The organism is Thioalkalivibrio sp. ALMg13-2, from assembly GCF_000381185.1.
Classification (GTDB): domain Bacteria; phylum Pseudomonadota; class Gammaproteobacteria; order Ectothiorhodospirales; family Ectothiorhodospiraceae; genus Thioalkalivibrio; species Thioalkalivibrio versutus.
Genome location: NZ_KB906121.1, coordinates 1 through 43,979, shown reverse-complemented (window position 1 = coordinate 43,979; position 43,979 = coordinate 1). Strand labels below are relative to the sequence as shown.

General features: G+C 62.9%; 29 protein-coding genes and 1 pseudogene. 16 read left to right on the top strand and 14 right to left on the bottom strand.

Features of this window, described 5'->3' with window-relative positions:
* The 8 genes and pseudogenes from F618_RS14910 to F618_RS0112220 all read right to left on the bottom strand — a co-directional run.
* Nucleotides 1-207 (bottom strand): helix-turn-helix domain-containing protein (locus tag F618_RS14910; protein ID WP_038071601.1); only part of this gene is annotated, 207 nt, incomplete at its 3' end.
* A 280-nt stretch (nucleotides 208-487) separates the two neighbouring features.
* Nucleotides 488-1,224, bottom strand: a pseudogene (locus tag F618_RS14905) (transposase).
* Nucleotides 1,225-1,365: 141 nt separating this feature from the next.
* Nucleotides 1,366-2,205, bottom strand: coding sequence for an S-formylglutathione hydrolase (gene fghA / locus F618_RS0112240; protein ID WP_019563960.1), 840 nt, complete (start codon nucleotides 2,203-2,205; stop codon nucleotides 1,366-1,368).
* Nucleotides 2,206-2,210: 5 nt separating this feature from the next.
* Nucleotides 2,211-3,320, bottom strand: a complete 1,110-nt coding sequence (locus tag F618_RS0112235; protein ID WP_019568728.1) for an S-(hydroxymethyl)glutathione dehydrogenase/class III alcohol dehydrogenase — start codon at nucleotides 3,318-3,320, stop codon at nucleotides 2,211-2,213.
* Nucleotides 3,321-3,603: 283 nt separating this feature from the next.
* Entirely contained in the window at nucleotides 3,604-4,728 is a 1,125-nt protein-coding gene (locus tag F618_RS0112230) for a DUF3800 domain-containing protein (protein WP_019568727.1), read from the bottom strand.
* Between the two features lie 479 nt (nucleotides 4,729-5,207).
* The gene (locus F618_RS16015) at nucleotides 5,208-5,924 is read right to left on the bottom strand and encodes a hypothetical protein (protein ID WP_155998026.1); all 717 of its coding nucleotides are present in this window, start codon (nucleotides 5,922-5,924) and stop codon (nucleotides 5,208-5,210) included.
* A gap of 166 nt (nucleotides 5,925-6,090) precedes the next feature.
* On the bottom strand, nucleotides 6,091-7,329 hold the full coding sequence (locus F618_RS0112225) for a ribonucleotide-diphosphate reductase subunit beta (protein ID WP_018168655.1): 1,239 nt from the start codon (nucleotides 7,327-7,329) through the stop codon (nucleotides 6,091-6,093).
* 97 nt (nucleotides 7,330-7,426) lie between these two features.
* Nucleotides 7,427-10,321 carry a ribonucleoside-diphosphate reductase subunit alpha gene (locus F618_RS0112220; RefSeq protein ID WP_018649872.1) on the bottom strand — a complete coding sequence of 965 codons (2,895 nt, stop codon included), beginning with the start codon at nucleotides 10,319-10,321 and terminating at the stop codon, nucleotides 7,427-7,429.
* Nucleotides 10,322-10,757: 436 nt separating this feature from the next.
* Between F618_RS0112220 and trxB the strand changes: the two genes are divergently transcribed.
* From trxB to gloA, 5 genes are all read left to right on the top strand, one after another.
* A complete protein-coding gene (gene trxB / locus F618_RS0112215; protein WP_019563955.1) occupies nucleotides 10,758-11,873 on the top strand; it encodes a thioredoxin-disulfide reductase in 1,116 nt (371 codons plus the stop codon).
* A 4-nt stretch (nucleotides 11,874-11,877) separates the two neighbouring features.
* Entirely contained in the window at nucleotides 11,878-13,155 is a 1,278-nt protein-coding gene (locus F618_RS0112210) for a GNAT family N-acetyltransferase (RefSeq protein WP_019563954.1), read from the top strand.
* 189 nt (nucleotides 13,156-13,344) lie between these two features.
* Entirely contained in the window at nucleotides 13,345-14,100 is a 756-nt protein-coding gene (gene aat / locus F618_RS0112205; protein ID WP_018950736.1) for a leucyl/phenylalanyl-tRNA--protein transferase, read from the top strand.
* 697 nt (nucleotides 14,101-14,797) lie between these two features.
* Entirely contained in the window at nucleotides 14,798-15,373 is a 576-nt protein-coding gene (locus F618_RS0112200; RefSeq protein ID WP_231362682.1) for a lysozyme-like domain containing protein, read from the top strand.
* A gap of 977 nt (nucleotides 15,374-16,350) precedes the next feature.
* Nucleotides 16,351-16,851 (top strand): lactoylglutathione lyase, encoded by a 501-nt coding sequence (gloA, locus tag F618_RS0112195; protein ID WP_019568726.1) that lies wholly within the window; start codon nucleotides 16,351-16,353, stop codon nucleotides 16,849-16,851.
* A 124-nt stretch (nucleotides 16,852-16,975) separates the two neighbouring features.
* Here gloA and F618_RS0112190 read toward each other — a convergent pair whose 3' ends face one another.
* From F618_RS0112190 to F618_RS0112170, 5 genes are all read right to left on the bottom strand, one after another.
* Nucleotides 16,976-17,602: a peroxiredoxin gene (locus tag F618_RS0112190; protein ID WP_018649867.1), complete on the bottom strand. Its 627-nt coding sequence runs from the start codon at nucleotides 17,600-17,602 to the stop codon at nucleotides 16,976-16,978.
* Nucleotides 17,603-17,786: 184 nt separating this feature from the next.
* Entirely contained in the window at nucleotides 17,787-18,443 is a 657-nt protein-coding gene (locus F618_RS0112185; RefSeq protein ID WP_019568725.1) for a hypothetical protein, read from the bottom strand.
* A gap of 175 nt (nucleotides 18,444-18,618) precedes the next feature.
* Nucleotides 18,619-20,097, bottom strand: a complete 1,479-nt coding sequence (locus tag F618_RS0112180) for a sigma-54-dependent Fis family transcriptional regulator (protein WP_018649865.1) — start codon at nucleotides 20,095-20,097, stop codon at nucleotides 18,619-18,621.
* Between the two features lie 219 nt (nucleotides 20,098-20,316).
* Entirely contained in the window at nucleotides 20,317-21,321 is a 1,005-nt protein-coding gene (gene cydB / locus F618_RS0112175; RefSeq protein ID WP_019568724.1) for a cytochrome d ubiquinol oxidase subunit II, read from the bottom strand.
* A 3-nt stretch (nucleotides 21,322-21,324) separates the two neighbouring features.
* Nucleotides 21,325-22,731, bottom strand: coding sequence for a cytochrome ubiquinol oxidase subunit I (locus F618_RS0112170; RefSeq protein WP_018649864.1), 1,407 nt, complete (start codon nucleotides 22,729-22,731; stop codon nucleotides 21,325-21,327).
* Between the two features lie 368 nt (nucleotides 22,732-23,099).
* On the opposite strand from F618_RS0112170, the gene F618_RS0112165 reads away from it, so the two are divergent.
* From F618_RS0112165 to F618_RS0112110, 11 genes are all read left to right on the top strand, one after another.
* On the top strand, nucleotides 23,100-24,485 hold the full coding sequence (locus tag F618_RS0112165; RefSeq protein ID WP_019568723.1) for an NAD(P)/FAD-dependent oxidoreductase: 1,386 nt from the start codon (nucleotides 23,100-23,102) through the stop codon (nucleotides 24,483-24,485).
* Nucleotides 24,486-24,488: 3 nt separating this feature from the next.
* Nucleotides 24,489-26,216: a thiol reductant ABC exporter subunit CydD gene (cydD, locus tag F618_RS0112160; RefSeq protein ID WP_026331225.1), complete on the top strand. Its 1,728-nt coding sequence runs from the start codon at nucleotides 24,489-24,491 to the stop codon at nucleotides 26,214-26,216.
* Nucleotides 26,209-27,894 carry a thiol reductant ABC exporter subunit CydC gene (cydC, locus tag F618_RS0112155; protein ID WP_019568721.1) on the top strand — a complete coding sequence of 562 codons (1,686 nt, stop codon included), beginning with the start codon at nucleotides 26,209-26,211 and terminating at the stop codon, nucleotides 27,892-27,894. Before cydD ends, cydC begins: the two co-directional genes overlap by 8 nt.
* Before the next feature lie 520 nt (nucleotides 27,895-28,414).
* Nucleotides 28,415-29,599, top strand: a complete 1,185-nt coding sequence (locus tag F618_RS0112150; RefSeq protein WP_019568720.1) for a site-specific integrase — start codon at nucleotides 28,415-28,417, stop codon at nucleotides 29,597-29,599.
* Between the two features lie 2,429 nt (nucleotides 29,600-32,028).
* On the top strand, nucleotides 32,029-35,148 hold the full coding sequence (locus F618_RS0112140; protein ID WP_019568718.1) for an anti-phage-associated DUF499 domain-containing protein: 3,120 nt from the start codon (nucleotides 32,029-32,031) through the stop codon (nucleotides 35,146-35,148).
* 10 nt (nucleotides 35,149-35,158) lie between these two features.
* Nucleotides 35,159-35,803, top strand: coding sequence for an anti-phage-associated DUF3780 domain-containing protein (locus tag F618_RS0112135; RefSeq protein WP_026331224.1), 645 nt, complete (start codon nucleotides 35,159-35,161; stop codon nucleotides 35,801-35,803).
* Nucleotides 35,800-38,832, top strand: coding sequence for an anti-phage-associated DUF1156 domain-containing protein (locus F618_RS0112130; RefSeq protein ID WP_019568716.1), 3,033 nt, complete (start codon nucleotides 35,800-35,802; stop codon nucleotides 38,830-38,832). Before F618_RS0112135 ends, F618_RS0112130 begins: the two co-directional genes overlap by 4 nt.
* Before the next feature lie 3 nt (nucleotides 38,833-38,835).
* Nucleotides 38,836-41,604, top strand: coding sequence for a phospholipase D-like domain-containing anti-phage protein (locus F618_RS0112125; RefSeq protein ID WP_019568715.1), 2,769 nt, complete (start codon nucleotides 38,836-38,838; stop codon nucleotides 41,602-41,604).
* A gap of 180 nt (nucleotides 41,605-41,784) precedes the next feature.
* Nucleotides 41,785-42,573, top strand: coding sequence for a hypothetical protein (locus tag F618_RS16010; protein WP_155998022.1), 789 nt, complete (start codon nucleotides 41,785-41,787; stop codon nucleotides 42,571-42,573).
* 101 nt (nucleotides 42,574-42,674) lie between these two features.
* Nucleotides 42,675-42,890, top strand: coding sequence for an AlpA family transcriptional regulator (locus F618_RS0112115; RefSeq protein ID WP_019568713.1), 216 nt, complete (start codon nucleotides 42,675-42,677; stop codon nucleotides 42,888-42,890).
* 438 nt (nucleotides 42,891-43,328) lie between these two features.
* On the top strand, nucleotides 43,329-43,760 hold the full coding sequence (locus F618_RS0112110) for an AAA family ATPase (protein ID WP_019568712.1): 432 nt from the start codon (nucleotides 43,329-43,331) through the stop codon (nucleotides 43,758-43,760).
* Here F618_RS0112110 and F618_RS14900 read toward each other — a convergent pair.
* Nucleotides 43,749-43,979, bottom strand: a 231-nt coding sequence (locus F618_RS14900; RefSeq protein ID WP_019568711.1) for an ATP-binding protein, incomplete at its 5' end; no start/stop codon positions are given. The genes F618_RS0112110 and F618_RS14900 overlap by 12 nt on opposite strands.

The following is a 43,979-nucleotide window of genomic DNA, read 5'->3' as shown; positions in this document are numbered from 1 at the left end:
CTCGAAGCGCTTGCGCCACTTGCTCACCGTCTCCGCCGAGACGCCAACCCGCGCGCCAATCTCCGAAGCCTTCAGGCCTCGCGTGCTCAGCAGAATCATGCGCGCGCGCTGTTGTTCCGCCGCGGGCATCTGGCGCCGCCGCAGCCAGCTCTCGAGCTCGTCGCGTTCGGCTTCGCTGATCGTCAACGTCTTGATCGGTCGTCCCATTCCGGTCGCCTCCCGAGTGCCTGTTATCAGGATACAGGGGGACAGTCACGGAGTCGATGAACTTTTGTTAAAGGACACTAGGGAAACACTGATTAATGTACGCACTCGCGCTCGAGTCGCTTTTGCGTGCGAACAAGGCGCGGTGACTGCCGTGCCGTCATTCTGCACAAGGGAGCCGCAACCGTTCGGCGACGGGGTCGGACCACGAGAACCTACTGACTTCATGGATTTATATCGCGCCAACCCCCCTCTCTAGAGGCTTATCCGCCCTATTTCGCCGTCAAAACCGTTGATCTACCCCATAACTCGCCCCATCGTCGCGCACCCTTGCGGTATCCCCCGTCTGTCCACGTCGCGCTCCGGCGACCGCACCCCCAACGCCCGGTGCACTTCGTCCACATACGGCCGGTCCCCTACCGCGACGGCCGTCGTCCACCACTCATCCCGACTGGCGCGATCCGAGGCCAGCGCCTCCTCCACCCACAAACGATGACACTCTCTCAGCTCGGCTACGGAACCGATCTCCAGCGTATCCAGCAGGGCCTGGTCATCAATGACTCGGTAACGGTCCGGTGGTGCCTGGATCTCCCGATATCCGCTGGCTTCCCACTCCGATGGATGCCTCACCACCCCCGCCCGGACCATGTTCAAGTCGATGTACACCAGGCAGCGCGCGAGGTGGGCCCCGGTCTGCACGGCAGTGGCATGGTAGCGGTCTTCCCAGAAAGCGCCCTTGCGCGCCTTCCGCCGGTTGTATGACTGGCCAACCCGGCCCGCCATCAACTGCATGGAACGCGCAATCTCGCCTCCGCCCCCATCGCGCACCAGCAGGTGTACATGGTTGGAGGTCACTATGTAGTTGAGCACACAGAGTCCGTAACGCTGGCGCGCCTGGTACAGCCAGTAGCGCCAGAGCCTCCGGTCGCGGGCAAACTTCAGCAGAAACTCCTGCTTGTGACAACGATGGGTAACGTGCCAGACATGGCCCGGCAGATGATGGCGATTCGCCCGTGGCATGGCTTCCCTCCCTGGAATGCCCATTTGATGGCCGAAATGACCGATTTAAGCTCGAATCGCACCCTTCCTAGACCGGTCTACCGCTGTTTTTCCATAGGTTACCGAGGTCCGACCCCGTTATTCTCGCTCATGGCCTGGGCGTCAAGCCATCATGGCCCTGGCGTGGAACGCCAAGTGTTCGCCGATAAAGGTCGCAATGAAGTGGTAGCTGTGGTCATACCCCTCCTGCATGCGCAGCTCCAGCGGGATCTTGCGTGCCACGCAGGCGGCCTGGAGGTTCTGGGGAAACAGCTGCTCAGCCAGGAACTCGTCGGCAGTGCCCTGGTCGATCAGCGCCGGAGGCAGTGGCGCACCGGCGTTGACGAGGCAGGTAGCATCAAACTCCTCCCAGGCCTTTCGGTCATCACCCAGATAGGCGCTGAAGCAGCCCTCGCCCCACGGGCTGATCACCGGATTGCAGATGGGTGAGAACGCAGAGACCGAGGCATACATGCCGGGATTCTTCAGCGCGCAGACAAGCGCTCCATGCCCTCCCATGGAATGCCCGCTAATGGCGCGCTTGCCGGGAATGACAGGAAAATTCGCCTCGATGAGCGGGGGCAGCTCGTCGGTGACGTAATCATACATGTGATAGTGCGTCGCCCACGGCGGCTGAGTGGCGTTGACATAGAACCCCGCACCCTGACCCAAGTCGTAGCGCTCCGCAACGTCCGGCACACCCTCGCCCCGGGGACTGGTATCGGGCATGACCAGGATCAGACCCAGCTCGGCGCAGTAGCGCTGGGCACCCGCCTTCACCCGCACGTTGTCATCGGTGCAGGTCAGACCTGACAGCCAGTAGACCACCGGAAGTTGCTGGCTGGCGGCCTGGGGCGGGAGGTAGACCGAGAAGGTCATGGCGCACCGGCATGCGGACGATTCATGTTCCCAACGTTCGAGCCAGCCGCCGAACTCCTTGATGCGTTCAAGCTGTTTCATCATCAACCTCAGAAAATGATCACAGAGCGGATGCTCTTGCCCTCGTGCATCAGGTCGAAGGCGCGGTTGATGTCCTCCAGGGGCATGGTGTGGGTGACCAGGCTGTCCAGCTCGATCTTGCCGGCGATGTAGTTGTCCACGTAGCCCGGCAGCTGGGATCGCCCCTTCACGCCGCCGAAGGCCGTGCCTTTCCACGTACGGCCCACCACCAGGTTGAAGGGCCGGGTGCTGATCTCCTGTCCGGCACCGGCAACACCGATCACGGTAGAGACACCCCAGCCCATGTGGGTGCACTCAAGGGCATCGCGCATGACGTTCACATTGCCGATGCACTCAAATGAGTAATCGACCCCGCCCTTGGTCAGCTCCCGGATGTATTCCACCATGGACCCGTTCACCTCGCTGGGATTGATGCAATCCGTGGCCCCCAGGGCCCTGGCCATCTCGAACTTGTCCGGGTTCAGATCAATGGCCAGGATGCGGCTGGCCTTGGCCATCACCGCCCCCTGGATACACGAAAGACCGATACCCCCCAGGCCGAACACCGCCACCGTGGAGCCCGGCTCGACCTTGGCGGTGTTGAGCACCGCGCCGATGCCGGTGGTGACACCGCAGCCCAACAGGCAGACCTTGTCCAGGGGCGCTTGCGGATTGATCTTGGCCAGCGCGATCTCCGGCACCACGGCGTACTCGGCGAAGGTGGAGCACCCCATATAGTGATAGATCGGCTTGCCGCCCTGGGAGAAGCGGCGGGTGCCGTCGGGCATGTAGCCGGTCCAGACTGTGTCGGCGATGGACTGGCACAGGTTGGTCTTGGTCGAGGCGCAGTACTCGCAGTGGCCACACTCCGGGATATAGAGCGGAATGACGTGGTCGCCGGGCTTGAGGGTCTTCACCCCGGGCCCGCACTCGAGCACCACGCAGCCACCTTCGTGGCCCAGGATGCTGGGGAACACACCCTCAGGGTCATCCCCCGACAGGGTGAATGCGTCCGTGTGACACACACCGCTGGCAACCACTTGCAAAAGCACCTCACCCTCCCGTGGCCCTTCGACATCGACCTCCTCGATGGACAAGGGCTTATTGGCTTCCCAGGCGACAGCGGCACGTGCTTTCATGGACAGGCTCCTCATAGATTACCGAATAGGATAGCGAATCAGGGTATACGGTGCCGAACTGCACAAGCCGGCCAATACGGAGCCAAAGCCCGGCCACCGGTCCACCCGCCCCCAACCCAACCAGCCGCAGCGCGCCAACATACCCATCGGCCTGCCGTGGCCAGCCGACGCGACAACACACCCCCGGTATGGGTATCTTGTGGCCCCGGAACAAGGAGTTCCGCTTCCGGCCCCGAAACCGGGCGCGCCGGAATGGCAATGACAGGGAGAGAGCCGTCAAGAATCATGGGTGTCCTCTTCTTTCAGTTATCATCCTAGAAATTATGTGAATGTATTCTGGCATCCCTTCGACCAGATTTTTCCCAGCCTTAGCGCGCGAGTGAAGCTCCATCAACAGGACCGCATTGCGCTGCGCCCTCACATCACGAATGTCCACCTCATCCATGTCGGGAATGATGCTTCCATAATGACCAATTCCCGCAATGATAGAGCGCCATCGCGTTGCATGTGCATCGGTTGCGCCCGTGAACACATAGGCGCCTGCCGCCGCTAGCGCGTCAGCTATCTGCACCCCATGTGAGATTTTTGAGTCCCGGAGCTGGATAGGCCCCGACAGATTGAACGTAATCGGGTGCCGTTCTCCGAAAGCATCGCTAAACACCCGATCCTCCCGACCTATCATCACATCAAAGGCGCTTTGATCATGCTGCAGCGGTTTCGCAGGATCGCAAACAGCCGTTATCTGATCGTATTCTGTCCCCCAGTTTGCGAGCAGGGTGAATAGTGCCGTGTCCGTCAAATCGAGGATCCACTTCCCTAGCCCGGCGTCACCAATAGCGCGAAGCTCTTTGCGCACATCGTCCGCCATGCACTGCGCAAATTCACGGATTTGAACGAGTATGGGGGAATTTTCTGGATGAACAGACGAGGCAAATATGCTACCAAGTTTGGCTTCATCCCTAGTTCTCATTAGCTCTTCAAATTCGGCAAATATATCCTCGGCACCCGCGCCGCGAGCGACGAACTCAATATAGAGCATATTCGCTATAAATTTGTGGAACCCTACTCTGTAGAAAACCGAGTTTATCTCGGATAGACAAGGCTCGAAGATGTACTCGAAAAGCTTGCAAGCGAGTGCGTATTTCTTGTCCGATACTGACAGCTTCACTCGCCCTTCGAAGTGACTTATTATCTCGTCGACGGCCCTTCTTCCGCGATTGAACCGTATAAGATTTCGCCCCTTAAGCTCGCCCCCCTGGATCCCGTACCGCCTAATGACGCTCTCAACAACTTCCTTCGCTTCGTGGTCATCGGACGCTACGGATGCATATACGAAATACTTTTGGTCGGGATGTAGAAGATTGTTTCCCGTGAAGCCGGACTCGTCGAAGTAGATGTGCTGAGCCAATGGTTCCTCCGGCGGTTTGTGGAACTTTGACGCGAATCATCATGCACGCGATTGCGGAAGCTTCGCCTGCATGAATTTCTTATCTATCCCTGCATTCTTGTCGAGTTCTAAAGCACACCAAAAGACGGTTTTATTATTCTTGAACTAAATGATAATTGTCACGCAAACAAAGGCTCGCGGAGAAAACAATATTTCAGCCATACACAGTCACCCCCAGGCCCCGAGAATGCCCATAATACAAGCGTATTCAAAGTAATTAATATAACGGCCTGAAATGCAGAAATATGCCCCCCATAACCTCCCTCCTTGAAGCTTCGGAGTGCCTCTACTTCGGTCACCGAAAAGCACTCATTGCGCCTCTCAAAGAAGAGCACCAACAATGGTAGTCAAACCAGCGCCACGGCCGACGAATCGTAGACACCTAACGTTGAGACACCTAGGTTTTATTTTTCCTGGATGCCCGGAGATCGAGTTGGACGTTACCCGAAAACGATATTCGAAAAAGAGAGAGCCAAATAAACCAGCACAAATGTCCAAACAAAGTAGTTGCTCAAACGAGCCGATATTGCGAACAACCAGTGTGCCCGCTCGCCCCGACGATATCCATTCTCATGAATCCGCACAATCGGAGAGCCACCGTCCATGAAAACTCTGACTGCCTCGTTGAATATAAAAATATCTTTTGTCCACGCATCAAATTCTACTTCCTCGCCCGGCCTCAACGAATCAATATGCGCAGAGTCGCCACCCCACCCTGTGGAACAATCATTTTTTAGAATATAAAACGCATGCTCAACCCGTAAAGATATGTTGTTCGCCTGCAGTTGGCCATGGTTTTTTATTATTATTCTGTAGAAAAATGACTGGGACGACGAGTACCGCCACCGCGAGACATTTGCGAACTCCTGAAGGGTTTTGAAAGTTCGGTGTTCTATCTGGGCGCGATCGGCTATCCAGCTCTCCGCGTTTTTACTTATCAACTGTTCGATTTGTTCGGTGAATAAATCACTAGAAGCTTCCTGACCGGCTGCCTCTAGCGCGCCCTGAAGATCAGGTGGAAGTCTTAATTCATGCTTGAAAACCTCGACATGCACCCTAGACCTTCTTTGGCTTTCCAAATACAAGTAATAGCCACCCACTAAAATGGTAGTTAGAGCAGCAACGGCGCCAGCCAGCTCTATAGCTAATTCGGTCACTTGTTCAAACCCATGGTATCCATACACCTAGAACACACAGAGCAAGTGATCCGAAGGTCCGCACCCAACTCCACATACAGGAAGGGAGCACCATACGGTGCCCCCTTCCCCTTCTTGTGGAGTATTACCATTTCCCGCCTTTTCCAATCCATATGGCCTCGCCGCCTCAATCCCAGCTCAACGCCCCACCCGTCTGATACTCCGTAACCCGCGTTTCAAAGAAGTTCTTCTCCTTCTTGAGATCGAGCACCTCGCTCATCCACGGGAACGGGTTGTCCGCACCCGGGTACATCTCGGCCAGGCCGATCTGCGCGCAGCGTCGGTTGGCGATGAAGTGCAGGTATTCCTCGAACATCTGCGCGTTCATGCCGAGCACGCCGCGGGGCATGGTGTCGCGGGCGTACTGCGCCTCGAGCTCCACCGCATCACGGATCAGGGTGCGCATCTCATCCTTGAAATCTTCGGTCCACAGGTGCGGGTTTTCGACCTTGATCTGGTTGATCACGTCGATGCCGAAGTTCATGTGCATGGACTCGTCGCGCAGGATGTACTGAAACTGCTCGGCCACGCCGGTCATCTTGTTGCGCCGGCCCATGGAGAGGATCTGCACGAAGCCGACGTAGAAGAAGATGCCCTCGAACACCACGTAGAACGCGATCAGTTCGCGCAGCAGCTTCTGGTCCGCCTCCGGCGTGCCGGTGCGGAAGTTCGGGTCCGCCAGGTGCTTGGTGAACGGCAGGGCCCATTCGGCCTTGACGGCGACGGAGGGCACCTCGCGGTACATGTTGAAGATCTCGCCCTCGTCCAACCCCAGGGACTCCACGCAGTACTGGTAGGCGTGGGTGTGGACTGCTTCCTCGAAGGCCTGGCGCAGCAGGTACTGGCGGCACTCGGGGTTGGTGATGTGGCGGTACACGGCCAGCACCAGGTTGTTCGCCACCAGCGAATCGGCGGTGGAGAAGAAACCCAGGTTGCGCTTGACGATGGTGCGCTCGTCCTCGGTCAGACCATTCGGGTCCTTCCACAGGGCGATGTCCGCATTCATGTTGATTTCCTGCGGCATCCAGTGGTTGGCGCAGCCATCCAGGTACTTCTGCCAGGCCCACTTGTACTTGAAGGGCACGAGCTGGTTGAGGTCCGCGTGGCAGTTGATGATCTTCTTGTCATCCACGCGGATGCGCTCGGCACCCATCTCGATGTCTTCCAGGCCGGTGCCGGTCAGGGCCTCCTCGTTGGGCTCGGCCAGCGGCTGGCCGGCGTTCTCCGGTTCCGGCGGGACGCTGGGCGCGGCACCGGCGGTGCTCATCAGGGCTTCGTTCTCCTGAAAGCCCATGCCCGGGCGTACGGCGGGTTGTTTCTGGCCTTCGCCTTTTACGGCGGCAATCGGATCGTCCCAGGAAAGCATAGTGTCCCTCTTCTTTCGGTGGCGGCCCGGCGCGGTGGCCGGGCCTTTGTTCAGTTTGCTTGGTCGTACGGTTTCGCTGCCCGCTCGCGGGCAGGCCTTACTGGCAGGCCTCGCAGTCCGGGTCGAGGATGGAGCACGCCTTGGGCGCCTCCGGCTCGGACGCCTGCTGGCCGCCGGAGACGGCGTTCAGCTTGTTGGCGCGCGAGGAGTCGGCCACGGTGCTCTTCTCCACGTGGGTCGCACCCATGGAGCGCAGGTAGTAGGTCGTCTTCAGCCCGCGCACCCAGGCCAGCTTGTACAGGGCGTCCAGCTTGGGCCCGGAGGGCTCGGCCATGTACAGGTTCAGGCTCTGCGCCTGGTCGATCCACTTCTGCCGGCGCGAGGCGGCCTCGACCAGCCAGCGGGTGTCCAGCTCGAACGCGGTGGCGTACAGGGCCTTGAGGTCCTCCGGCACGCGGTCCAGCGGCTGCACCGAGCCGTCGTAGTACTTGAGGTCGTTGACCATGACCTCGTCCCACAGCTCGCGGTCCTTCAGATCGCGCACCAGGTACGGGTTGATCACGGTGAACTCGCCCGACAGGTTCGATTTGACGAACAGGTTCTGGTAGGTCGGCTCGATCGACTGCGACACGCCACAGATGTTGGAGATGGTCGCGGTCGGGGCGATCGCCATGGTGTTGGAGTTGCGCATGCCGACCTTCTTCACCCGCTTGCGCAGCTTGTCCCACTCCAGGCGCTGGGTGGTGTCCATCTGCAGGTAGTCGCCGCGGGTCTCGGCCAGCTTTTCGACCGAGTCGATCGGCAGGATGCCCTGGCTCCACAGGCTGCCGGGGAAGCTCTCGTAGCGCCCGCGCTCCTCGGCCAGATCGGTCGAGGCCTTGATGGTGTAGTAGGACACCGCCTCCATGGAGGCATCGGCGAACTCCACGGCGGCCTCGGAGGCATACGGCAGGCGCAGCTTGTACAGCGCATCCTGGAAACCCATGATCCCCAGGCCCACCGGGCGGTGGCGCATGTTGGAGCGACGCGCCTGCGGCACCGAGTAGTAGTTGTAGTCGATCACGTTGTCGAGCATGCGCATGGCGGTGTTCACGGTGCGCTCGAGCTTGGCCTGATCCAGCTCGCCGTTGTCGCCTATGTGCGCGGCCAGGTTGATCGAGCCCAGGTTGCACACCGCGATCTCGTCGTCCGAGGTGTTCAGGGTGATCTCGGTGCACAGGTTGGAGCTGTGAACCACGCCGGTGTGCTGCTGCGGGCTGCGCAGGTTGCACGGGTCCTTGAAGGTGACCCACGGGTGGCCGGTCTCGAACAGCATGCCGAGCATCTTCCGCCACAGGTCGACGGCCTTCATGGTCTTGTACACGCGCATCTCGCCGCGCGCGGCCTTCTCTTCGTACTCGCTGTAGCGCTTCTCGAAGTCGGCACCGATCAGGTCGTGCAGGTCCGGCGCCTCGTTCGGGGAGAACAGGGTCCAGTCGCCGTCCTCGGCCACACGCTTCATGAACAGGTCCGGGATCCAGTTGGCGCTGTTCATGTCGTGGGTGCGGCGGCGGTCGTCGCCGGTGTTCTTGCGCAGCTCGATGAATTCCTCGATATCGATGTGCCAGGTCTCGAGGTAGGCGCACACCGCACCCTTGCGCTTGCCGCCCTGGTTCACCGCCACCGCGGTGTCATTGGCCACCTTGAGGAACGGGACCACGCCCTGCGACTTGCCGTTGGTGCCCTTGATGTGGGCGCCCATGCCGCGCACGCGGGTCCAGTCGTTGCCCAGCCCGCCGGCAAACTTGGACAGCAGCGCGTTGTCGCGGATGGCGCTGTAGATGCCATCGAGGTCGTCCGGGACGCTGGTCAGGTAGCAGCTGGAGAGCTGCGGACGCAGGGTGCCGGAGTTGAACAGGGTCGGCGTGGAGCTCATGAAGTCGAACGAGCTCAGCAGGTTGTAGAACTCGATCGCGCGCGCCTCGCGGTCGATCTCGTTGATCGCCAGGCCCATCGCCACACGCATGAAGAACGCCTGCGGCAGCTCGAAGCGGATGCCGTCCGAGTGGATGAAGTAGCGATCGAACAGGGTCTGCAGGCCCAGGTAGGTGAACTGCAGGTCGCGCTCGGGCTTGAGCGCGGCGCCCAGGCGTTCGAGGTCATAGCGGGTCAGCTCGCTGTCGACCAGCTCCAGCTCGGCGGCGCGCTTGATGTAGGCACCGAAGTAATCGGCATAGCGCTCGGCCAGCTGGGCCTGGGTGGCCTCTTCCGGGCGGCCGTGCACGAAGCTCAGGGCCTCGCGGCGCAGCGCGTCCATCAGCAACCGCGCGGTGACCTCGGAGTAGTTCGGCTCCTTCTCGATCATCACCCGCGCGGCCATCACCAGCGCGGTGGAGACATCCTTCTCGGCCACGCCGTCGAACAGGTTGCGGCGGGCCTCGGTCAGGATCTTCTCGCCATCCACCTGCTCGATGCCGGCGCAGGCCTCGGCGACCACCGCCTGCAGGCGGTCTTCGTCCAGCGGGGCCAGGGTGCCATCGGCCCGGGTCACGTTCAGCGTGGCGGCCTCGGCTTGTTCGTCCGCACCCTGCTCGGCGGCCTCGGCGGCGCGCTTCTGCGACTGCTGCTCGCGGTAGATCACGTAGGCCCGCGCGACCTTGTGGTGGCCGCTGCGCATCAGCGCCAGCTCCACGTGGTCCTGGATATCCTCGATGTGGACCGTCATGCCCTGGGTCCCGGCGCGGCGGAACAGGCTGTCCACCACCTGCCCGGCCACTTCCTTCGACACCTCGTGGATGCGCCGGCTGGCCGCGGCGTTGCCGCCCTCCACCGCGAGGAAGGCCTTGGTCACCGCGACCTCGATCTTGGAGGCATCGAAGCCGGTCACCTTGCCATTGCGGCGAATCACCTGGTGCTGGCCCGGGCTGGTCGCCAGGACCTCGGCCGACGGTTCGGCTTGCGGCGGGTACTGGGTGCCCTGCTGGGCTGTGGCAGTATGGGAATCGCTGTGCATGACGGGCCTCGCGCTGGTGTTGGATCGAACGTGAGATACTATAGATCGGGGATCGAGAACTGCATAGCCACTAGATATAGTGGTTACCGAAAGAACAAACCGCGCACAAGCCGTGGGCAAGCTGTGGATAAAAACGCCCATTCCCCGTCCTGTCGCCATTCCTGGCGAGGCACCCCGGTTATCCACCAAACGCCGATGTAGTGACTCCCCGCCGGGTGCCCGCGGCCCACGCGAACATGAAAATGTTTTATGGCCCGCGATTACCGAATCGGTATCGCGCGCGGGGACCGCTTTGGGGCATCCACGTCCGGCGTGGCGATGTTGGACAAAGACCCGCCGCGTCCCAATAATCCCCGCCTTATCGAACCCACTTTTTTGCGTTGCCGGCCGGGCCGGCGGCGCCAGCCGTATTCATCGAATCGACAGGGAGTACCGCATGAGCGACGCCAAGGATCCATCCGACAAGAAGAGCAAGCAGGCCGGCAAGAAGGACGCCCCCAAGGCCGCCGTCGCCACGGGTGCCATGCAGGCGGCCACCGGCGCCGTCTCGCTCTCCTCCGGTAGCGACACCGCGACCCAGCCGAAAAAGGGCGGCAGCGAGAAGGCGCCGCGCCACTGCCCGCTGCTGATCCTCGGCTCCGGCCCGGCCGGCTGGACCGCCGCCGTCTACGCCGCGCGCGCCAACCTGAACCCGGTCGTGATCACCGGGCTGGAACAGGGTGGCCAGCTGATGACCACCACCGATGTGGACAACTGGCCCGGCGACAACGAGGGCGTGCAAGGCCCCGAGCTGATGCAACGCATGCAGAAGCACGCCGAACGCTTCGATACCGAGGTGATCTTCGACCACATCCACACGGTGCAGCTGAAGGACCAGCCCTACCGCCTGATCGGCGACTCCGGCGAGTACACCTGTGATGCGTTGATCATCTGCACCGGCGCCTCCGCCCAGTACCTGGGGCTGGAGTCCGAGACCACCTTCGCCGGCAAGGGCGTGTCCGCCTGTGCGACCTGCGACGGCTTCTTCTACCGTGGCCAGAAAGTGGCGGTGATCGGTGGCGGTAACACCGCGGTCGAGGAGGCGCTGTACCTGTCGAACATCGCCTCCGAGGTCACCCTGGTGCACCGGCGCGATTCGCTGCGCTCGGAGAAGATCCTGCAGGACAAGCTGTTCGAGAAGGAAAAGAACGGCAACGTCACGATCGAGTGGAACCACACCCTGGAAGAGATCCTCGGCGACGAGACCGGCGTGACCGGTGCGCGACTCAAGAGCACCGAGTCCGGCGAGACCAAGGATCTCGAACTGATGGGCGTGTTCATCGCCATCGGCCACAAGCCGAACACCGACATCTTCCAGGGCCAGCTGGATATGGCGGGCGGCTACATCAAGGTGCAAAGCGGGCTGGAAGGCAACGCCACGGCCACCTCCGTGCCGGGCGTGTTCGCCGCCGGCGACGTGATGGATCACGTCTATCGCCAGGCGGTCACCTCCGCCGGCACTGGCTGCATGGCCGCACTGGACGCGGAGAAGTACCTGGACAAGCTCGGTTGATCGCGTGAACGCCGAGGGCGACACCCAGGCAGCGGACCCGTCGGAGGACGCCACGGGCAACACGGCGGAGCGCGTCGAGCTGCGTGACGGCCTGGCCGAGGTGGACCCAGCCGCCTGGGATGCCCTGACCGGCGGCACCGAGCCGTTCCTGCGCCATGCCTTCCTGGAGGGCCTGGAGCGCCACGAGTGCCTGGGCCGGCAGTTCGGCTGGTTCCCGCAGCATGTGCTGATTTTCCGCGAGGGCCAGCTGGTCGCGGCGGCCCCGGCCTACGCCAAGACCAACAACTACGGCGAGTTCGTGTTCGACTTCGCCTGGGAAGGCGCGTGGAACCGCCACGGGCTGAACTACTACCCCAAGCTGGTCGTCTCCGTGCCCTACACCCCGGCCACCGGCCCGCGCCTGCTGGTGCACCCGGAGGCGCCGGACTTCGATCATCTGCGCACCCTGCTGGTGCGCGCGCTGGTGACCCGCGGCCGCGAGCTGAACGCCTCCGGCGTGAACATCCTGTTCCCCAACCAGGACGATCTGGACGTGACCCGCGAGCTGGGCCTGGCCGAGCGCATGGGCTGCCAGTACCACTGGACCAACGCCCCGGACGGCGGTTACGCGGACTTCGACGCCTTTCTCGGTGCGCTCAGCTCGAAGAAGCGCAAGAACATCAAGCGCGAACGCCGCCGCGTGAACGAGGCCGGGATCGTGTTTCGCACCCTGACCGGCGCCACCGGCGAGGCGGAGGACTGGGCGCGCTTTCACCGCTTCTACGTGGATACCTTCGAGAAGCACATGGGCATCCCGACGCTGTCGGAGGCCTTCTTTGTCGAGACCGCGGCCGGACTGGGCGATCAGGTGGTGCTGTTCGAGGCCCGGCGCCCCAGCGCGACGGATCCGGATGCGACCGAACCGGACGCGAAGGGAGACGGCGAGACCATCGCCGCGGCGCTTTGCTATCGCAGCCACGACACCCTGTACGGCCGCTTCTGGGGCTGCACCGAGGAACTGGCCGACCTGCACTTCGAGACCTGCTACTACCAGGGCATCGAGTTCTGCATCCGCGAGGGGCTGGCCCGCTTCGAGCCGGGCGCCCAGGGCGAGCACAAGATCCCGCGCGGCTTCCTGCCCACACCCACCTACTCCGCCCACATGATCCTGACCGAGGGCTTCGAGCAGCCCGTGCGCGACTTCTGCGAGCGCGAGGCCCAGATGATGCGCGCCCAGTGCGAACGCCTGCACGAACACTCGCCCTATCGCCAGGCCCATTCCGATGATGTGCCCGACCGCTAACCCGAGCCCGGCTCGCTGCGGCCGTCATCCCGGCCGTAGCGCAGCGAAGAGCCGGGATCTCCCGACCCAGGCAACAGGCTCGCCGACTGGACCTTCCCCGCACTCGGGGATCCCGGATCGCCCTGTGGGAGCGGGCTTGCCCGCGAAGCCCCTGCCCGCGCTGGACTCTGGCCGTTGGGGGCTCGCCCCATGACCTCCGGCCCCCAGATCACCCTGCCCTGGCTCGATCCGGAGCATCCGGAGGCGCCGTTTCCGGACCCGGCGCAGGCGTTGCCCGAGCCCAACGGGCTGCTGGCCGCCGGGGGCGATCTCTCCGTGCCGCGTCTGCTGAATGCCTATCGCTCCGGCGTATTCCCCTGGTTCGAGGCCGGGCAGCCAATCCTCTGGTGGAGCCCGGACCCGCGCGCGGTCCTGGAGCCGGGCCACTTCCGCCTGCATCGCAGCCTCAAGAAGGCGATCCGCAATCGCGGTTACACGGTGAGCTTCGATCGCGCCTTCGAGGCCGTCATCGAGGCCTGCGCCGGCCCCCGTGACTACGCCGATGGCACCTGGATCACCACCAGCATGCAGCAGGCCTATATCGCACTGCACCGCTCGGGCCACGCGCATTCGGTGGAGGTGTGGGACGGCCCGCGCCTGATCGGCGGGCTTTATGGCGTCGCGGTCGGGCGGCTGTTCTGCGGCGAGTCGATGTTCTCGCGCGAGCGGGATGGCTCCAAGATGGCGCTGGCCTGGTTGTGCCGCCACCTGGTCGCCTGGGGCTGGCCGTTGGTCGACGTACAAATGGAGACCGCCCACCTGCGCAACCTCGGGGCCATCACCCTGCCCCGCCAGGCGTTCATCGACCGCATCCGCGAAATCGCCCGCGAGCCGGTCGAGCCAGGCCCATGGCGGACCGACCCGACCCTGAGCCCCCTCGACCCCGACTGGAACACCCCCCGATAGGAGCCTGCTCGCAGGCGAAGCCCCTGCCCGCGTCCGCGACATCGCGAACGAACCGGTCGAACCAGGGCGTACGATCTGTACCCTTGCCCCCCGCTGGAACACGCCGGTAGGAGCCTGCTTGCAGGCGAACGCCCCTGCCCGCGCCCGACAATGGCAGGGGCTTCGCCTGCAAGCAAGCTCCTACCGGGAGATCCGGCCTGGCGCCTCTCGGGCTGGGCCCCTCCCACAAAGCACAAAGACGGCCGGATTCGATGAACCCTGACACCGCGCACGACGGCCGATTCCGGTGGCCCCGGACGGAGATCGCCGCGGCGCTGCGCGCCTCGCGATGACGGGCATGTGGGGCACCTCCCCGCTCCCGTCACGGCGAGGAGGCGCAGCCGAAGTGGCAGTCTTTCGGGGCCACCCCGGCCCGGGGACCGCGTCGGGAGATCGCTTACAGCCGCTCGCGATGGCGGGTGGCGCGACCCTGTCGTTGTGCGGCCCCGCAGGGGCCGCGGCAAGCTCCGGAAGCAGGCCCGGTGCACGGCGCGCCCGTTGCCCTCGCCGCGGGTGCTTTATACTCGCGGGCCATTGGGAAACCGGGCGGGAGATTCGGGTGGACAAGGCAGAATCAAGGAAGACGCGGCGGGCGATCGTCGCCATTTTGCGGGCCGGGCTGCTGCTGGCGCTGGCAGCCATCACCGCTGGGTGCTCCATGCTGTCGCCCTCCCCGCCCGATGACCAGAGCAACATCTGCGAGATCTTCCGCGAGCAGCCGCGCTGGTACGATCATGCGCGGGATTCCGAGCGGGAATGGGGCACGCCGATCGCGACCCAGATGTCGTTCATCCAGCAGGAGTCCTCCTTCCGCAGCCACGTGCGCCCGGACCGCGAGCGTCTGCTCGGCTTCATCCCGTGGAGCCGCCCCTCCTCCGCCCGGGGCTATGCCCAGGCCCAGGACCCGGTCTGGGGCGAGTACCAGGACGATGCCGGAAGCCGCTTCGCGCGACGTTCGCACATGAAGCACGCGACCGACTTCATCGGCTGGTACAACGCCCGCACCCAGCGCATGACCGGGGTGTCGCTGTACAACTCGGAACACCTCTACCTCGCCTACCACGAGGGCCAGGGCGGCTATAACCGCGGCAGCTACCAGAGCAAGCCGCAGGTCCGGGCCGCGGCCCGCCAGGTGGCGCAGCGCGCCGACCGCTACGAGTCCCAGCTACAGAGCTGCGAGTCCGAGTTCCGCTGCCGGCGCTTCTACCAGGTCTGGCCGTTCTGCCGGCAGTAGCCGAACCGACGAACGCCATGCCTGCCCCGGGAGATCCCGGATAACCGCTGCGCGGTTTCCGGGATGACGGTGCTTTTGGACGCGGGCACGCGCCCCAAGCCCAGCATCCCGTCATCGCGAGCGCCGCGAAGCGAGCGCCCGACGCGACCCCGGCGTCGGGGCAACCCCGACAGACTGCCACGTCGGCTACGCCTCCTCGCAGTGACGGGGATGTGTGTTCCCGGCCGCTCCACCATCCCGTCATTGCAAGCACCGCGAAGCAATCGGCCAACGCCGCCTCCGGCGTCGGGGCATCCTCAACAGACTGCCGGCGTCGGCTGCACCTCCTCGCGGTGACGCAGCCCCAACCGGCCCCACCAGGGTCACGCCTCCCGTCATCGCGAGCAAAGCGAAGCGATCTCCCAACGCTGCCTCGCCGCCGGGGTAACCCCGACAGACTGCCACGTCGGCTACGCCTCCTCGCAGTGACGGGGATGTGTGTTCCCGGCCGCTCCACCATCCCGTCATTGCGCGCATCGCGAAGCAATCGGCCAACGCCGCCTCCGGCGTCGGGGCATCCTCAACAGACTGCCGGCGTCGGCTGCACCTCCTCGCGGTGACACAACCCCAACCGCCCCACCAGGGCCACGCCTCCCGTCATCGCGAGCGAAGCGAAGCGATCTCCCAACGCTGCCTCGCCGCCGGAGAGCACCCCCAACAGACAGCTACGTCGGCTGCGCCTCCTCGCAGTGACGGACAATGAACTGGCCGGGCGCGTCACAAATCCCGTCATCGCGAGGCTCGCAGCGCCGTGGCGATCTCCCGACGCAGCCACCGGCGCCGGGGCACTCCCTGAAGCCAGCGACGCTACCTGTGCGACTCGCGGTGCCGGAGCCCCTCGCTCCGAGCGCAACGCGTGACGGGCGCACTTGAGGGAACCTCGCCGCCTGTGTTCCAGTCTTCCGGGACACCCCCTTTGGCCGAGACAAGGACGCACCATGAGCGACAATCCCACCGCAGGCTTTCGCCTCAACCACACCATGCTGCGCGTGAAGGACCCGCAGAAGGCGCTGGACTTCTACCAGCGCGTATTCGGCATGGAGCTGGTGAAGACCCTGGACTTCCCGGAGTTCGAGTTCACGCTCTACTTCCTCGCGCAGCTTGGCGAAGACGAACCGCAGCCGCCGAAGGACGCCGGCGAGGCCACCCGCTGGATGTTCAGCCAGCGCGGCATCCTCGAGCTGACCTACAACTACGGCACCGAGAACGACGCGGACTTCCACTACCACGACGGCAACGAGGAACCGCAGGGCTTCGGCCACATCTGCTTCTCGGTCCCGGACCTGGACGCCGCCGTGCGCTGGTTCGACCAGAACAACGTCGAGTTCGTGAAGCGCCCCGACGAAGGCGGCCTGAAGGACATCGCCTTCGTGAAGGACCTCGACGGCTACTGGATCGAGATCCTCGAACCCGCCCGCCTGACCGGGCTGGGCCGCTGAAGACGAGCGGTTCGCCGTATCCAGGCGTAACCGACAGACACAAAAAAGGGGCCTTGCGGCCCCTGCCCCCACCTGGGGAGAACGGCCCCGCCCGTAGTCGGGCGAGGCTGCTGGTTGGTCCGGATCAGACCTTGGTGTAGCGCAGGTAGGAGCGGATCTCCTCGAAGCCCTGCGGGAACTTCTTCTGCGCGTCCTCGTTGCTGACCGTCGGCGGGATGATCACGCGAGCACCCGGGGTCCAGTCAGCCGGGGTTGCGATGCCATGCTTGTCACCGGTCTGCAGCGCATCGATCACGCGCAGGATCTCGTCGAAGTTGCGGCCCACCGACATCGGGTAGGTCATCATCAGACGGATCTTCTTGTTCGGGTCGATGATGTAGACCGAACGCACGGCGGCGGTCTCGCTCTCGCCCGGGTGGATCATCTCGTAGAGCTCCGAGATCTTCTTGTCGGCATCCGCGACGATCGGGAACTCCAGCGTGGTGTCCTGGGTGTCGTTGACGTCTTCAATCCACTTGTTGTGTTCCTCGACCGTATCCGTCGACAGACCCAGCGGCTTGGTGTTGCGGTCCGCGAACTGCTTGGCCAGCTGCGCGGTACGACCCATCTCGGTGGTGCACACCGGGGTGAAGTCGGCCGGGTGGCTGAAGAAGAAGCACCAGGAGTCGCCGATCCACTCGTGGAAATCGATCTTGCCCTTGGTGGTGTCAATCTGGAAATTCGGTGCGGTATCGCCCAAATGCAGTGCCATGATGTACTCCTTTCTTTCGGTTTAGAGATTGATTCGGTATCTCATGGGGCGTTGCCTCCATGTACCGATTACTTTATATGCAATTCCGTATTTAGTGAATTACTAATTCTTTAACGGGCCAATAGTCTTTTTCTAACAGGGAGCCGGACAGGCGTTGCGCCCATCCGGCCCACCGCGCGCCCACTCACATGCGGCGGAACAGCTCCACCAGGTCCTCGCGCATGTCCTGGCGACCCATCTCCTCGGTCGTGAAGCTCTCCCCGTCGAAGTTCACGCCCAGCATCACCGCCTGACCCGCATCCAGGTCGGGCTGGAGCGCCACCATGTTGACCCCCTGAAGATAGTCGGCCACGGTCGTGTCTGCCTCCGCGACGGCCTGGACCTGCTTCTGCATCCACGAGGAGATATGCAGCACCAGCGTGCCGTCCCATTCGGAGGCCGCGAGTTCCTGCAGATACGCGTGGGCCAGGGCAACGTTCTCCTCGCGGTCCAGCTCGCCGCCCAACGCCAGGTAGGCCACCTCCTTGTCCGCGGTCACGTCCACCGCGGCCACGGCATCGTCAGCGGAGCGCAGGGTGGCGATGCGGAATCCCGCCTGCGGGTCGGCAGACAGCATGGATGCACCCAGACCGCCGGCCAGGGCGCCGCAGATCGGCGACGGGTTGTTGATCACGGCCATCGACCCGGCCCCCATCTGGTTGACGATGGCCTGGCCGATGCCGGCACTGGCCATCGAGCGGATGGTCTGCTGCTCGCCGAACGACAGCGGCTCGGCCGAGGCCAGCATCGGGGTCGCCAGGAGGGCGGCGGAGAGAGACAGCGTGATTGCGGTCTTTTTCATGACAGGCTCCAGTTCGGTTTTTCTCTCGGTACTTGGTGTTTTGCTAATTCTTGTGGCGGTGCTTCAGCGTCTCCGTCGCTCATGACGGGCTCGTGACACGTCGCCCGGCCGCCCCCCGGACCCCGTTCGATCACGGACGGGCGGGGCATAACCCGCCTCGTCCTGGTGGGCCATCTCAGTGGCCTTCGCCGCCCTCGCCTTCGAGCTGGCGCAGGCGTCGATACAGGCTGCGTTCGCTAATCCCCAGGGTTTTCGCCAGCGCCCGGCGATCGCCCGGATACACTGCGGCGGCATGCCGCAGGTATTCGCGTTCGATCTCTTCCAGGGGACGCAGGGACTGCGGATGGAGCAAGCCATCCAGGCCACCGGCCTCCCCTCCGCCGGCCCGCCCTCCTTCCCGGACCCGATCCGGCAGGTGCTCCGGACGGATCGCCTCGCCGTCCGCCAGCAATGCCGCACGCTCGAGGATGTTGCGCAGCTCGCGCACGTTGCCGGGGAAGGGGTATTGCCCGAGGATCTTCAGGGCCTCGTCTTCGAGACGCGGCGGCACGGCCAGGTCCAGACGCTCGCTGAGGGCCTCCACCAGCAAGGGGATGTCCTCGGCTCGCTCGCGCAGCGGGGGCACTTCGATCGGGAAGGTATTGATGCGGTAGTAGAGGTCCTCGCGGAAATCGCCGGCCCGCACCATGGACTCGAGGTCACGGTGGGTCGCACAAACCAGGCGGAAATCCGCCCGCCGCGACTCGACCCCCCCGACCCGACGATAGGCATGGGTCTCCAGCAGGCGCAGCAGCTTGACCTGCTGGCTCAGCGGGATATCCCCCACCTCGTCGAGAAACAGGGTGCCGCCGGCTGCGGCCTCCACCAGGCCGGCCTTGGCCGAGGTCGCACCGGTGAAGGCCCCCCGCTCATGTCCGAACAGCTCGCTTTCGAACAGGGTTTCGGTCAGGCCCGAGCACTCCACGGGCACGAACGGCAACTGCTGGCGCGGACTCGCCTCGTGAATGGCCCGGGCAATCAGTTCCTTGCCGGTTCCCGACTCGCCGAGCAGCAGGGCCGAGGCATTGCTCGGCGCCACCCGGCTGATCAGCCCCAGCATGGCATTGAAGGCCTTCGAGCGTCCGACCAGCCCGCCGCTACCCGCCTGCGGCGTCGAGACGGGCATGTGGTGCAGCCGTTCGATCAGGTAGCGTATCTCGCCGCCCTCGCCCCGGATCGGCAACAACTCGACATCCACGTGCTCGCGCCCGGCCTCGGTGTGGTGCACATGCAGGACGCGTTCGCGGTGGCCACTGCCCAGGGCCGCCCGCAGGGGACAGGATTCGCCCGCCTCGTCACAGGGGCGGCGGAAGCCATGCGAGGCCTCGAAACAGGTGCGACCCGAGCCGTCGCGATCGGTCCCGTAGACACGCTGGTACGCCCCATTGGCGGCCAGAATGCGGTAGTCCGGCGACAGCAGGATCGCCGGCTCCCGGAACCCCTCCAGTACCTGCCGCAGGGTCTCGACATGCGTGTCCTGCGGTTCCGGCGCCTTCTTCGTGATGCTCGTCACTTTGCCTCGCACAAGGGGGTCCAGGAATGCGCTTCCGATGCTCGTAACGTCACCGTCGCGCTGCCCAATTGACACGTTCAGTCGAGTGATGTTCAACGGCATGGGTTCACCCCCGTACCTTGCGCCCCATTTGAAGACTCGCCGCGGCCGCTCCACCGTGGCGCCGCCGACCCGGGCAGATTTCCCGACCCCTCGGCGTGCATCCCGCCAGACCCGCGAACCCAAGCCCCGAACGGCGGCCACGGCCTGGCCGCCGCAGCCCCGGAGGCCAAACCCGTGAGGCCACGATCGGCTCCGGGTCGGGCGCGGGCTGGAATCGACCTAGTGATAGCCGGTCTCCGGGGTCACCTTCCCGCGGAAGACCCAGTAGGTCCACGCGGTGTAGCCCAGGATAATCGGGATCACGAACAGCGCCCCCACCAGGATGAACAGCTGCGCATCCGGCGACGAGGCGGCGTCCCAGAAGGTGTAGTCCGGCGGCACCACGTACGGCCACTTGCTCACCAGCAGGCCCAGGTAGGTCGTGATGAACAGGGCAATCGTGGCGACGAACGGGATCCCCTCGTCGCGCCGGCGCACCGCGCGAATCAGAATCCAGGAAGAGAACAGCGCCAGGGCCGGGAGCACCCAGAGGTACTGCCAGGTTCCCATCCAGCGCTCCATCACCTTCGGATCGATGAACGGGGTGATGAGACTCACCGCGCCGAACACCAGCAGCACGGCCGCCAGCATCCAGGGCGCGACGCGGTAGGCAAAGGCCTGCGTCTCGCCCTCGGTCTTGACGATCAGCCAGGTGGCCCCCAGCAGGGCATAGCCCGCCAGCAGCCCGATCCCGGTGAGCACGGTGAAGGGCGTCAGCCAGTCCAGCGGTCCGCCGGCAAAACTGAACCCGTCCATCTCGAAGCCCTGGATGTAGGCACCCACGACCGCGCCCTGGGCGAAGGCCGCCACCGCCGAGCCGATCGCGAACGCGGCATTCCACAGCCACTTGGAGCGATGCGCCTTGAAGCGGAATTCGAACGCGACACCGCGGAAGATCAGCCCCGCCAGCATCAGGAAGACCCCGATATAGAGCGCCGGCAGGAACACCGAGTAGACCAGCGGGAAGGCCGCCAGCAGCCCGGCACCCCCGAGGATCAGCCAGGTCTCGTTGCCGTCCCATACCGGGGCGACCGAGTTCATCATCACGTCGCGCGAGGTCTCCACCGGGGCGAAGGGGAAGAGGATCCCCACCCCGAGGTCGAACCCGTCCATCAGCACGTAGGCGATCACGCCCACGGCGATGATGACGACCCAGATCAGCGTGATATCAATCGTGGTTTCCATGACTTAGCTCCTTTCACCGCTGGCCGCGGCGTCATCGATCCAGGTATCGGCGGCCGACAGGGGCCGCTTGGCGTGCGCCGCTGCATGCGTGGCATCGGCCGGTTCCGGGCCCTGGCGCACGATGCGGACTAGGTAGTAGACGCCCCCGGTGAACACCGCCGCGTAGACCGCGACGTAGCCGATCAGCGTGAACAGGGCCATGCCGCCGGTCAGCGCCGGGGTGATGCCCTCGGCGTGGTTCATCACGCCGTACACCAGCCAGGGCGCGCGCCCCGTCTCGGTCACGAACCAGCCCGCGACCACCGCAATGAACGGCGCCGGGATCATCCAGGACAGCCCCCTGAGGAACAGCGGGGAGGCATACATCCGGCGGCGGAAGCGCAGCCAGGCACCAGCCAGGGCGAACAGGATCATCACCATGCCGATCGCGACCATGATGCGGAACGACCAGAAGGTGATGCCCACCGGCGGGCGTTCCTCCGCGGGGACCTCCAGCAGACCCGGCACCTCGCCATCCATCTCGTGGGTCAGGATGAAGCTCGCCATCTTCGGGATGCCGATCTCGAAGTGATTGGTCTCGTTGGCCGAGTCCGGGATGGCGAACAGCAGCAGCGGTGCGCCGCGTTCGGTCTCCCACACGCCTTCCATCGCCGCCACCTTGGTCGGCTGATGCTCGAAGGTATTGAGGCCGTGGATATCCCCGACCACCAGCTGCGCCGGGGCCGCGAACAGCAGCACCCACATCGTGGTGCCCAGGGCCTTGCGGTTCATGACCACGTCGCGCTGACGCAGCAGGTACCAGGCGGAGACCCCGGCGACCACAAAGCCCGCCGTCAGCAGCGAGGCCAGCCCCATGTGGAAGAAGCGCGGCCAGAAGCTGGGATTGAAGATCGCCGTGATCCAGGACGTGACGTGGAACACGCCGTCCTGCAGTTCGAAGCCCACCGGCGTCTGCATCCAGCTGTTGGCCACCAGTATCCAGAACGACGAGATGAACGTGCCCAGTGCCACCATCAGCGCCGCGAACAGATGCACCCCCTGCGGGACCCGGTCGCGCCCGAACAGCAGCACGCCGAGGAAGGCCGCCTCCAGGAAGAACGCGGTCAGCACCTCGTAGGACAGTACGGGCCCGAGGAAATTGGCCGTGGCGTAGGAGAACGCGCTCCAGTTGGTGCCGAACTGGAACGACATGACCAGCCCGGAGACCACCCCCATGCCGAACACCACCGCGAAGATCTTGATCCAGAACTTCGAGATCTGGGTATAGATCGTTTCGCCGGTCTTCCAGGCGCGGAATTCCAGAAACGCAATAAACGAAGCCAGCCCGATCGTGAAGACCGGGAAGATCGCGTGGAACGAAACGACAAACGCGAACTGGATTCGCGATAGCAGTATGGGGTCGAGCTCCATGGCCTTTCCTCCGTAGTCAGGGGCACGCCGACATGACGTATCGGTGAACCTCCTAACAAGTACCGTGCCAGACTACCTGTCCGCACCACGACCGCTGGCTGCACGCTACAAACCGTGTTTTTCCGCCTGGCGGGCGCAAGCAACCATCGGCCCTTGTCTGCCATATTTGTCAGCCCAGTCTCGAATGACTGCCAGATTCGGCAGCCTGGCCCCGCCCATACCGGCACACGAGGCCCAGTGGAGCGGCCTGCCGGTGTTGGCATGTAACTTGTAAGCAATCCGTCACACGAAGCGCCCGGTCGACGGCGCGACCATCGCAACTGACCCGCCCGGTCTCCGGCGCGGCAGACGGATACGCGGAGAGAGCCATGCATCATCCCGAAGACCCGAAGCATCCAGAGATTGAAAAGGCCCTGGCCCGTCAAGCCGACGAGACGCTGCGGGGCCTGTCCCGGCGCGATTTCCTGAAGATCGCCGGCGCCGCCGGCCTGGTGTCGGCGACCGGCGTACAGGCCGCCCCGGCCCGCGCGGCGGTCTCCAGCCAGGCCCGCATCGTGGTGCTGGGCGGAGGTGCCGCGGGCATGACCATGGCCGCCCGCCTGCGCGACCTGCTGGAAGGGGCCCGGATCACGATTGTCGAGCCAAGCGAGATCCATCATTACCAGCCCGGCTGGACCCTGGTGGCCGCGGGCGTCTACTCGGTAGGCGAGGTCCAGCGCCGCAACGAACGCTACATCCCGCGCGGCGTGGAATGGGTCCGCTCCGCGGTGGCAGCCATTGATCCCGAGTCGCAGCGGGTCGAGACCACCGGCGGCGACCGGCTGGACTACGACTTCCTGGTGGTCGCGACCGGGCTGCACCTGGATTACGAGGCGATCGAGGGGCTGCGGCGCGAGGATATCGGCCGTCCCGGACTGACCAGCCTGTACGCCAGCGCCGAGGCCGCGCGGGACGCCTACGAGCAGATCCACGCCTTCGGCGAGCACGGCGGGGTGGCCCGCTTTACCATCCCCAGCACGCCGATCAAGTGTGCCGGCGCGCCGATCAAGGCGACCTTCATCGCCGACGACCTGCTGCGTACCGCCGGGCAGCGCGCCGGCGCCGACTTCCACTATCACACCGGGTCGGACACCCTGTTCAGCGTGCAGCGCTTCGACCACATGGTGCGCGACCTGTACGCCGAACGCGGCGTGAGCGTAAACGACGGCGGCGCCTTGCTGGCGGTGGATGTCGACGCCCGCCAGGCCCAGTTCCAGACCCGCGATGGCGGCCGCGAGACCGTGGACTACGACTACCTCCACGTAACGCCGCCGATGCGCGCGCACGACTTCGTCCGCGAGGCCGGGCTGGCAGTCGAGGACGGCCCGTTGGCGGCCGGCGGCTGGCTGGCGGTGGATGATCGCACGCTGCAACACGTGGACTACCCGAACATCTTCGGTGCCGGTGACGTGGTCGCAACCGCGATCGGCAAGACCGCCTCCACCGTGCGCTCGCATGGCGCAGTGATGCCCGACAACCTGGTGGACGTGATCCAGGATCGCGAGCCGTCGCGTCAGTTCGACGGCTATACCTCCTGCCCGCTGATCACCGAGGTGGGCAAGGCGGCGCTGGTCGAGTTCGACTACAGCCTGGAGGAGGTCCCGACCTTCACCTTCCTGGATCAGGGCGCCCCAAGCTGGATGTGGTGGCGCCTGAAGGTCCACATGATCAAGCCGCTGTATTTCAACATGCTGCGCGGGCGCTACTTGCGCTAGTCGATGACGCAAGTGCCCGGAACAGACGCGGAGGCGACAGACGCCCGGACCTCGCCGGGCCCATGGCTGCGCGCGCGCCAGCAGCCGCACCGCCGCTGGCTTGTGCTAAGTGCGGCCAGCACGCTGGTGGCGACATTGGCCACCATTGCCCTGGCGGGGCTCGTGGCCTGGGCGGTCCACGGCACCCTGTTCGCCCCCGAGGCCCCGTACCTGCCCGGGATCCTGCTCGCGGGCCTCGTGTTGCTCGCCCTGCGCTACGCCGCCCAGGCCCTGCGGGACCTGGCCGGTCACCGGCTCGCCTTTGCGGTGAAGCAGGAGCTGCGCGCCGATCTCCTGCGCCAGGCCCGGCAGGCTGGACCGGCGCGACTGGCCGGGCTGACCACCGCGGGCGCCTGGGCGGAGCAGTTCCAGACGCGGGTGGAGGACCTGACCGGCTACTACGCCCGTTACCTGCCGGCGCGCCAGGCCGTCATCCTGACGCCGCTGGCCATCCTGGTCGCGGCGCTCTGGCTGGACTGGCTCGCCGCCCTGCTGTTGCTGTTCGCCGCCCCGCTGATCCCGGCGTTCATGGCGATCGTTGGCATGGGCGCGGAACAGATCCACCGGCGTCAGCAGGAGGAGGAGAACCGCCTGGCGGGGCACTTTCTCGACCGCATCCGCACCCTGGACTGGCTGCGCCGAGCGCGCGCGATCGCCGCAACCGAGGCCGAGGTCGTCGAGCGCAGTCACCAGCAGCGGCGCCTGACCATGCGCACCCTGCGGGTCGCGTTCCTGTCCTCGGCGATCATGGAATTCTTCAGCGCGGTCGCGATCGGCATGGTCGCGATCTACATCGGCTTCGCCCTGTTCGGCGCCATCGACTACGGCCCGGCCGGCGACATCACCCTGTTCACCGGCCTGTTCATCCTGCTGCTGGCGCCGGAGTATTTCCTTCCGCTGCGCCAGTTTGCCCAGAGCTACCATGACCGCGCCGGCGCCCTGGCCGCCGCCGAGACCCTTGCCCCCGCCCTGGCGTCGCCCTCGGGCCCCGTTGGGCCCGAGCACTCCCCAGAGGCCACCGCGGCCCCCGACGAGGGCGCAGTGGTCCCCTGGCTGCAACTGAAGGGAGTCACCGTGCACTACCCGGGTCAGCGCACGCCCACACTGGCGGAGCTCGACCTGGCCATTCACGCCGGGGCGCATCTCGCGCTGACCGGGCCCAGTGGCAGTGGCAAATCCACCCTGCTCGCGGTGTGTGCCGGCTTTCTCACCCCCACCACGGGCACGGTACAGCGCCATCCCCAGGCCCGGCAGTTCGCCTGGATCGACCAGGACGCCCATCTGTTCCACGGCAGCCTGCGCGATAACCTGCAGCTCGCCCGCCGCGACACGATCGCAGACGCGGAGATGGCCACGGCACTGCAACAGGCCGGCCTGCCGCTCGACGCACCCGAGCTGCCCGACGGCCTGGATACCGCCATCGGCGAGGCCCGGCGCGGGCTCTCCGGCGGTCAGGCCCAGCGGGTCGCGGTGGCGCGCGCCCTGCTCTCGGGGCATCGGCTCTGGCTGCTCGACGAACCCACCAGCGCGCTCGACCCGGACACCGAACAGGCCCTGCTCGACACGCTGTTTCGGCTGGCCGAGGCCCGTGGCCTGACGCTGGTGATCGCGAGTCATCATGCCGCCATTCACGAGCGCTGCTTGCAACGCCTGGACCTGGCGCCGGCGACACCGGGGGCGCGCCATGCGTAACGGTACCCGCGCGGAACTGGCCTTTCTGCACCGCGTATTCCGCCAGCGCCGGGGCTGGTACTGGGGTGCCTGGGGACTGCTGGCGCTGACCTGGATCGCCGGCATCGCCCTGCTGGCATTGTCCGGCTGGTTCATTACCGCCACCGCCCTGGCCGGCGCGGGCCTGCTGGCCACACTCGACCTCTACGTGCCCTCCGGCGGCATCCGTACCGCCGCGATCAGTCGCACCCTGGCGCGTTACTTCGAACGCCTGGTCAGCCACGAGGCGGTGCTGCGCAGCCTGGCCGACCTGCGCGGCCGCAGCTTTCGCGGCCTCGCCGCGCTGCCCATGGAACGCATTCGCGCCTACCGCAGCGGAGACCTGCAGACCCGCCTGACCGGCGACATCGACACCCTCGATGCGATGCCCCTGCGGGTGGTCGGCCCCATGATCGCGGCGGCGCTCAGCCTGGTGGTCACGCTGGTTATCGCCGTCTGGCTGGCACCCTGGCCCGCCGTGGTCGTACTCGCCGCCTCCGGTGTCGCGACGCTCGCGGTCTCCGCCGTGCTCGCCCTTGCCGGGCAGCGCCGCAGCCACGCGCTGGTGCAGGCCCGGGCCGGCGAGCGCGTTGGACTGTTTGACTTCATTGGCGGCCTGGCCGAGTTGCTGGCCTACGACCGTGCCCGCGAGCACGAGGCCCGCCTGCGCCGGGAAAACGACGACTACGCGCGCCGGCAACGGACGCAGGAGGCGTTCGGGGTCGGCTCCGAGCAAATCGTGCAGGCCGTGGTCGGCGCCTCCGCCCTGGTGATGCTGGTGCTGGCACTGGGCTGGTACCGTGACGGAATGCTCGACGCTCCGGTCGCGGTGTTGCTGCCGCTGATGACCCTGGGCCTGGGCGAGGTTCTGGGCAGCCTGCCCGGTGCATGGTGGCGTGCCGGCGAGAGCCTGGAAGCCGCCGGGCGGGTTCAGCATCTGGAGGTGGCCGCCACCCATACCCCCGCAACCGCCGAGTCCGTGGACCCGACCCCGCCTGACGAGGCCCCTGCGCTACACGCACACGGCCTGACCATCGGCTTTCGCCGCGAGCGCCCGTTGCTCGGTCCCCTGGACCTCGAACCCGCGCTTGGCTATCCCCTGGTGATCAGCGGGGCCAGCGGGCACGGCAAGAGCACGCTGCTGGACACCCTCGCCGGCGAACTCCCGCCCCTGGCCGGTACCGTAGCGCTCGGCCACGACGATCTGGCAAGGATCCCCACCGATGCCCGGTACCGCCACATCAGCTACCTGCCCCAGGGCCTGCAACTGCCGGACACGACCCTCCGAAGCATCCTGTCCCCGGCGCACAGGTCGTTGAGCGATGCCGCACTGTGGGAGGCCCTGGAACAGGTCGATCTCGCCGAGGCCGTGCGCGGCACCGACGAAGGTCTGGACTACCGCATCGGCGAGGGCGGCGCGTCCCTCTCCGGCGGTCAGCGCCGCCGTCTCGCCCTGGCGGCGGTCGTCCTTCAGGACCGACCGGTCGTCCTGCTCGACGAGCCGTTTTCCGGTCTGGATACCCCCACGCAACAACGAGTGGTGGAACGACTGCTGCCCTGGCTGCAGGACCGTCAGTGCATCCTCGTCACCCATGCCCCGGGACAACTGCCGGCCCGCTGGCCGCGCCTCGAGCTCGCGAAACCGCTCGGCCGGAGCTAAGGCCGGCGACGGGACCTCGCAGCGAAACGTGCCCGACACACCGGCACCCGACTTTCGGTGGCCGCACAAACAGGTTCGGATCACGAAGCAATGGGGGACGGGCTGGGGGACGAACGCCGGGGCCAGACGTGCGAAAGGGGCCACTCGGGCCCCTTCGCAGGATTTGACGGAGAGTGAGGATTACGCCCGGCTGCGCCGGTCGCCCTTCGGGCCGCCTACGCTACGCTGCGGCGTTCCGGTGTCGCTACGCGCCACCGGTCGAACCATCGTTCTTACTTGTATCTCGGGTTCGAATCCCGGAAATCTCGGGGGCCAGACATGCGAAAGGGGCCACTCGGGCCCCTTCGCAGGATTTGGCGGAGAGTGAGTCCGCCGATATATAGTCCAACGGGGTCTTATAAGGTCCTATACTGCACTGCTTTTCAGTGACTTACTGTGTTATAGTGTCCAACAGAGGCTGTCCCAATCCATTCTAAATGGGGGACCAGATGGGGGACCACTATCAGCACAGGAAGAACAAATGGCTCTGAACAAGTTGAGCGCGCGCCAGGTCAAGACCGCGACAACCGGCAAGCACGAGGACGGTGGTGGGCTGCGCCTTGTCGCCTCCGCCAGCGGCTCGAAGAAATGGGTATTGCGGCTCATGGTCAACGGGAAGCGGCGAGAAATGGGCCTGGGCGCATATCCCGACGTTTCCTTGGCGTCCGCCCGCGAAAATGCATCTGCCTACCGCACCCTCGCCCGCAATGGTGTCGACCCGATCGCTACCCGCTCTGCTTGCACCAAGGAGATCCCCACGTTCGAATCATGCGCAGCAAGCTTCATCCGCGCTCACCGAAGCGGATGGAAGAACCCGAAACACCAACGACAGTGGGTCAGGACGCTCAAGCAGTACGCGCGCTCGAAGATCGGGAAGAAGCGCGTTGACACCATAACTACTGAAGACATTCTCGAAATCCTGACCCCGATCTGGACGACCAAGACTGAAACGGCCAAACGCGTTCAGGGCAGGATCGAAAACGTCCTGGATTACGCAGCCGCACACAATCACCGCGAGGAACCCAATCCCGCGCGTTGGCGCGGACACCTCGACAAACTGCTACCCAAGCCATCGAGGGTGAAAAAACAGAAGCACCACCCGGCAATGCCGTACCACGAGGTCCCGAGCTTCATCCACACTCTTGAAGCACAGGAGGCAATGGCTGCCTCCGCCCTACGGTTTCTGATACTTACCGCCGTCCGTACCAAAGAGGTGTTGCAGGCCCAGTGGGAAGAAATCAACAAGCAAGACCGCGTGTGGACCATACCAGCATCCCGCATGAAAGCTCGCAAAGAGCACCGAGTGCCTCTGTCGAGTGCTGCTTTGGAGCTTCTCGAGGCCCTGCCAGTCATCGAGAGTAATCCGTATGTATTTCCTGGCACGCGACCCGGTCGTCCGATGTCCAACATGGCACTGCTGCAGGCAATGAGGAGGCAGGGTTTCGGGGTGCACGGTGAGCAGGGCAACTACGTACCTCACGGCTTCCGATCCAGCTTCCGCGATTGGTCGGGGGAAATCTCCAACTTCCCCCGCGATGTCGCCGAGATGGCGCTCGCGCACGTCATCGAAAACAAGGTGGAGGCCGCCTACCGTCGAGGCGACCTGTTCGAAAAACGGCGAAGGATGATGCAGGAATGGTCTGATTACCTGACTACTGGTGGCTAAGATCGCCCCCTCCCTGGAACCATTCCGATTTGGACCACGAAAAAACCCCGGCGCTAGCCGGGGCTGAAGGGGAATGGATCAAGCTATTCCGCCTAACATCCGGAATATCATGTCCGCATACTGCTGTTGCTCTTCCGGGGAATATCTCCCCGCTGGTAGCCAGATCTCGGATGAAATCCACTGGTCGTCATCATCATCCAGGTGCAAAACGATCTGAATCTGGATGCCGACCTGCCTCCAGTCGTCACTAGGAATCCGTCGATCATAGACACTGATCCCATGAGCCTTGAGCTGTGACGCGAACGCATCGGCCCTCCCGCTACTCAGCAACTGAGCACGAGCCAATCGCTCGACTAGTTTCCCGCGGCGGTTGGAAGTGCCAGGCAGTGACGATGATTCATTTGGACGCAAGCTTCTCATGAGTACTCCTCGGTTTGGGGTTCATCCCCCTATTGAGGCCTCAGTGACAGCAGTCCTGACGAAACGAAAAAACCCGGGCAATGATGCCCGGGTTCGAATATGAACCTCCTCTTGGTCCGATAGTGAATTAAGCGGGTGCCAGCCCGCCAAGCGTCGTGGTTTACCTGCAGGTGCCAGCCTGCAAAACCGTTCAGTTGAATGCCTCTTGCTATACCAATCGACGGGAAGTACCCATCGCTTCCGCTGGTTCCTTTCGAGTGCCATCCTGGCTCCAGAGTCGCTTCGGTTATATCGCGACATCCGTCTGACTCTACTCAGAACCGCTCCCCTCCTTGCCTCTCATCGGTGCCACCCGAGTCGAAGAGGGTTAGGAGTTCCCGCGTTAGCTAGCCACTACTACACGAGCAATCGCCACTGTGCTCCGTCATCCAGATAACTGGTGCTATGCACCTCACCTCGCCTTTCGGTCGTGGTTTTCGGGGGGCCGAGATTCCAAAGCGCCTCCCCTACTCCCGGATCACTTCAACGCACATAACCAGGGCCCTCAGCCCATGGCTACTGCTCGCTCTGCATAGCACCGTCCTGCGGTGCATTTACACGTTTGAGCTATACATCGACCTTCCCGGCTTGCGCCAGGAAGTGCCGCCGGCCCGAGTTTTCACCTGGTCGGCTCAATACCGTTTCCAATATCGCTGAAGCCATCGTGTGCAGCACGCGTTCGACTCTCTCGAGCCGCCCACGGGGCGGACTGATTACCGCCTTTCGTCGACTAGCAGGGTCTTCTCCTGTCACCAGGAGCCCCGTTTCCGCGTCGCCCAAACTCACCCTGGGATTGGGTCGAACAGCGCATTTCATCGCTGAGCGCCCATCGCATCGCAGCGAGCCCAATTACGGGCACTGCGCTACAGCAGAACAAGCAATCCAGGTGGCGCCTGGATGCTTGTTGGTACAGCAAGCGGGGTGGCAGCCCCGAACTTCATGGGGCTGGCACACCCGGCATTCACTCTCCCTGTGCGGCGTTACGTGACAGCTATCGGAATCTCTAGACCTTCAGACACACCGTCCTGCGCGTAATCAGTTCTTATCCGATCACAGAGGTGTCATTCAGGCCTGCATACGGAGAGTAGGAGTCGTCGTTGTTCTCCTCGCTCCCGCGACTGGTTGACAACGTCTCCTTCGAGTGCGGCCGCCAATACCGGACGGCCAAGGACAACAACACGGAGATAGCGCATGCAGTCGCGTAAAACAGTAGTGATGCAGCGGCTTCAGGATCTGGTCAGGGTGGGATACAGGTACTGGACCAGCGGGACAATCCCTGCCGAGAGGGTCAAGCATCTGAGGGTCAAGTTTGACGAGAAATATGGAACAGAGGCCGACAGAGTTCGGCGGCAGCGTAGAAAGCGACATGGAGTCGGGAATGCCTACCTCGTCGTCTGGTGCCCCAAGGGCTCAGTTCGAGCGCGCTGGTGGCTACTGGCGGAGAATGGACACGCTGCTCTGGCGGTGGAACAGATGAGCGATGCAGGCGAGCGCCCGACTCGCCTTACGATCGCGTCTGAGGTCGCCGGCACCGAGCCCGACTACGAACTGGTGCGAGTAGACGGACGCTGGACATGGCGGCTTACCCAGTTCGCAAAAAGTCGATGGCGCCGACGGATCCGGGAAGCTGTCACCGAGAAGGATCGAGAGCGACGCGCTCAACTGTGGCGACAGTTTTGCTGGTCGATCAGGCGGATGCCCGGGTTCCGAGGAGTTCGCCAGGGTGCTTGGGACGTTATCCGGCGAGCACGTGGCGAATGGAAGCGCCACTGTCGGGGGGCAGCGCCATGCCAGCCCTCACTACCAAGGTACTTGCGTCGCCTACCGCACCGCGCCGAGTAAGGCTGAAGCGTTGGCGACGATCTGAGGCGCCGCATGGCATGCCGCTCCAGTCGGGTCGGAGCTTGAGATGCCGATAATGCATAATGCGGCGCATTACCGGAATCCCAGTCTCAAGGCCAAGGAATATCATGCTGAAGACCGTCAAAGACGCTTGCGACCTGCACCCCACGACACTCGGCTACCAGAGCGCGGAAGGTGTCGAAGAGCTCTCGTCGACCATCGCCAGTGATGACAGGGGTGCCGCGTTTTTCCAGCGCAACTACATGACTCGCGGCATGGAGGCCCTTCTGGACGGGGGGCTCCGCCGGCTGGCTGGCCAGAGCGGCCAAGCGGTCTTCGAGCTGGCGCAGGCGATGGGTGGGGGTAAGACTCACTTGATGAGCGCGCTGGGCCTACTGGCGCGCTTCCCGGAGCATCGATCGGCAATCTTGCCCGAAAACACCCAGGAGGCCGTGGGTGATGTGACTGCGCGGGTGGCGGTGTTCGACGGGAGGAACAGCCATCCGAAGCATCTTTGGGGCACTCTGGCCGAGCAGCTTGGAGGCCAGGCCACGGAGATCCTCCGGCCGTTCTGGGAGGACAATGCCGCCCCCGGAAAGGATGATTGGCTACGAGCCTTGGGTGACGAGCCAACGCTGATCCTGATGGACGAGATCCCCCCGTACCTGAAGTACGTTTCGACTCGTACGATGGGAGCGGGAACCCTGGCCGATGTCGCTACTCGTGCAGTGGCAAACCTCTTCGAAGCGGCGCTGGCGAAGAAAAATTGTTGCGTTGTTCTTTCCAATCTCGTCAATACGTACACCGACAACTCGGGCCAGATCGGCAAGCTGGTCAAGGACCTTCAGGCAGAAGCGAACCGGCAAGCCACCTCGATCACCCCCGTATCGTTAGACGGCGACGAGGTGTACGCGATCATCCGCAAGCGTCTGTTTTCCGACATCCCGGATGAATCCACTATCGGCGAAGTGGCAGAGGCATTCGCAGAGCAGGTGCGCAAAGCCGAGGACAGCGGCTACTTCAACGCCCGCTCGCTCGTTCAGATCGAAGAAGAGATTCGCACCACCTACCCCTTCCATCCGAGCTTCAAACACCTCGTTGCCCTCTTTAAGGACAACCCCAATTTCCGCGAAACGCGCGGATTGCTGGAGTTCTCGGCCCGCGTGGTGCGCTCGGTCTGGAATCGCGATACCAACGATGTCTATCTGATCGGTACCCAGCACATGGATCTAAACGACCCGTTGGTCTCCAGCCAGGTGGACAGTATTAATCGTGGTCTGAGAAACGCGGTGGCCCGGGATGTAGCGGATAACGGGGCGTCCCACGCCGAAGCCATTAATGATCACCTGAGCAGCGATGCGGGCACTCAGGTCGCCAACCTGATCCTTTCCGCTTCGCTCTCCGAGGCGGTTCACGGGCATTCCGGCCTGCATGAGCATGAGGTCATCGAATATCTCATCGACCCGCAACGAAAGGCCGAGGAATTCAAGGCGGCAATCACCGAGCTGCGGAAGACCGCGTGGTATCTGCACACCGACGCCAGCGAGAACCTGCTGTTCAAGGACACGGAAAATCTGATCAAACGGCTCCAGAAGGACGCCGACAACCTGCCTCAGGACCGGGTGGACGACCAACTGCGCAAGTGGCTGGAACGTGCGTTGGAGCCCCGTTCGAAACAGGCATACCAGAAGGTCCTGGTGATGCCGTCGCTGGAGACGATCGCCGAGGAGATCAAGCATGCCCGCGTGCTGGTCGTGGCGAAACCCGACGGTAGCACGCCACCGGAAGACATCCAGCGGTTTTTCGACAGCGTGGAGCACAAGAACAACCTCCTGGTCCTGACCAGTCACGACAGCCATCTCCTTGGGGATGCGGAATCGCGTTTCCGCGAGTTACTGGCCCTGGAGCGCATTCAGAGAGACATCCACCAAGGCGGCAATGAAGCCCAGATCCGGGAGGCTGGAGACCTGAAGGAGACAACCGAAGAAGGTTTCATCCAAAGCATCCAGAGCGTGTTCAACCGCCTGTACTATCCGGGTACAGAAGGGTCGCTGGCCCCGGCCACGATCGACAATGGACTGAAGTTCGGAAAGGACGAGCAAGCACCCGAAGCGCAGATCGAGAAATATCTGGCTTCAACCCGGTGCGACCAGAAGCTCATTACGGATCTGGATGGCGAGATCGACTCCGTGATCTCGATGGCTGAGTCGATGCTCTGGCGTGAAGGCCAGAAGCGCGAGCCGTGGAAAGATATCCGCATGCGCGCAGCGGCAAAGCCCGAGTGGCCCTGGCTGCCGGGAAACAAGGGCCTCGACCAGGTCAAAGCCAGCGCGCTGGCGCGGGGTATGTGGCGCGAAGGTAGCGATGGCTATATCGAGAAAGGGCCTTTCGCGAAGGAGAAAACCAGCGTCAGCGTGACCACGAAGTCCACAGACGAGGCTACCGGTGAGTTAAACCTCCAGATTGTGCCCAAGCACGCCGGGAACACACCTCGGGTTCACTACCGCCCCGATGAGGGGGTCTCCGAACAAGACCCGGCGGCTGATAACCTAGAAGAGTTCCGAACGGCCGAGCCGACGTTGTATTTCCTGGCGATTGACCCGGACGGCAAGCACGAAACCGGTGATGCCACGCTCTGGAAGGCACCGATCAAGATCCGCCATGAAGTCCACAGCAAGCCGGATCATCGCGTGGTCGAGCTTCAATCCACACCCAAGGCGGCGCTCTACTACACCACGGACGGTTCCGGCCCACGCGAGGGGTTTGAGTACACCGGTCCGTTCCCGATCGAAGACGGTCGTGTCCTGGTTCAGGTCTACGCCAAGGCCGGGGCATCCGAGCAGACCGAGAAGTTCACGATCCAGCCTAGCGGCGACGACGATGGGCGCCCGGAGATTGATCCGCACCAACCCATTCGGCTTCAAAACTCCAAGGTTCGCCTGGATACGACCCAGTCCGTCTTTCAGGTACTCGTGGACTTCAAAGACCGGAACGTCAGCTTCACGCAGGTAAGGCTTCAAGTCGGTGAGGGCGAGGAATCCATTGAGGTGAACTTCAACTCGCGGGCGGTCACGCCAGCGGTAATCGAGTCGACCATCGAGTCATTGCGAAAGGCCACGGGCGACTCGGATGCCGAGGTTCAGATGTCTATTCGCAACGGCGGTGGGGACTTCGCCACGGGCGAGGACCTCAAGCGCTTCGCGGAAATTGCGGGCCTTCAGCTCAAGCACGACAACGTGAGCCAATAAGGTGGTTGTCATGGCCGCTGCAATGGAAAAGGTGGAGTCGATGACCCGCAGCAAGAAAGCCAAGCAGTACGCGCATGACACAGCCGGTTTCGGGGTCCCCAAGACGCTGGCGCCACATCACTTCGTGGTCGAGATCCCGCGTGGCAACAGTCAGCCCGTCCTCATTACGGAGGATCTGGGTGTCGCGGGCGAGGCTCGCGGTCACGAGGTACTGGACCGGGTGGTAGTCCCGCGCCGCAACTGGACCGAGATTCAGGCAGCGGTGAAGCGCGCGTTCAACGAGCGCCTGAAGATGCACGACCTCGCGACGGCGCAGTGGAAGGTCGGCACGACCCCCGTAGACCGCATGCTCGGGAAGGAGCTGTGCGTGCTGGCCTGGGCCATCGAGGACATGCCCCCGGAAGATACGCCCTACGCGCTACGGAACTGGCTGGCGCTGCGCCCGGAGGAACGCTGGTGGCTGTTCGATATGGTCGCGGCCACGGTCGGCGGCCCGGACGGCAAGGGTCGCGGTTGGCGCATGGCGCTTCGGTACGCCCTGGGCGATACCCCCGAAGCCACCGTGCGCTCAACGCGCTTCGGGGACGATGCGAAAACCTCTAGCAAAACCACGTCGGACCCGACCCTAGGCCTGTTCACGGATGACAAGGAATGAGCATGGAAGCGAAGCGCGCGAATCTTGAACCCCTAAGCCTCAAGGACGCCCCGGCGCTAATTGAGCGGGTCTTTCCCGCGCAGAAGGTGTCGGCGGAGGCACAAAAAGAACGAAAGGCCGTTTCCGGCCAAACCCTTACGGCCCTGGGGTCCTACTGGAAGGGTAGAAAGCCGCTGATCATGGTCCGCGCCATTGTGCTCGCTAGTCTGCTTCCGGTCACCGAGGACGTGGAGGCGGACCTAACGATATTCGAGAAGTTGATGGCCATGGATAATGAATCCTTTGTCCGCCGTGGACTTCGCTTTACGCCATACGAAATCGCTGAGCGGGCTACACTCCACCATCCTTGGACGTTTTTCAATTTCAGCTTAAAGGGAAACGCTCTCGATAAAGAAGACGTTCGCGATCTTTCTTTTCCTCTAGAGATGGAGGCCTATCCAGGCTTAGTCCTCAGTTGGAAGCCCGGCATTGATGAGATGACGAAGGTGTCAGTGATGGCCAAGAGCGTGGCCGAAATGACCTATGAAGAGAAAGTTACGATCTCGAAGCGGCCTGAACAGCTCGACCAAGAAGAGCTTTATGCTCCCATATGGCGAGACGTCAACGCTCACTTTGAGCGCTTCGGTATCGAGGCACATTCTCACGAGGAGTTGCTCGAGCAACTCGGCATCCTACGTTATGGGCATCGTCCGCGTGTGGGTGATACGTTCTGCGGCGGAGGATCCATCCCCTTCGAGGCGGCACGCGTCGGCTGCGATGCCTACGCATCAGACATCAACCCAATCGCCTGCATGCTCACGTGGGGTGCATTCAACGTTATTGGGTCGGAAAAAACCCATCGGACAAGCATCGAGCAGGACCAACAGCAGGTTGCCATGGCGGTCGACGCCGAAATCGCGAAACTGGGCATCGAGCATAATGAACAGGGGGATCGAGCAAAGGCGTACCTATATTGCTTGGAGACAAAATGCCCAGAAACCGGATGGATGGTGCCAATGGCGCCCAGTTGGGTGATCTCCACGAAACGGAATGTTATAGCTAAACTCATCCCAAATCATCGGACAAAGCGCTTCGATATCGAAGTGGTTACAGATGCTTCCGCCGAGGAAGTGAAGAATGCCAGAGTTGGAACTGTTAAAAATGGAAAGTTGGACTACGAGCTGAACGGACAACGATACACCACGCCTATCTCAACGTTGCGCGGGGACTATCGTGACAATAACGGCGTTCGCCGTAATCAGCTTCGGCAATGGGGATTGCGAGACTTCATGCCGCGGGAAGACGACATCTTCCAGGAACGGCTCTATGCCATTCAGTGGATGAAGGCCGGCACTGTCGACCGCTCACGTCCCGAGACCTACTTCGCTTCGGTCACGGATGCCGACCTGGAGCGCGAGCGCAAGGTCGAGAGCATAGTCGATGAGAACCTGGCGGACTGGCAGGCGAAGGGGCTGGTGCCGGATATGCCGATCGAACCCGGGGATGAGACCACTCGCCTACAGCGGGAGCGGGGCTGGCGGTACTGGCATCATCTTTTTAACGTTCGGCATCTATTAATAAACCACCTCTTCCTGTCTTTTTCGGTTGACTCCCCATCAAAACTATTACTAGTCCCGAATGTATTGGATAACAACAACAAGCTATGCCAGTGGCTGCCAACTCAAGGCGGCGGGGTGGGAGGCCCAAAACACCTCTTTTCGAACCAAGCGCTTAATACTTTTTTTAACTTCCCGGTTAGAGCTTCGTCCGCCTTTTATAGCGTTGTTTTTGGTGCCCGGGAAGGCCGCAAGACAGAATTGAGTTTTGATGTAGAAGTCTGCAATAAGAACTCTTCTGATATAGATAGTGATTGCGATATATGGATAACTGATCCACCGTACGCAGACGCCGTGAATTACCACGAAATCACCGAGTTCTTCATCGCCTGGCTTCGCAAAAACCCACCCGCCCCCTTCAATGAATGGAACTGGGATTCACGCAGGGCGCTCGCAATCCAGGGCGCGGGCGAGGATTTCCGTCGCTCGATGGTGGAGTCTTATTCCACCATGGCGAAGAACATGCCCGACAACGGCCTCCAATGCGTCATGTTCACGCACCAAGACACGGGTGTCTGGGGCGACATGATCTCGATCTTCTGGGCGGCCGGGCTTCAGGTCGTCGGCGCGTGGTACATCGCGACTGAAGCGAGCACCGCCCTTCGCTCGGGAGCCCACGTCCAAGGCACCGTGACACTGGTCCTGCGCAAGCGCGGCGAAGGAGCCGGCGAGACGTTCAAGCGGCAGCTTTTCCCGAAGATCCGCAACGAAGTGGCCACCCAGGTCGATGAGATGATGCGGCTGAACGACCGGGCCGAAGCCCACGGAAAGAGCGTCTTCAGTGACGCCGATCTCCAGATGGCTGGCTACGCCGCCGCACTGAAGGTACTCACCGGTTACACGAAAATCGACGGTAGGGAAGTGAGTAGCTTTGCGCTTCAGCCCAAGAAGCGTGGCCATAAGAATGTGGTCGACGAGATCGTCGAGTACGCAGCCGAGATCGCGAACAACGCCCTCGTGCCGGAGGCGTTAAAGGCGATCAACGAGGACACCTGGGAACACCTCTCCGGAATCGAACGCTTCTACGTCCGCCTGCTGGCGATCGAGGAAGCCGGTCAGTTCAAGCTGGACAATTACCAGAACTTCGGCAAGGCATTCCGGGTGGACTACCAACCGCTGATGGCGTCCATGAAGGCAGACAAGTCCCGCCTCAAAGGTGCCGAGGACTTCAAAGGCCGGGAGCTGCTGAACGGCGATCTGGCCGGAACCCGCCTCGGAGAGGTTCTGCTGGCGATCCGCGAGTTGATGGATGACAAAGACCCCAAGACGGTGCTGGCGGAGATGCAGTCGAACCTTGGTGCCACATATATCCCACAGCGCCCCAACCTGATGGCCGTAGCCGAATTCATCGCCAAGATGGTCGCTGAACGGCGCCCCGAGGAAGCGGAGAAGGCAGAGATCCTCGCCAACCGGATCCGGAACGAGGGCTGGTAAGACATGGCGGATTCTCCGATTCGGCGCTACTCCACCCGCCAGGACCCAATTGATGTAACGGTTCTGACGAACGAACTGCAACAGGCGCGGCGTTACGACCGGATCGCGGGGTACTTCACCTCGTCGCTATTCGAGATCGCGGGGGAGCAACTATCCCGAATCGGGCAGGTGCGCATCGTCTGCAATGCCGATGTGGCCGCCGAAGACCTTCAGGTCGCCAAGAACCGGGAGGCGGCGTTGCTCGGCCGTCTCCACGAGGACCCAGGGCTGGACGCGCTGCTCCACCAGGATCGCTATCGTCTTCTGGACGAATTCCTTCAGGCGCACCCCGATGCGATTCGTGTGGTGCCCAACACGGTCTGCGGCCTGATCCACGGCAAAGCCGGGGTAATCGAGCGCGAGGACGGCAGCCAACTGGCGTTCATCGGTTCGATGAATGAGACCCGCATGGGTTGGAAAGGCAACTACGAGATCCTCTGGTCGGACGAGTCGTCCGACGGGGTTAAGTGGGTGCAGGACGAATTCGACTGGCTGTGGGAGCGATCGACTCCCCTCCCCCGCGTCGTACTTCAGGAGATCCAACGCCGCTCCAAGCGCGTCGAGGCCTTGATCGAGGATATCGAGGACCCCGAGGACATTGGGCCTGCGGCTGTCGTCGAGTCGCCGATGTATCAGGAAGGGTTCTCTCTGAGCCCGTGGCAGCGCTCCTTCGTCAGCGAAGCCCTGAAACACCGGGAGTGGTTCGGGGTGGTCCGACTGTTGCTGGCCGATGAAGTCGGCCTTGGCAAGACGTTGTCGCTGGCAACGGCCACCATTGTGCTCGCCCTGCAATCTCACTCGGACAAGAGCGCCCCGAAACGACGCCGGGCCAAGCCTATCGCGATCTTCGCGCCCGCCACACTCACCGAACAGTGGCAGGTCGAGTTGCTGGACAAGCTCGGCATTCCGGTGGGTCGCTGGAGCTCCTTCCACAAGGCATGGATCGACCCGCAAGGGCACATCGTCTCACCGAAGGGGCCGGAAGAGATCGCTCGTTGTCCATTCCGGATCGGGGTGGTCTCCACGGGGCTGCTTTCCCAGCCCACGCGGGAGCGCGAGATCCTGGAGAACCTCCAATTCGAGACCGTGGTGCTGGATGAATCCCACAAGGCGCGTGAGCGCCAGGGGCTTGGCAAGGGCGCGGGCGAAGCCAACGTGCTGCTTCAGTACGCTCGCCGCTTTGCGCAACAGGCTGACAACGTCCTGCTCGGCACCGCCACGCCGATGCAGACGGAGATCGCCGACCTGTGGGGCCAGCTCGGGGTTCTGCACCAGGGCAAGGGCCGGTTTGTTCTTGGGACCGAGTTAAGCCCCTGGCATACACCGGATCGCGTGATCCCGCTCCTTACCGGGCAGGAACAGCCACTCGATTTCGAAGATGCCTGGTCCTATCTGCGCTCGCCCATCCCTCCTACGGACAGTTCGCCATTTACCGATTATCGGCTGATGAACGAAAAAATCCGGCGGGATTTCGGGATGAAGCTGCACGAGTTTGAGCCACCCCGCAACACGTCTGCGGCCGATCTGGATCGCGACACCAAGGAGAAGGTCGAGGACGAACTCGAACGTCAAATCCAAGGCACCACTTTCTTCCAGCGACACAACCCGATCGTGCGGCATGTGGTCCTGCGCAAGCGGGCGGACCTGGAGGAGAAGGGCCTGCTTCAGAAGGTCGGCGTGATCCTCCACCCCGACCCTGACCGGGTCACGCAGGAAAGTGGGTATTACGCGCTTTTCGAGGGCAATGCGCTGCGCACCCGAGATGCCTTCGACAATGCCTATGAAGCGGCAAACCGGTTCGGGGCGGCTTACGGGCGGCGAAAGCAGGCAGCCGGGTTCATGACCAATCTCATGCGCCAACGGCTCTGTTCCAGCCCCCATGCCGCTCGCACGACGGCCGAGAAGCTACTGAAGGGGCAGGAACTCGAAGAGGACCTTCTGGAGGACGGAGAAAGCGAGGTCGACATCCCGACCGACGAGGAGCGGGATGCCCTGAAGTACCTGATCGAGCAGGTCGACCTTCTGGGTGGGGAGGACCCGAAAGTCGCCGCGGTGCGACACTACCTTGCAGACGAGGGCTGGGCCGAACTGGGCTGCATCATCTTTTCGCAGTATTACGACACGGCCGCATGGATCGGCCGCCAGGTTGCCGAGTTATTCCCAGACGAGCCGATTGGTCTCTACGCCGGTGCCGGCAAAAGCAAGCTCATTCGAGGCACGCAATCCACTTCAGCGGATCGAGAAAGTCTCAAGCGGATGGTCAAGGATCGCGAGATCCGGCTGATGGTCGCCACAGACGCGGCTTGCGAGGGGCTCAACCTGCAAACGCTCGGTACGCTAATCAACGTCGATCTACCGTGGAACCCGGTCAAGCTGGAACAGCGAATCGGTCGCATCAAGCGATTCGGACAGACCCGCGACAACGTAGACATGCTCAACCTGGTGTACCAGGACACCGTGGACGCAACGATCTATGACCGCCTCTCTGAGCGCATGCAGGATCGCTACGACCTATTCGGTTCCCTTCCCGACACGATAGAGGACGAATGGATCGAAAACGAAGAACGCCTTGCTGAAGAGATGGACAAGCGAATCGAGAACCGAAAGAAGGTAAATGGGTTTGACCTGCGTTACAACGACAGCGTACTTGAGGGCGGTGACGACCCATGGCGAGACTGCACCGCAGTGTTATCCCGGGTGGATCTGGACGAAATCATGCGAAGCTCATGGTGATCCCGACATCAGGCTTTTCTGCAACCACACATCCGACCGGCTCATCCAAAAAACTTATTCCCCACCCATACTTGACGTTGAAAGAGTGAATTGAAAATCACCTATACACACGCGTATGGCTCCGATTTCAGTCCCTCACTCCAATAATCCTGCATTGTCACACAAGAACGGAAACCGAAGATGAACAAACCTTGGGAACAAGATAACTGCGCGGCGATGCGCGCGCTACATGAAGCCTACTCTATACCGCAAGCCGCAGCGTTGTGGTGCGAAGTGCCTCACGACGAGCTCGAAACAATTCTTTCTGAGGCCGAGCAAGTATCTCAATCGGGCCCCGGGCGAAGCATCTGGGAACACCCGGGAGTCCCCTGCTTGAAGCCTCGAACCCAAGCTATCGCTGAGGCTATTGAATCGGGCGCATTACCTCATGGTCGGGAAGACGGAAAGCCAGTCGAATCGGGAGAACACATTGCCCACGAACGTCGCCATATCCTTGGTCGGAACCTTAGAGAATGGATGGAAAAAGCCTTCCCCAATGAAAAACCTGAATTCTTATTTTACGACATTGAGCGAAATACCCACCATGCCATAACTATTGAGAGCTACGAGTCGCTCAAAGCAGAAAAAGAAGCGCTGGCTAGGCAAGCGGAAGACTATATGAAAACCTCTGAGAGCCTTATGCACGAGAAAAAGAGACTTGAAAAAGAACTAGAATCAATAAAGTCTCAGTTTGAAGGAAACGAGCCACCAGCAGAGAACGCCGAGGTTACCTACCAGATACTCATCGCCGCTCTTATTGAAACAATTCTGGGTGAGATACCTGGAAACAACGAGAAACTTGAATTCAAAAGTCAAGCCCAACTTATCGATTTCCTATCTACTAAATTTGATGGGTACTACGGGATGAAGAAAAGAACCCTGCAAACCAAATTCCCTCGAGCCCGAGCCGCCCTTATACAATCGAAGTAGTACCGCAATTGCGGCTGAATGTACCGCAATTGCGGTGATTCAAGGGTACGCCGTCAGAATAATCGATAGCCATGTCCAACAACGCCCAAGGAGGCACAGACATGGCTACGCGAATCCTCAGACTTCCCTCGGTGAAAGCCCGGACGGGTCTTTCCCGCTCGACGATCTACCTGCGCATCGCAGAGGGTAGCTTCCCTGCACCCATCCCCCTTGGTGGCCGCGCTGTCGGCTGGATTGAGGAAGAAGTCGACAACTGGATCAAGGAACGGATCTCTGCAACCCGCACTCTCCTCGATAACAAAGGGGGTGCGCGGTGAGCGAAGGGACCCACGACACCCCGCTGGACCGCCTTCTACCCCGGCTGGAAGCGGTCAAGCCAGCCGGGCCTAGCCGATGGTCGGCTCGCTGCCCCGCACATCCGGATCGCACGCCGAGCCTCAGCATTCGAGAAACGGAAGACGGCACGCTCCTCATCAAATGCTGGGCTGGGTGTGGTGCAGCAGATGTGGTCAGGGCTGTTGGGTTGGAGATGCGGGAGCTCTTCCCACGCAAGCTCCCGATCAGCAGGTCACCTATTCGACCGAGCCAACGATGGGTGCCGCGAGAAGCACTCGATGCCCTGGCACAAGAAGCCCTGCTGGTAGTGATCGTTGCGGAAGATATTCACGAGGGGCGGACGCCAACCCAGAGCGACATGGAACGGCTTGCGCTAGCCGCTGGAAGGATCCGGGCCGCCGCTCGCGAGGTCGGTGCCCATGTCTGATCGAGGAACTGCTTGGCTTGATGAGCGTGTCGCGGCGAGCCATCCGCCAGACGAGGCTCAGCCGCTCGACCTCGCGTCCGGCAACGTAGCGAACCTTCTGACAACAGCCCCGCCGGCGCGTGAATGGCTAGTGCGGAACGTGCTGCCGCACAACGTGGTTGGCCTGTTGGGTGCCGCCGGAGGCACCGGGAAATCGTTCGCGAAGCTGCAACTGGCCGTAAGCCTCGCAACCCGCACCCCTTGGCTTGGTATGGAGCTCGGGGTGGAGGGCTCGAGCCTGATCCTGTCCGCCGAGGATGACCGCGACGAGATTCACAGGCGTCTCCATGCCGTGGTGAAACACTGTTTATCTGACGTCAACTATTTTGGCCGGTCAGCGACAACCACTTTGGCCGGTTGGTCGTCGGTGTTGTCAGACCGCTGAGGCGGTCTTGGTTTTCTTGCGTTGCTCGGTGTGCGCGCGCTTTCTGTAGCTCTCGCCGCTGAGCTCGACGACATGGGCGTGATGGATCAGCCGGTCGATGGCAGCGACGGCCATCATGTCGTCGGGGAAGATGGCGTCCCAAGCGCTGAAGGGCTGATTGGAGGTGATCAGCAGGCTGCCCGCCTCGTAGCGATGGGCGATGAGCTCGAACAGCACCGA

What these genes read in the sequence shown, in the direction of transcription:
- F618_RS0112130 (WP_019568716.1), top strand. Translation starts at nt 35,800, where the DNA reads ATGAGCATGGAAGCGAAGCGCGCGAATCTTGAACCCCTAAGCCTCAAG.
- gloA (WP_019568726.1), top strand. Translation starts at nt 16,351, where the DNA reads ATGAGCGACAATCCCACCGCAGGCTTTCGCCTCAACCACACCATGCTG.
- F618_RS0112150 (WP_019568720.1), top strand. Translation starts at nt 28,415, where the DNA reads ATGGCTCTGAACAAGTTGAGCGCGCGCCAGGTCAAGACCGCGACAACC.
- F618_RS0112180 (WP_018649865.1), bottom strand. Translation starts at nt 20,097, where the DNA reads ATGCCGTTGAACATCACTCGACTGAACGTGTCAATTGGGCAGCGCGAC.
- cydD (WP_026331225.1), top strand. Translation starts at nt 24,489, where the DNA reads ATGACGCAAGTGCCCGGAACAGACGCGGAGGCGACAGACGCCCGGACC.
- F618_RS0112170 (WP_018649864.1), bottom strand. Translation starts at nt 22,731, where the DNA reads ATGGAGCTCGACCCCATACTGCTATCGCGAATCCAGTTCGCGTTTGTC.
- aat (WP_018950736.1), top strand. Translation starts at nt 13,345, where the DNA reads ATGACCTCCGGCCCCCAGATCACCCTGCCCTGGCTCGATCCGGAGCAT.
- F618_RS0112110 (WP_019568712.1), top strand. Translation starts at nt 43,329, where the DNA reads ATGTCTGATCGAGGAACTGCTTGGCTTGATGAGCGTGTCGCGGCGAGC.
- cydB (WP_019568724.1), bottom strand. Translation starts at nt 21,321, where the DNA reads ATGGAAACCACGATTGATATCACGCTGATCTGGGTCGTCATCATCGCC.
- F618_RS0112235 (WP_019568728.1), bottom strand. Translation starts at nt 3,320, where the DNA reads ATGAAAGCACGTGCCGCTGTCGCCTGGGAAGCCAATAAGCCCTTGTCC.
- F618_RS0112225 (WP_018168655.1), bottom strand. Translation starts at nt 7,329, where the DNA reads ATGCTTTCCTGGGACGATCCGATTGCCGCCGTAAAAGGCGAAGGCCAG.
- F618_RS0112125 (WP_019568715.1), top strand. Translation starts at nt 38,836, where the DNA reads ATGGCGGATTCTCCGATTCGGCGCTACTCCACCCGCCAGGACCCAATT.
- F618_RS0112135 (WP_026331224.1), top strand. Translation starts at nt 35,159, where the DNA reads ATGGCCGCTGCAATGGAAAAGGTGGAGTCGATGACCCGCAGCAAGAAA.
- F618_RS0112190 (WP_018649867.1), bottom strand. Translation starts at nt 17,602, where the DNA reads ATGGCACTGCATTTGGGCGATACCGCACCGAATTTCCAGATTGACACC.
- cydC (WP_019568721.1), top strand. Translation starts at nt 26,209, where the DNA reads ATGCGTAACGGTACCCGCGCGGAACTGGCCTTTCTGCACCGCGTATTC.
- F618_RS0112220 (WP_018649872.1), bottom strand. Translation starts at nt 10,321, where the DNA reads ATGCACAGCGATTCCCATACTGCCACAGCCCAGCAGGGCACCCAGTAC.
- F618_RS0112140 (WP_019568718.1), top strand. Translation starts at nt 32,029, where the DNA reads ATGCTGAAGACCGTCAAAGACGCTTGCGACCTGCACCCCACGACACTC.
- F618_RS16010 (WP_155998022.1), top strand. Translation starts at nt 41,785, where the DNA reads ATGAACAAACCTTGGGAACAAGATAACTGCGCGGCGATGCGCGCGCTA.
- F618_RS0112185 (WP_019568725.1), bottom strand. Translation starts at nt 18,443, where the DNA reads ATGAAAAAGACCGCAATCACGCTGTCTCTCTCCGCCGCCCTCCTGGCG.
- F618_RS0112200 (WP_231362682.1), top strand. Translation starts at nt 14,798, where the DNA reads ATGCTGTCGCCCTCCCCGCCCGATGACCAGAGCAACATCTGCGAGATC.
- F618_RS0112115 (WP_019568713.1), top strand. Translation starts at nt 42,675, where the DNA reads ATGGCTACGCGAATCCTCAGACTTCCCTCGGTGAAAGCCCGGACGGGT.
- trxB (WP_019563955.1), top strand. Translation starts at nt 10,758, where the DNA reads ATGAGCGACGCCAAGGATCCATCCGACAAGAAGAGCAAGCAGGCCGGC.
- fghA (WP_019563960.1), bottom strand. Translation starts at nt 2,205, where the DNA reads ATGATGAAACAGCTTGAACGCATCAAGGAGTTCGGCGGCTGGCTCGAA.
- F618_RS0112165 (WP_019568723.1), top strand. Translation starts at nt 23,100, where the DNA reads ATGCATCATCCCGAAGACCCGAAGCATCCAGAGATTGAAAAGGCCCTG.